Source organism: Devosia sp., assembly GCF_028290435.1.
Classification (GTDB): Bacteria; Pseudomonadota; Alphaproteobacteria; order Rhizobiales; family Devosiaceae; genus Devosia.
Genome location: NZ_JAQGJV010000038.1, coordinates 1 through 54,813, shown reverse-complemented (window position 1 = coordinate 54,813; position 54,813 = coordinate 1). Strand labels below are relative to the sequence as shown.

The 54,813-nt window shown below is 62.8% G+C and carries 59 protein-coding genes (1 of these 59 only partly in view); 39 read left to right on the top strand and 20 right to left on the bottom strand.

Annotated elements, in window-relative coordinates:
• Nucleotides 1-624, bottom strand: the 5' portion of a protein-coding gene (locus tag JWP26_RS10165) for a GGDEF domain-containing protein (protein ID WP_299726704.1). 159 nt of this gene lie to the left of the window's left edge; only the first 624 of its 783 coding nucleotides appear in the window; its start codon is at nt 622-624; the stop codon falls past the left edge of the window.
• 120 nt (nt 625-744) lie between these two features.
• Complete coding sequence (locus JWP26_RS10160; protein WP_299726701.1) at nt 745-1,500, bottom strand: GGDEF domain-containing protein; 756 nt, start codon at nt 1,498-1,500, stop codon at nt 745-747.
• A 165-nt stretch (nt 1,501-1,665) separates the two neighbouring features.
• On the opposite strand from JWP26_RS10160, the gene ruvC reads away from it, so the two are divergent.
• The 9 genes from ruvC (at nt 1,666) to JWP26_RS10115 (ending at nt 6,577) form a co-directional block, all read left to right on the top strand.
• The gene (gene ruvC, locus JWP26_RS10155; RefSeq protein WP_299726698.1) at nt 1,666-2,172 is read left to right on the top strand and encodes a crossover junction endodeoxyribonuclease RuvC; all 507 of its coding nucleotides are present in this window, start codon (nt 1,666-1,668) and stop codon (nt 2,170-2,172) included.
• The gene (gene ruvA / locus JWP26_RS10150; RefSeq protein WP_299726695.1) at nt 2,169-2,786 is read left to right on the top strand and encodes a Holliday junction branch migration protein RuvA; all 618 of its coding nucleotides are present in this window, start codon (nt 2,169-2,171) and stop codon (nt 2,784-2,786) included. Before ruvC ends, ruvA begins: the two co-directional genes overlap by 4 nt.
• Before the next feature lie 64 nt (nt 2,787-2,850).
• Complete coding sequence (locus tag JWP26_RS10145) at nt 2,851-3,114, top strand: AbrB/MazE/SpoVT family DNA-binding domain-containing protein (protein ID WP_299726692.1); 264 nt, start codon at nt 2,851-2,853, stop codon at nt 3,112-3,114.
• Entirely contained in the window at nt 3,101-3,502 is a 402-nt protein-coding gene (locus JWP26_RS10140; RefSeq protein ID WP_299726689.1) for a PIN domain-containing protein, read from the top strand. Before JWP26_RS10145 ends, JWP26_RS10140 begins: the two co-directional genes overlap by 14 nt.
• Complete coding sequence (gene ruvB / locus JWP26_RS10135) at nt 3,499-4,539, top strand: Holliday junction branch migration DNA helicase RuvB (RefSeq protein WP_299726687.1); 1,041 nt, start codon at nt 3,499-3,501, stop codon at nt 4,537-4,539. The genes JWP26_RS10140 and ruvB overlap by 4 nt, the downstream gene beginning before the upstream one ends.
• Nucleotides 4,536-5,036: an NUDIX domain-containing protein gene (locus JWP26_RS10130; protein ID WP_299726685.1), complete on the top strand. Its 501-nt coding sequence runs from the start codon at nt 4,536-4,538 to the stop codon at nt 5,034-5,036. The genes ruvB and JWP26_RS10130 overlap by 4 nt, the downstream gene beginning before the upstream one ends.
• Nucleotides 5,029-5,532, top strand: a complete 504-nt coding sequence (locus tag JWP26_RS10125) for an NUDIX hydrolase (RefSeq protein ID WP_299726682.1) — start codon at nt 5,029-5,031, stop codon at nt 5,530-5,532. The genes JWP26_RS10130 and JWP26_RS10125 overlap by 8 nt, the downstream gene beginning before the upstream one ends.
• The gene (locus tag JWP26_RS10120) at nt 5,529-5,939 is read left to right on the top strand and encodes a YbgC/FadM family acyl-CoA thioesterase (protein ID WP_299726680.1); all 411 of its coding nucleotides are present in this window, start codon (nt 5,529-5,531) and stop codon (nt 5,937-5,939) included. The genes JWP26_RS10125 and JWP26_RS10120 overlap by 4 nt, the downstream gene beginning before the upstream one ends.
• A gap of 29 nt (nt 5,940-5,968) precedes the next feature.
• Nucleotides 5,969-6,577 (top strand): 5'-methylthioadenosine/S-adenosylhomocysteine nucleosidase, encoded by a 609-nt coding sequence (locus JWP26_RS10115; protein ID WP_299726678.1) that lies wholly within the window; start codon nt 5,969-5,971, stop codon nt 6,575-6,577.
• A 75-nt stretch (nt 6,578-6,652) separates the two neighbouring features.
• Here the strand turns inward: JWP26_RS10115 and JWP26_RS10110 are convergent, their stop codons facing one another.
• Nucleotides 6,653-7,096 (bottom strand): CHRD domain-containing protein, encoded by a 444-nt coding sequence (locus JWP26_RS10110; protein WP_299726675.1) that lies wholly within the window; start codon nt 7,094-7,096, stop codon nt 6,653-6,655.
• A gap of 321 nt (nt 7,097-7,417) precedes the next feature.
• Between JWP26_RS10110 and tolQ the strand changes: the two genes are divergently transcribed.
• From tolQ to tolB, 4 genes are read left to right on the top strand one after another with little or no spacing between them, the layout of a single operon-like run.
• A complete protein-coding gene (tolQ, locus tag JWP26_RS10105; protein ID WP_299726672.1) occupies nt 7,418-8,128 on the top strand; it encodes a protein TolQ in 711 nt (236 codons plus the stop codon).
• A gap of 2 nt (nt 8,129-8,130) precedes the next feature.
• Complete coding sequence (gene tolR / locus JWP26_RS10100; protein ID WP_299726669.1) at nt 8,131-8,598, top strand: protein TolR; 468 nt, start codon at nt 8,131-8,133, stop codon at nt 8,596-8,598.
• Nucleotides 8,599-9,801: a hypothetical protein gene (locus JWP26_RS10095; RefSeq protein WP_299726666.1), complete on the top strand. Its 1,203-nt coding sequence runs from the start codon at nt 8,599-8,601 to the stop codon at nt 9,799-9,801. It begins immediately after the preceding gene.
• A 54-nt stretch (nt 9,802-9,855) separates the two neighbouring features.
• Nucleotides 9,856-11,166, top strand: coding sequence for a Tol-Pal system beta propeller repeat protein TolB (gene tolB, locus JWP26_RS10090; protein ID WP_299726663.1), 1,311 nt, complete (start codon nt 9,856-9,858; stop codon nt 11,164-11,166).
• A 183-nt stretch (nt 11,167-11,349) separates the two neighbouring features.
• Here the strand turns inward: tolB and JWP26_RS22410 are convergent, their stop codons facing one another.
• The 8 genes from JWP26_RS22410 to JWP26_RS10055 form a co-directional block, all read right to left on the bottom strand.
• A complete protein-coding gene (locus JWP26_RS22410; protein ID WP_367184109.1) occupies nt 11,350-11,907 on the bottom strand; it encodes a hypothetical protein in 558 nt (185 codons plus the stop codon).
• Nucleotides 11,904-12,920 carry a DHA2 family efflux MFS transporter permease subunit gene (locus tag JWP26_RS22405; RefSeq protein WP_367184108.1) on the bottom strand — a complete coding sequence of 339 codons (1,017 nt, stop codon included), beginning with the start codon at nt 12,918-12,920 and terminating at the stop codon, nt 11,904-11,906. Before JWP26_RS22405 ends, JWP26_RS22410 begins: the two co-directional genes overlap by 4 nt.
• 180 nt (nt 12,921-13,100) lie before the next feature.
• Entirely contained in the window at nt 13,101-13,847 is a 747-nt protein-coding gene (locus tag JWP26_RS10080) for a ribonuclease activity regulator RraA (protein ID WP_299726660.1), read from the bottom strand.
• Nucleotides 13,848-13,870: 23 nt separating this feature from the next.
• Nucleotides 13,871-15,025 (bottom strand): mandelate racemase/muconate lactonizing enzyme family protein, encoded by a 1,155-nt coding sequence (locus tag JWP26_RS10075; RefSeq protein WP_299726658.1) that lies wholly within the window; start codon nt 15,023-15,025, stop codon nt 13,871-13,873.
• Nucleotide 15,026: 1 nt separating this feature from the next.
• The gene (locus JWP26_RS10070; RefSeq protein ID WP_299726656.1) at nt 15,027-16,112 is read right to left on the bottom strand and encodes an ABC transporter ATP-binding protein; all 1,086 of its coding nucleotides are present in this window, start codon (nt 16,110-16,112) and stop codon (nt 15,027-15,029) included.
• Nucleotides 16,113-16,120: 8 nt separating this feature from the next.
• Nucleotides 16,121-16,996 (bottom strand): carbohydrate ABC transporter permease, encoded by an 876-nt coding sequence (locus JWP26_RS10065; RefSeq protein ID WP_299726653.1) that lies wholly within the window; start codon nt 16,994-16,996, stop codon nt 16,121-16,123.
• On the bottom strand, nt 16,993-17,880 hold the full coding sequence (locus tag JWP26_RS10060) for a carbohydrate ABC transporter permease (RefSeq protein WP_299726730.1): 888 nt from the start codon (nt 17,878-17,880) through the stop codon (nt 16,993-16,995). Before JWP26_RS10060 ends, JWP26_RS10065 begins: the two co-directional genes overlap by 4 nt.
• Nucleotides 17,881-18,033: 153 nt before the next feature.
• The gene (locus tag JWP26_RS10055; RefSeq protein WP_299726727.1) at nt 18,034-19,470 is read right to left on the bottom strand and encodes an extracellular solute-binding protein; all 1,437 of its coding nucleotides are present in this window, start codon (nt 19,468-19,470) and stop codon (nt 18,034-18,036) included.
• Between the two features lie 337 nt (nt 19,471-19,807).
• On the opposite strand from JWP26_RS10055, the gene JWP26_RS10050 reads away from it, so the two are divergent.
• The 4 genes from JWP26_RS10050 to JWP26_RS10035 all read left to right on the top strand — a co-directional run bounded on the left by JWP26_RS10050 (nt 19,808) and on the right by JWP26_RS10035 (nt 23,629).
• Nucleotides 19,808-20,512, top strand: a complete 705-nt coding sequence (locus JWP26_RS10050; RefSeq protein ID WP_299726650.1) for a GntR family transcriptional regulator — start codon at nt 19,808-19,810, stop codon at nt 20,510-20,512.
• A 22-nt stretch (nt 20,513-20,534) separates the two neighbouring features.
• Nucleotides 20,535-21,896: a mandelate racemase/muconate lactonizing enzyme family protein gene (locus JWP26_RS10045; protein WP_299726648.1), complete on the top strand. Its 1,362-nt coding sequence runs from the start codon at nt 20,535-20,537 to the stop codon at nt 21,894-21,896.
• Nucleotides 21,897-22,090: 194 nt separating this feature from the next.
• Entirely contained in the window at nt 22,091-22,417 is a 327-nt protein-coding gene (locus JWP26_RS10040; RefSeq protein ID WP_299726645.1) for an NIPSNAP family protein, read from the top strand.
• A 9-nt stretch (nt 22,418-22,426) separates the two neighbouring features.
• Nucleotides 22,427-23,629, top strand: coding sequence for a mandelate racemase/muconate lactonizing enzyme family protein (locus JWP26_RS10035; protein ID WP_299726642.1), 1,203 nt, complete (start codon nt 22,427-22,429; stop codon nt 23,627-23,629).
• A 14-nt stretch (nt 23,630-23,643) separates the two neighbouring features.
• Here the strand turns inward: JWP26_RS10035 and JWP26_RS10030 are convergent, their stop codons facing one another.
• The 3 genes from JWP26_RS10030 to JWP26_RS10020 form a co-directional block, all read right to left on the bottom strand.
• Nucleotides 23,644-25,977, bottom strand: a complete 2,334-nt coding sequence (locus tag JWP26_RS10030) for an EAL domain-containing protein (RefSeq protein ID WP_299726639.1) — start codon at nt 25,975-25,977, stop codon at nt 23,644-23,646.
• 30 nt (nt 25,978-26,007) lie between these two features.
• A complete protein-coding gene (locus JWP26_RS10025) occupies nt 26,008-26,484 on the bottom strand; it encodes a molybdopterin-dependent oxidoreductase (RefSeq protein WP_299726636.1) in 477 nt (158 codons plus the stop codon).
• A gap of 272 nt (nt 26,485-26,756) precedes the next feature.
• Complete coding sequence (locus JWP26_RS10020; RefSeq protein WP_299726633.1) at nt 26,757-27,872, bottom strand: NAD(P)/FAD-dependent oxidoreductase; 1,116 nt, start codon at nt 27,870-27,872, stop codon at nt 26,757-26,759.
• Between the two features lie 85 nt (nt 27,873-27,957).
• Between JWP26_RS10020 and JWP26_RS10015 the strand changes: the two genes are divergently transcribed.
• The 8 genes from JWP26_RS10015 (at nt 27,958) to JWP26_RS09980 (ending at nt 33,660) form a co-directional block, all read left to right on the top strand.
• Nucleotides 27,958-28,416 (top strand): MarR family winged helix-turn-helix transcriptional regulator, encoded by a 459-nt coding sequence (locus JWP26_RS10015; protein WP_299726630.1) that lies wholly within the window; start codon nt 27,958-27,960, stop codon nt 28,414-28,416.
• Nucleotides 28,417-28,586: 170 nt separating this feature from the next.
• Nucleotides 28,587-29,462 (top strand): 3-deoxy-8-phosphooctulonate synthase, encoded by an 876-nt coding sequence (gene kdsA / locus JWP26_RS10010; RefSeq protein ID WP_299726627.1) that lies wholly within the window; start codon nt 28,587-28,589, stop codon nt 29,460-29,462.
• Between the two features lie 40 nt (nt 29,463-29,502).
• The gene (locus tag JWP26_RS10005; protein WP_299726624.1) at nt 29,503-29,928 is read left to right on the top strand and encodes a CBS domain-containing protein; all 426 of its coding nucleotides are present in this window, start codon (nt 29,503-29,505) and stop codon (nt 29,926-29,928) included.
• A gap of 118 nt (nt 29,929-30,046) precedes the next feature.
• Nucleotides 30,047-30,844: an aldolase/citrate lyase family protein gene (locus tag JWP26_RS10000; protein WP_299726621.1), complete on the top strand. Its 798-nt coding sequence runs from the start codon at nt 30,047-30,049 to the stop codon at nt 30,842-30,844.
• Nucleotides 30,845-30,847: 3 nt separating this feature from the next.
• Nucleotides 30,848-31,627, top strand: coding sequence for an SDR family oxidoreductase (locus JWP26_RS09995; RefSeq protein WP_299726618.1), 780 nt, complete (start codon nt 30,848-30,850; stop codon nt 31,625-31,627).
• A 7-nt stretch (nt 31,628-31,634) separates the two neighbouring features.
• Entirely contained in the window at nt 31,635-32,381 is a 747-nt protein-coding gene (locus tag JWP26_RS09990; RefSeq protein WP_299726615.1) for an SDR family NAD(P)-dependent oxidoreductase, read from the top strand.
• A 5-nt stretch (nt 32,382-32,386) separates the two neighbouring features.
• Complete coding sequence (locus tag JWP26_RS09985) at nt 32,387-33,154, top strand: NTP transferase domain-containing protein (protein ID WP_299726612.1); 768 nt, start codon at nt 32,387-32,389, stop codon at nt 33,152-33,154.
• Nucleotides 33,151-33,660, top strand: coding sequence for an HAD family hydrolase (locus JWP26_RS09980; RefSeq protein ID WP_299726609.1), 510 nt, complete (start codon nt 33,151-33,153; stop codon nt 33,658-33,660). Before JWP26_RS09985 ends, JWP26_RS09980 begins: the two co-directional genes overlap by 4 nt.
• Before the next feature lie 91 nt (nt 33,661-33,751).
• On the opposite strand, the gene JWP26_RS09975 is transcribed toward JWP26_RS09980, so the two are convergent.
• Nucleotides 33,752-34,435, bottom strand: a complete 684-nt coding sequence (locus tag JWP26_RS09975) for a glutathione S-transferase N-terminal domain-containing protein (protein ID WP_299726606.1) — start codon at nt 34,433-34,435, stop codon at nt 33,752-33,754.
• Between the two features lie 52 nt (nt 34,436-34,487).
• Entirely contained in the window at nt 34,488-35,450 is a 963-nt protein-coding gene (locus JWP26_RS09970; RefSeq protein WP_299726603.1) for an MBL fold metallo-hydrolase, read from the bottom strand.
• Between the two features lie 124 nt (nt 35,451-35,574).
• Here JWP26_RS09970 and JWP26_RS09965 point away from each other — a divergent pair, with 124 nt between their 5' ends.
• Nucleotides 35,575-36,510 (top strand): LysR family transcriptional regulator, encoded by a 936-nt coding sequence (locus tag JWP26_RS09965; RefSeq protein WP_299726600.1) that lies wholly within the window; start codon nt 35,575-35,577, stop codon nt 36,508-36,510.
• 8 nt (nt 36,511-36,518) lie between these two features.
• Here JWP26_RS09965 and JWP26_RS09960 read toward each other — a convergent pair whose 3' ends face one another.
• Together JWP26_RS09960 and JWP26_RS09955 are read right to left on the bottom strand one after the other, a co-directional pair.
• Entirely contained in the window at nt 36,519-37,355 is an 837-nt protein-coding gene (locus JWP26_RS09960) for an ergot alkaloid biosynthesis protein (RefSeq protein ID WP_299726597.1), read from the bottom strand.
• Nucleotides 37,352-37,810, bottom strand: coding sequence for a nuclear transport factor 2 family protein (locus JWP26_RS09955; protein ID WP_299726594.1), 459 nt, complete (start codon nt 37,808-37,810; stop codon nt 37,352-37,354). The genes JWP26_RS09960 and JWP26_RS09955 overlap by 4 nt, the downstream gene beginning before the upstream one ends.
• A 125-nt stretch (nt 37,811-37,935) precedes the next feature.
• Here JWP26_RS09955 and JWP26_RS09950 point away from each other — a divergent pair, with 125 nt between their 5' ends.
• Nucleotides 37,936-38,493, top strand: coding sequence for a TetR/AcrR family transcriptional regulator (locus JWP26_RS09950; protein ID WP_299726591.1), 558 nt, complete (start codon nt 37,936-37,938; stop codon nt 38,491-38,493).
• 65 nt (nt 38,494-38,558) lie between these two features.
• Here JWP26_RS09950 and JWP26_RS09945 read toward each other — a convergent pair whose 3' ends face one another.
• Both JWP26_RS09945 and JWP26_RS09940 read right to left on the bottom strand, forming a co-directional pair.
• Complete coding sequence (locus JWP26_RS09945; protein ID WP_299726588.1) at nt 38,559-39,557, bottom strand: LacI family DNA-binding transcriptional regulator; 999 nt, start codon at nt 39,555-39,557, stop codon at nt 38,559-38,561.
• A 24-nt stretch (nt 39,558-39,581) separates the two neighbouring features.
• Complete coding sequence (locus tag JWP26_RS09940) at nt 39,582-40,589, bottom strand: Gfo/Idh/MocA family oxidoreductase (protein ID WP_299726584.1); 1,008 nt, start codon at nt 40,587-40,589, stop codon at nt 39,582-39,584.
• Between the two features lie 197 nt (nt 40,590-40,786).
• Between JWP26_RS09940 and JWP26_RS09935 the strand changes: the two genes are divergently transcribed.
• The 12 genes from JWP26_RS09935 to denD all read left to right on the top strand — a co-directional run.
• Nucleotides 40,787-42,079 carry an extracellular solute-binding protein gene (locus JWP26_RS09935; protein ID WP_299726581.1) on the top strand — a complete coding sequence of 431 codons (1,293 nt, stop codon included), beginning with the start codon at nt 40,787-40,789 and terminating at the stop codon, nt 42,077-42,079.
• 126 nt (nt 42,080-42,205) lie between these two features.
• The gene (locus tag JWP26_RS09930; RefSeq protein WP_367184105.1) at nt 42,206-43,093 is read left to right on the top strand and encodes a carbohydrate ABC transporter permease; all 888 of its coding nucleotides are present in this window, start codon (nt 42,206-42,208) and stop codon (nt 43,091-43,093) included.
• Entirely contained in the window at nt 43,093-43,995 is a 903-nt protein-coding gene (locus JWP26_RS09925) for a carbohydrate ABC transporter permease (protein ID WP_299726574.1), read from the top strand. Before JWP26_RS09930 ends, JWP26_RS09925 begins: the two co-directional genes overlap by 1 nt.
• Nucleotides 43,996-44,010: 15 nt before the next feature.
• Entirely contained in the window at nt 44,011-45,087 is a 1,077-nt protein-coding gene (locus tag JWP26_RS09920) for an ABC transporter ATP-binding protein (protein WP_299726724.1), read from the top strand.
• Nucleotides 45,088-45,114: 27 nt separating this feature from the next.
• Entirely contained in the window at nt 45,115-45,843 is a 729-nt protein-coding gene (locus JWP26_RS09915) for a ThuA domain-containing protein (protein WP_299726571.1), read from the top strand.
• A 295-nt stretch (nt 45,844-46,138) separates the two neighbouring features.
• Nucleotides 46,139-46,594, top strand: coding sequence for a peptidoglycan-associated lipoprotein Pal (gene pal, locus JWP26_RS09910; RefSeq protein WP_299726721.1), 456 nt, complete (start codon nt 46,139-46,141; stop codon nt 46,592-46,594).
• Between the two features lie 232 nt (nt 46,595-46,826).
• Entirely contained in the window at nt 46,827-47,825 is a 999-nt protein-coding gene (gene ybgF, locus JWP26_RS09905; protein WP_299726718.1) for a tol-pal system protein YbgF, read from the top strand.
• Entirely contained in the window at nt 47,810-49,078 is a 1,269-nt protein-coding gene (gene tilS / locus JWP26_RS09900; protein WP_299726568.1) for a tRNA lysidine(34) synthetase TilS, read from the top strand. Before ybgF ends, tilS begins: the two co-directional genes overlap by 16 nt.
• 378 nt (nt 49,079-49,456) lie before the next feature.
• Nucleotides 49,457-51,385, top strand: a complete 1,929-nt coding sequence (ftsH, locus tag JWP26_RS09895; protein WP_299726565.1) for an ATP-dependent zinc metalloprotease FtsH — start codon at nt 49,457-49,459, stop codon at nt 51,383-51,385.
• Nucleotides 51,386-51,529: 144 nt separating this feature from the next.
• On the top strand, nt 51,530-52,873 hold the full coding sequence (gene glmM / locus JWP26_RS09890; protein WP_299726562.1) for a phosphoglucosamine mutase: 1,344 nt from the start codon (nt 51,530-51,532) through the stop codon (nt 52,871-52,873).
• A gap of 181 nt (nt 52,874-53,054) precedes the next feature.
• Entirely contained in the window at nt 53,055-53,786 is a 732-nt protein-coding gene (locus JWP26_RS09885; protein WP_299726559.1) for a hypothetical protein, read from the top strand.
• 142 nt (nt 53,787-53,928) lie between these two features.
• The coding region (denD, locus tag JWP26_RS09880; protein WP_299726556.1) for a D-erythronate dehydrogenase at nt 53,929-54,813 on the top strand (885 nt) is incomplete at its 3' end.

Here is a 54,813-nt window from a genome sequence, read left to right as displayed (position 1 = left end):
CACCGAAAGCTGGCGCGCCCGGCCATCGGGTGAAAATATCGCCAGATTGACCGAGCGCCTTATGCGTTCGGCGCTGATCTCGGCGCCATGGTGGTCGACGCCAGGCAGGTAGACGCCGAATTCCTCCCCGCCCATGCGCCCCACAAGTTCGCCGGCCTGCAAGGTCGAGCGGATGGCGCGGGCGATGATGGTCAGGGCCTCGTCGCCGGCATCGTGGCCGAACAGGTCGTTGATGGCCTTGAAATTGTCGGCGTCGATCATCAGCAGGGTGCCGCTGGGCGGCGGATCGGTGCGATCGAGCAGCGTCGTGACCTTGGCGGTGAAGGCGCCTCGGTTGAGGCAGGACGTCAGGCTATCGGTGCGGGCAACCAGTCCCAGGCGCAGATTGCTCATGGCGAGGACCCGCAGCCGCATGCTCATATAGAAGAACAATGGCACGCCCAGCAGCACCGGCAGGACCGTCGCGCTCAGGATCGAGCGCCACTGGGCCCGCGCGCCGAGGTCGTCGAACATCACAGTGTTGAAGGCGACCGAGACCAGTACGCAGCCCAGGGTTCCGAACAGGGTCCACCGGGCGACGCTCGACCAGCCATGCAAGCCTTTGCGGGATCTGGAAGGGGCCATGGAAAATCTCTCTGCATAAGCAATGATCCAATGTCCGGACGCTGAGGAGAGCGCCCGGATCAAAAATACTATGGTGTTCGTCGGTTCAGGTCGCTTGCCGTTCCCAAACGGGCGCGGCAATCAGGCGGCCTGCATCATGTCGACGCGATCGCGGCCGTGGCTCTTGGCTTGGTAGAGGCGCTGATCGGCAAGGCGATAGAGATCATTGAAATCGGCACATTGGGCAAAAGTGGCGCCGCCGATGCTGACCGACAGAGGCCAAGGCGTGCCATGCGGCGAAAACTGCGCGGTGGCGACCGCATGGCGAATGCGTTCGGCCACCTGGTCGGCGGTTTCCGGATCGGCGCCCGTCAGGTAGACGCCGAACTCTTCGCCACCCATGCGCCCCACCAGGCCGGAGACGCCCACGCTGTCGCGGATCGCGTTGGCCATCACCTTGAGCGCAATATCGCCCTGTTGATGGCCGAACCGGTCATTGACCTGCTTGAAAGCGTCGGCATCGATGATCAGCAAGGCCCCGCCATCGCCGGTGGAGGCGAGCGTGCGCCGTGTCAGATCGGCCAGCACCCGCGTGGTGAAGGCGCCGCGGTTGAGGCAGGCGGTCAGCCAGTCGGTGCTCGCGAGCAGTTCGAGCTGCCGGTTGGCGTGGCGCAATTGTTCGTGCCGCAGCGTCAGGTAGAACAGCATCGGCCCGCCCAGAACCAATGGCATGAGCACGGCGACCATCAGGCCCGGCACATTGAGGCCGGCGGAAAACACTTCCATGAAAATATTGGTCAGTATGATCGAAACCGCGATGGAGGCGGCCAGGGTTAATCCGGCGTTCCGCCAGATGCGGTTCCAGGCCCGCGGCGGCAGTCTGGCGCTTGCGCTCATCGGCTTACTTTCATGCATTCCCGTGCCGAACACTATGGGCGGGTCTTGAAGAAGGTATTGGCAAGACGGTTGCAATTTTATCGATCACCGGTTTTCCACCGCGCCTGTTTCTGCTTTGTTCACTTTGGGCTTGGTAGAGTGTTCTCGCGTCTTTAAAGGTGGGTCATGAGCAAAGCTGTGCGAATCATCGGTATCGATCCCGGCCTGCGCCGATGCGGCTGGGGGATTATCGAATCGGAGGGTAACAGGCTTGTGTTCGTGGCCTGTGGGACGCTGACGCCGCCGACCGATGGCGCCTTGGCCGACCGGCTGGCAGTTCTGTTCGCGGGCGTTAACGAGCTGCTCGACCGGTTCGCCCCCGACGAGGCGGCGGTCGAGGAAACCTTCGTCAATGCAGGGCCGCGTTCGGCACTGATCCTGGGGCAGGCGCGCGGCGTGGTGTTGATGACGCCGGCGGCGCGCGGCGTGCCGGTGGCCGAATATGCGGCCAACCTGGTGAAAAAATCCGTGGTCGGCACCGGCCATGCGCAAAAGGGGCAGGTCGGGCTGATGGTCAAGACCTTGATGCCGGCGGCCGATTTCAAGGGCGAGGACGCGGCGGATGCGCTGGCGATCGCCATTTGCCATGCCCATCACCGGGTCGCGGCGCAACGCTTGAGGGCCATCGCATGATCGGCAAGCTCAAGGGCATGGTCGACAGTTTCGCCGATGACAGCGTGCTGATCGATTGCGGCGGCGTCTGCTACGAAACCTTCTGCTCGTCGCGCACGCTGCAGGCTCTCCCGCGCGTCGGCGAGGCCGCGGTGGTCTTCATCGAAACCATCGTGCGCGAGGACATGATCCGGCTTTACGGGTTTTCCAGCGAGGCGGAAAAGGCCTGGTTCAACCTGCTGATGACCGTGCAGGGGGTCGGCGCGCGCGTGGCGCTGGCGATTCTGTCGGCATTGTCGCCCTCGGAAATTTCCAGTGCCATCGCCCTGCAGGACAAGGCGATGATGGGCCGCGCTTCGGGCGTCGGGCCGAAACTGGCCATAAGGCTGGTCACCGAGCTCAAGGGTAAGGTGCCTGCAACCGGCGCCATCGACGCCGGCGTACTCGGCCTGCAATCGGCGCTGGGCGAGGGGCTCGCCTCCAGCAACATCACCGACGCCGTCTCCGCCCTCACCAATCTCGGCTATTCCAGCGCCCAGGCCTCGGCAGCACTGGCGCGGATCGTGGCGCGGGAGGGGGATGATACGCCGACAGAGAAGCTCATCCGGCTCGGGTTGCGGGAGTTGAGTAGTTAGCCTTGATTCATAGCGCTGTCCTTACTAAAGTAGATGGGTAAGATTATTGATAGCAGGTAAGGAAATGGCGACCGCGACTCTGACGACGAAGGGGCAGATGACGTTGCCCAAGGAAGTTCGGGACGATTTGAAGGTGGGGCCGGGCGATCAGATCGATATCGTCAAGGAAAAAGGACGCTACGTGCTAGTACCGCATACCGTTTCCATTGACTCACTGGCGGGCATTCTCGGCAAGCCGCCGAGTGGTCCAATGACCATCCAGGAGGAAGAGGAAGCTTTGACCCAGGCTTTGGCGGAAGAGGACAAGCGTATCCGTGCTGGGCGTTGATACTAACGTTCTGGTCCGGTTCCTTGCCGACGACGACCAGGTTCAGTCGGGGCAGGCCAGAATTGTTTTCGCCCAAGCTGCCAACCAGCCGATCTATCTCAGCATGTTGGTGCTTGCGGAGGCGTTCACTGTCATGACGAAAGTGAAGAAGTTTCCGGCAAAGGCGGTGTTGGATAGCTATCGATTGCTGTTGCGCAGTCCACAGGTCCGGGTAGAGCGCCCGGATATGGTCGGCGCGGCGATAGAAGATGCCGGTAGGACGCTTGCAGGCTTCCCCGATGCGCTGATTGCCTTGCAAAATGCTGAGGCGGGTTGTGGGATAACAGCGACATTTGATGTCCGGGCGACCCGGCTCGAATTCATGAGCGCGGCCAAGGAGTATCTGTGACTTCCCTTACCTCTCCCGCTTCCGGCCGCGATGATCCGCTCGACGTGTCCCTGCGCCCTACCGGGTTTTCCGAATTCGTCGGCCAAGCCGCGGCGCGGGCAAACCTCGAAGTGTTTATTGAGGCGGCCAAACGGCGCGGGACGGCGCTGGATCATGTGTTGTTCGTCGGACCGCCGGGGCTGGGCAAGACCACGCTGGCGCAGATTATTTCGCGCGAACTGGGCGTCGGATTTCGAGCGACTTCGGGGCCGGTGATCGCCAAGGCGGGGGATTTGGCGGCGCTGCTGACCAATCTCGAAGATCGCGATGTGCTGTTCATCGACGAAATCCATCGGCTCAGTCCGGCGATCGAGGAAATCCTTTATCCGGCGATGGAGGATTATCAGCTCGACCTGATCATCGGCGAGGGTCCGGCGGCTCGGTCGGTGCGGATCGATCTGGCGAAATTCACGCTGGTGGGGGCGACGACGCGGGCCGGGCTGCTGACGACGCCACTGCGCGACCGCTTCGGCATTCCGGTGCGGCTCAATTTCTACACGCCCGAGGAACTGGTGCTGATCGTGCAGCGCGGCGCGCGGCTGTTGGGCATGCCGATGGCGCCCGATGGGGCCATGGAGATCGCCCGCCGTTCGCGCGGCACGCCGCGTATTGCGGGGCGGTTGCTGCGGCGGGTGACGGATTTTGCGCTGGTTGACGGTTCGGGCGAGATCACCCGCGCCATCGCCGACAAGGCGCTGCTGCGGCTGGATGTGGATGCGCGCGGGCTGGACCAGCTCGACCGGCGCTATCTGACCACCATTGCCGAGTTCTACAATGGCGGCCCGGTGGGGATCGAAACTATCGCCGCCGCGCTGAGCGAGCCGCGTGATGCGATCGAGGAAATCGTCGAGCCGTATCTGCTGCAACAGGGGTTCATCCAGCGCACCTCGCGTGGTCGCATGCTGACCGGGGCGGCGTTCCAGCATCTGGGCATGAGCGTGCCGCAAGGGTTTGTGGGCATCCAGGCCAGCCTGTTTGAGGAGCCGGAGGCGGAATGAGCCGGCATATGATCAGTTTCCCCATTGATGGGCAGCGGTTCAACTATCGCGTTGCTGCGGTGATCATCATCGATGGTCAGGTGCTGATCTGCGACGAGGACGACGATGGTTACTCCATGCTGCCGGGCGGGCGGGTCGAGTTGGGCGAGCCAAGCGCCCTGTCGCTCGAGCGCGAGATCGCCGAGGAGACGGGAATGACCGGAGAAGTCGGTTCCTTGCTGATGACCTCGGAGAGTTTTTACCGGCGTGAAGGCGAGGATTTTCACGAACTGGGATTTTTCTATTCCGCCAAGCTGCCCGATGTGGCGCGGCCCGACGGCACTAGTCCCTGGCTGGTCACGCATGACGAAGGGCACGAGCACAGGTTCCACTGGATCGCACTCGATGGACCGGGGCTTGAGCAGATGAACCTGTTGCCGCGCTGGCTGCCCGCGGCGCTGCGCGACCTGGGGCAAGGCCTGCGCCATGTTTTGCACGACGAGCGCAGGGGTGATTGAGCCTGATCGCACCATGCTGGCTTTCAGCCTGGGGCCTGACCGCCGGTTCCAGATGCGCGCCGTGGCGATCATCCGGCGCGACGGTCATGTGCTGATCCACCGCGCCACACATGAGACGTTCTGGTCGCTGCCCGGCGGTCGCGTCGAATTCGGCGAGACCGCTGCGGAAACGCTGGAACGCGAGATTGTCGAGGAACTCGGCTGTACCTCAAAGATCAGCGAGCTGCGTTATCTCGTCGAGAACTTCTTCACCTATAACGGCGAGGCCTGTCACGAGATCGGCTGGTACTACGAAGCCGAACTCAGCAGCGCTTTCCCGTTCCTTACCGACGATATCTGCCATCGCGCCACTGACGGGGCTTTTGGCCTCGAATTCCGTTGGGTGAAGTGCGACCTCAAGAGCTTCGGCGTCTACCCGCTTCTACCGCCCATGCTCCCGAGCCAACTTGTGGATACCAGTCCCGGCTTCCGTCATATCGTGGAGCGGCAATCGTGACCCATCGCTTCCCGGTCCGCATCTATTACGAAGACACCGATTTTTCGGGCAATGTCTATCACGCGGCCTATCTCAAGTTTTTCGAGCGCGGGCGAACGGAATTTCTGCGCGATCTGGGCATCCATCATTTCGAATTGGCCAAGGATGGCATCGCCTTCGCGGTCCGCTCGATGGCGATCGATTTCGACGGCGCGGCCCATATCGACGATCTGTTGGGTGTCACCACGCGCGTCGAAGCCATGACGGGCGCGCGGTTGACGCTAATGCAGAGCATCGAGCGCGATGGGGCCATCCTCACGCGGGCCAAGGTGGTGGTCGTTGCCATCAAGACCACTGGCGGGGTGGCCCGCCTGCCCAAGGCGCTGCGGGACCGGCTTGCGGCAGACGGCCGAACCACTGCATCGTGACCGGCGTTGATCGTTGGTCTGGATCGCAAATGAACATTCTCTACGTCATGGCCGCGACGGCCGAATACGGTCCCTATTTGAGTGACCGGATCAAGCCGCTGCTCTGCGGCGTCGGGCCGGTGGAAGCGGCGGTTGCGGTGACGCATGCCCTGGCTGTCGCGGAGGCTGCCGGCAACCTGCCCGACCTTGTGGTGTCCCTGGGATCGGCCGGATCCCGCAGGCTTGAACAGGGCGCGATCTTCCAGGCGACGAGCGTGAGCTATCGCGACATGGATGCGTCGCCGATCGGTTTTGCCAGAGGCGAGACGCCGTTTCTTGACCTGCCCATCATCGTGCCGGTTGGGCCGCTGGTGCCCGGCCTGCTTCAGGCCAGCCTCTCCACCGGCGCCGATATTGTATCGGGCGCGGCCTATGACGCTATCGACGCCGACATGGTGGATATGGAAACTTTCGCCGTGTTGCGGGCCTGCCAGCGCTTCGTCGTGCCGCTGGTGGCGGTCCGCGGGATTTCGGATGGGGCCAGCGAACTCAGCCATATCGGCGACTGGACGGCCTATCTGCATGTCATTGATGAGCGGCTGGCCGCGGTAGTGGACACGATCGAAGCGTGGGCGGCAGCAGGTGGGCTGGCCGCCTAAGCTTTCCCCGGAGCAGTTACTAGCAGATGCGGGCTGGCGGCGGAGAAAAAGGGGCCGCGTGCGGCCCCTGATTGGCTACATGGCGCCGGCGGCTATCACTTGGCCACGGATTTCCCCATCGGGAAACTTGGCGGTGTGAACATTGAAATACCACGTGCCGGCCTGCAATTGCTTGGCTTGCTCATCGGTCAGCGTCGCCGTGCCCTTGATCGGACTTGCCAGCGAGCCTTCGATGGGAACCGATGGCTTGGCATTCGCCCCGACCTCGGCCGGGCCATGGAAGTGGGCAGCGGTGGCGTCCCCGGTCAGCCCCTCATAGGTGGCGGTCCAGGCGAACGCCTTGCTGTCAGTGTCGAATGTCGCTTCGACCATGCCAGTGCCGGCAGAGTCGGTGGGCGGCACTTCGGAGGGGCCGTTCAGTTCAGCCATCATGTTGATGACTTCGGCATAGGCCGGGGCGGCCGCAAAGAGCGTGCCGGCGGCCAGCAGCGCGGCTATGGATACGATACGGATGGTCATGAAATCCTCCTCGTTGCGCGCAATCTGTGTTGCACGATACCGAACGGAGCGGCCGAGGCGCGGTTCCGTCACGAATTGATGCGTTCAGGGCCCCAAGGTGTGTGGCCCCTGCATGGCCAGCATGCCGGCGCTCACGTTGCCGTCAGGGGACAGGCTTTGTTAACCAATCCTTGACCATAATTGCGGCACAGGGACTGTCCTATGGTGCCGGGCTCCGCAAAGGCCGGGAAGCCATGGCATTTCTCTTAAATTTGACAAATTCCGACCTCATGGGCTGTGCCTGAAGGTCGGGCTCTGTAAGCCGGCCGAAAGGATCACTCCATGGACGCAGCGACAGCGGTGGGAGCGGCAGCTCCGCACATCGATTTTTCGATCTGGGGGCTATTTTGGGCCGCCGACTGGATCGTCAAAATGGTGATGCTGGGCCTGCTTGGCGCATCGATCTGGTGCTGGGCCATCATCATCGACAAATCCCTCTACTATCGCCGCGCCGCTGGCGAGATGAACCGCTTCGAGCGCGTGTTCTGGTCGGGGCAGTCGCTGGAAGAACTCTATCAGCAGCAATCGGACAAGGCGACCGGCGGGCTGGGTGCGGTGTTTGTCGCCGCCATGAAAGAATGGAAGCGCAGCCACGAGCAAAACGCCTCGTCCTTCGTGGGCATGCAGCAGCGGCTCGACAAGGTGCTGGACGTGGCCATCGCGCGCGAAAGCGAGACGCTGGAAAAACGCCTGGGCTTTCTGGCCACCGTGGGTTCGGCGGGCCCGTTCATCGGCCTGTTCGGCACCGTCTGGGGCATCATGAACGCATTTACGGCTATTGCGGCCTCGTCCTCGACGAACCTGGCTGTGGTTGCGGCGCCGATTGCCGAGGCGCTGTTCGCGACGGCCATTGGCCTCGTGGCGGCTATTCCGGCGGTTATCGCCTATAATAAATTGTCGTCCGATGCCGGCAAAATGATCAGCCGTCTCGAAGGCTTTGCCGACGAGTTCTCGACCATTCTGAGCCGCCAACTCGAAGCCCGGGGCAAGTAGCCATGGGCATGGGTGGAGCAGGCGGTGGTGGCGGAGGCGGACGGCGCGGGAGCCGTCGCAGCCGTCGCAAGGGCAGCGGCGGGGTGATGAGCGAGATCAACGTGACGCCGCTGGTCGACGTCATGCTGGTGCTGCTGATCGTGTTCATGGTGGCGGCGCCGATGATGACGGCGGGCGTGCCCATCGACCTGCCCAAGACGGCGGCGAACGAGCTCAACAGCCAGACCCAGCCGGTCACGGTGGCGGTGACGCCTGAAGGCGCCATCTTTGTCGGCGAGGAGCCAGTGGCCGAGGGCGACCTGATCGCCAAGGTCACGAGCCTGGTCACCAACGGCACCGAGGACCGTATCTTCCTGCGCGGTGATACCTCCGCCAATTACGGTTCGGTGATGAAGGTCATGGGCCTCTTGTCAGGCGCCGGGTTCACCAAGATTGGCCTGATCACCGAGAAAGCCCCAGGGACGCCATAGATGCGCACCGGGATCGTCGTATCGGCTGTAGCTCACATCGTCCTGTTGACCATTGGCTTGGTCAACCTGGGGCAGGCGGAGCCGTTGGAGCCGGTGACGGAATCCATCGCGGTCGACCTGGTGCCGATTTCGGATTTTTCCAATATTCGCGTCGGTTCGCTCGATAGCGAAATCGTCGATACGCCGACCCCTTCGGCGGTCGAGACCAACAAGCCGGCCGAACTGGCGCAGCCCACCGGCAATACCGAGCAGAACCAGGAACAGCCCAAGCCGGCCGATATTCCGACCCCGGCCCCAGTGGTCAATACCGCGCCGACTCCGGCGACGCGCCCGGAGCCTACGCCTGAACCGACCCCCGAGCCGGATCCGGTGCCCGAACCCGCGCCGGAACCTGACCCTGTGCCCGAGCCTGCTCCCGTACCAGAGCCCGCGCCAGTACCCGAGCCGACTCCTGTTCCAGAACCTGCGCCCGTGCCGGAGCCCGCTCCTGTCCCGGAACCCGCTCCGGTGCCTGAACCGGCGCCAGTCCCGGAACCCACTCCGGCGCCAGAGCCGACACCCGAACCGACGCCAACGCCCGATCCGACACCGCCCAAGCCGGCGGCGCCGGCTCCGCAGGCGCGTCCGGCCAATCTGGCGCAGAAGCGGGCCGAGTTCGCTGCCAAGCAGGCGGCCGCGGCTCAGGCCGTTGCCGACGCCAAGAAGGAAGAAGAGCGCAAGAAGAAAGAGGCCGCCGCCAAGGAGGCCGCGCGTGTCGCTACCGCCGAACAGGCCAAGCGCGAACAGGCGGCGACCGCGACGCTGGACGCTTCGCTGGCCGATGATATTTCGGCCATCATCAACAAGGATACTTCAACCGGCGCGACGACCGGGCAGGGCGGCTCGCCCACCCTGGGCGATGCGAGCGGTACATCGGCGACCCTGAGCCAATCGGAAATCGCGGGCCTGCAGGCCAAGATCAAGCAGTTCTGGAACTTGCTGCCGAGCGAAACCGAAAGCGGACTGACCGTCACCCTGCGGGTGAACCTTAACCAGGATGGCAGCGTTGCGGGTACGCCCCAGGTGATTGCTGCCGATCCCTCGCCCACCGGGGCGTCGATGGGGCGGGCGGCGCAGCGGGCGGTGTTGCAGGCGGCGCCCTTCAGTTTGTCGGCCGATTCCTATAACGAGTGGCGCGAGATCGAAATCACGCTGCGTCCCTGATTTTGACACACGATCTGGACAGAAGTCCGGGTCGTTGAGATGGAGAAGACGATTATGACCCTTCTGACCCGGCGCAATGCGCTCAAGCTTGGCCTCGCGGGCGGGGTGGCGCTGGCCGCCAGCCCATCGGCAATGGCGGCGCTGCAGATCGTGGTGGAGGGCGCCAATTTCCAGCCGCTGCCGATTGCCATTCCCAATTTCGCTTCGGCCGATCCGAGCTTCGGCGCAGAGATTGCCGATATCGTGCGCAACAATCTGCGCCGGTCCGGCCTGTTCCTGCCGCTCGATCCGGCCTCGCTGCCGGTGCAGGTCGGGGACGTCAACAATACGCCCGATTTCAACACCTGGCGCACCGCCAATGTGGATGCGCTGGTGATGGGCGCGGTCGAGCGTGGCGGGCAGATTTCCTCGTCGGTGCGCGTCTGGGATACCCAGCAGGCGGCCCAGGTGGTGGGCAAGAGCTACAATACCGATCCCAATTCCAGCCGCCGCGTCGCCCACATCATCTCGGACGCGATCTATGAATCGCTCGCCGGTGGCACCGGCTATTTCGATACCCGCGTGGTCTATGTGGCCGAAAGCGGCCCCAAGGCCAATCGCGTCAAGCGGCTGGCTATCATGGACCAGGATGGCGCCAACAATCAGTTCCTGACCGAGGGCAATACGCTGGCGCTGACGCCGCGCTTTTCGCCCAATAACGACCTCGTCACCTATATGAATTTCGAGGACGGCAATCCGCAGGTCTATATCCTGCAGCTCTCGACCGGCAAGCAGCAGCGCCTGGGCTCGTTCGGGGCAATGACTTTTGCGCCGCGCTTCTCGCCCGATGGCGGACGCATCGCCTTCTCGGTGGAAAATGCCGGCGCCACCAATATCTATTCGGTCAGCGTGGGCGGCGGGCAGCCCACCCAACTCACGAGCGGCCAGGCGATCGATACCGGTCCGTCCTATTCGGCCGATGGCAGCAACATCATTTTCGAAAGCGATCGTGGCGGCTCGCCGCAGATTTACATGATGGGTGCCGGTGGCGGCAATGCGCAGCGCATCAGCTATGGCCAGGGCAGCTATTCCACCCCGGTCTATTCGCCCAAGGGCGATCTGATCGCCTTCACCCGCCAGTCGGGCGGGCAGTTCAATATCGGCATCATGGCGCCGGACGGCTCGGGCGAGCGCATGCTCTATACCAGCTTCCATGCGGAAGGCCCGACCTGGGCGCCCAATGGCCGCGTCATCATGTTCTTCCAGGACCCGGGCGGCAATGACGGCCCCAAGCTGATGAGCGTGGATATCTGGGGTCGCAATGTGCAGACCATCCCCACCGACAGCTATGCGTCGGATCCGGCCTGGTCGCCGCTGCGCGCGTAGAGACCGCTTGCAAACTCTACTCTGGAGGCCATCCGCCGCGCTTTTCTGCGCTTGCGGTGCTCACGTACCAACGTACGCTGCGCTCCGGTTCTCGAAAACCACGGCATCTGACTCGCCAGAGCGAGTTTCAAACAGTCTCTTTCGCCGAATTTAATCTTCGCCCTCCCTTAGCGGGAGGGCAGCCTACTCGCCCATGGCGTGGGCGCGTTCGATGGCTTCCTGTTCCTTGCTTTTGGCGGGTCCGGCCTGCTTTTTAGCGCCGCGCAGCAGCAGGATCAGCGGGATCGAGGCGCCGCTGAGCACGGCCATCAGCCAGAAATCGTCGAGATAGGCCAGGATCGCTGCCTGCTGCTGCACAAGGCCGTCCATCATGGCGGTGAACTGGGTGTTTCCGCCCAGCAATTGCGGGAACTGGTCGCGCACTGCGGGAGAGGTCGCGGTGATGCGCTCCGCCAGTTCGGCATGATTGACCTGCAGCATGTTGGACAGCACGGCAGTCACCAGAGAAATGCCGATGCCTTGGCCCATATTGCGCACCAGGCTGAACATGGCGGTGGCATCGGCGCGCAAGGTCGGAATGATGGTGGCGAAGGCCATGGTCGAGAGCGGCACGAAGATGAAGCCCATGCCAAAGCCCTGGATCGCACCGGTGACGACCACAGGGGTGGAATCCATCTGCAAGTTGAAGCCGGTCATGGCGTAGAGCGAATAGGTCATCAGCACGGCGCCGAAGACCATCATGATGCGCGCATCGACCTTGCCGCTGAGGCGCCGACGATGACCATGGACAGCATGGTGGCGATGCCGCGCGGCGCTATCAGCAGGCCGGACAGAATCACCGGGTAGCCCATCAGGTTCTGCAGCAGTGGCGGCAGCAGCGCGAGACCCGAAAACAGCGTGATGCCCACCATCAGCATGAACACGGAGGCCAGCGTGAAGTTGAAGTCCCTGAAGATGCGCAGGTCGACGAAGGGCGATTCTGCTGTCACAGAATGAACGATGAACACCCAAATGCCCGAGATCACGAGGCCAAGCTCGATCCAGGTTTCAGGCGCGGAAAACCAGTCATTGCCCGAGCCGCGGTCGAGCATCAGCTGCAACGAGCCGACGCCCAGGGCCAGCATGAAGAAGCCGAAGAAGTCAAAGCGCCGAATCTTGATGGCGGTATTGGGCATGTAAAGAACGAGCATGGCCACGCAGAGCACGCCCACCGGCACGTTGACCAGAAATACCCAGCGCCAGTCGAAGCTTTCGGTCAGCCAGCCGCCCAGGGTCGGGCCGATGATCGGCGCCACCATGATGCCCATGCCATAGATGGCCATGGCCTGACCGATCCGTTCGCGCGGATTGATATTGAGCAGGACCGTCTGCGCCAGGGGCGCGATCATGGCGCCGCACAGGCCTTGCAAGACGCGGAAAATCACCATTTCGGGCAGGCTGGTGGAAATGCCGCACAGGGCCGACGCCACTGTGAAACCGATCACGGCGAAGATGAAGAGCTGGCGTTGTCCGAGCCGGTCAGACATCCACCCGGTGAGTGGGGTCGCGATCGCCGCAGCCACGATATAGGAAGTCAGCACCCAGTTGATTTCGTCCTGGGCGGCGCCCAGCGAGGCCGCCATATGGGGCAGGGCCACATTGGCGATGGTGGTGTCGAGCACCTGCATGATGGTGCCGAGCATGAGCGCGACAGTCAGCAAGCCCTTGTGCTTGACCACCACTGCGGGGGCTGAATAGGCGGGAGTTTGGGCCATGGCACACCTGACAGGCGGCAGGCCAGGCTCGCTTTGCGCCGGAGCGTTTGAAAGCTGCCCAGCCAGCGAGCGGTCGTCGCTCTCTAAGAATTAGTAAGCGTGCTTATTATATCTATGCGCACAGTGAGTCAAGCCGGTGTAAGGGCGCCCGGCTTCACGATGAAGCCAGGCGCGGAGCGTTCAGCCATGCTTGATGGGGTTCGACTTGCGCCATTCCTCGTATTCGGGGCGGGCGTCATCGTGGAGGGGGTAATACATTTGCAAGGGCGCGCCCTGCATCAGCTTCATGCGGGAGAAATCTTCCCAATCATGGTGCTGGGTGGCCTGTTCGATCATCTTTTCGGCGAGCGCGACCGGCACGCAGACGGCGCCATCGTCATCGGCAACGATAATGTCGCCGGGGATCACAGTGACGCCGCCGCAGGCGATCGGCACGTTGACGGCGAAGGGCATCAGGCCGGTCTGGGTGTGGAAGTTCGGGGTAACGCCGGTCAGCCACAGCGGCACGTCGAGCTTTTGCACGTTGACGAAATCGCGGATGGCGCCATCGACCACCATGCCGGCGCCGCCGCGGCCCTGGAAATAGGTCATCATCATGTCGCCGAACACGCCGGCGGTGATATCGCCACGCGCGTCGACGACCACCACGTCACCTTTTTCCACCTGGTAGAGCACGTGGCGGTGCAACTGCTTTTCGACGCTGGCATATTCGCCTTCGCCGTAGAGGTCTTCACGCTTGGGCATGAATTGCAGCGTCAGCGCCGGGCCGGCGATGGACTTGCCCTTATTGTAGCTCACGGGGCCGGTAATGTGGCAATTGCGGATGCCCATATGGGCGAGGGTCGCGCTGGCGCTGGCGGCTCCGACGGCCTGGACGCGGGCAATAAGATCGGCGGAGGGGCGGGTAATTTTGGCAATTTCAGTCATTTTGGGTTCCTAAATAGTCGTCTCTACCAATTGGTCACCGAGCCGTCGGTGCGGCGCAGATGGGGGGCTTCCCAGAATTTGAAGCTCTGTTTTTTCACCAACTCCTCGTTGACCTCGACGCCGAGCCCGGGCACTTCGCTGACCTCATACACGGCGCCATTGAGGACGGGCTGGGTGGTGAAAATGTCGGCATTGTCAAAACCGTGGTATTTTTCGCCCGGCGAGGCGCGGGTTTCGAGCCAGGAGAAGTTGGCGACCGCGGCGCCAAAATGCACGGTCGCGGCGGTGCAGATCGGCCCCAGCGGATTGTGGGGCATCACGTCGACGTAATGCGCCTCGCTCCAGCCGGCGATTTTCATCGCTTCGGTGAGGCCGCCCGCATTGCAGATATCGATGCGGTTGAACTGGTGAATGTCGCGCTCGATATAGGGGAGGAATTGCCATTTGCTGGCGAATTCCTCGCCGATGGCGAAGGGTATGTCGGTCATGCGGCGCAGGGCTTCGTAGGCCTCGGGCGTCTCGTCGCGGATCGGCTCCTCTAGGAAATCGAGGGTGCCCGAGGGCATTTTCTGGCAGAAGCTGGCGGCTTCGGCGACTGACAGGCGATGGTGGTAATCGATGCCGAGGACGACGGTATCGCCGAGTTCTTCACGTGCCTTGATGCACCATTTGGCGGTTTCGCCGATGGATTGGCGTGGCTCGTAGATGCCGCGGCTTTCGTGGGCGGCTGGATTGAGGCGCATGGCATCCCAGCCCAGTTCCATCAGCTCCTTGGCCTGCTCGATCATCTCGGGACCGCAGGGGCCGCGGGTGGTGGCGAAGGTCGGGATGACATTCCGCTGCTTGCCGCCCAGCAATTGATAGACCGGCACGCCGAGCGCCTTGCCCTTGATGTCGTGCAGCGCAATATCGATGGCTGAGATCGCGGCGGTCAACACGCGGCCACCCTCGAAATACTGGCTGCGATACATTTCCTGCCACAGCGCGCCGATGGCCATGGGATCGCGGCCGACGAGGAATTCGCGATAATGCTCGATGGCGCCGACCACGGCCTTTTCGCGGCCCGAAAGCCCGCTTTCGCCCCAGCCAAAAATGCCCTCGTCGGTCTCGACCTTGACGATGAGCTGGTTCCGCGTGCCGACCCAGGTGGGGTAGGGGATGATCGCCGTGATTTTCATGTCAGGCCGCCTGCAATGCCATGGTGGTGGCGCCATCGAACAGATGCATGCGGTCCTGGTCGAACTCGATCCACACCATCTCGTCGGGCGCGATGATCACGCTGGGGTCGAGGCTGATATTGACCACGGCGCCGTTGATGAACACCTGGGCGAAGGTGACGTCGCCGGTGGGCTCGACGGTATAGACCTTGCCGGGCACCGAGCCGGGCACCACGGATTTGTGCAGCTTGAGCGTCGAGTGGCGAGCGCCGAGCACGATGTCCTTGGTGGTCGAGCCGGCAGCCTTGCGCACGTTGGCGGGCGATAGCTGCAGTTCCCAACCCTCGGGGCTGCGCAGCGCATTGCCGGACACTTCGAGCGGGATCAGGCTCATGGCTGGGCTGCCGACGAAGCTGGCGACGAAGGTGTTGACCGGGTGGGCGAAGACATTGGCGGGGGTGTCGTATTGCTGGAGGAACCCGCCGTTCATCACCGCCATCTTATCGGCCATGGTGACGGCTTCGAGCTGGTCGTGGGTGACATAGACGATCGTGGCATTGAGATCCTGGTGGAAGCGTTTGATCTCGCTTCGCATCTGCACGCGCAGCTTGGCATCGAGGTTGGAGAGCGGCTCGTCCATCAGGAACACCGCCGGATCGCGCACCAAAGCGCGGCCCAGGGCGACGCGCTGCTGCTGGCCGCCCGAGAGTTCGCGCGGCTTGCGTTCCAGCAGGTGGGTGATGTCGAGCAGCTTGGCGGCGTCCTGCACCTTGCGGTCGATTTCCGCCTTGGGCAGCTTGCGCATCTGCAGGGGGAAGGCGAGATTTTTATAGACGGACTTGTTGGGGTAGAGCGCGTAGTTCTGGAACACCATGGCAATGTCGCGATCCTTGGGATCGAGATCGTTGACCACGCGGTTGCCGATGGAAATGTCGCCGCCACTCATAGGCAAAAGGCCGGCGATCAGGTTGAGTGTCGTGGTCTTGCCGCAACCGGACGGGCCCACCAGGGCGACGAATTCGCCATCATTGACGGTGAAGCTGACATCGTTGACGGCATACATGCTGCCGTAATTCTTCATGACGTGCTCGAGAATAACCCCAGCCATCTTAGCTCCTAATGTTTGACGGCGCCTTCGGTGAGGGCACGCACGAAGTATTTTTGCAGGACCAGGAACAGCACGACGACCGGCACGCTCATGATGAATGTCGCCGCCATCAGGCCCGGCCAGTCGGTCGCATTCTCCGAAAAGAAGCGCTGGATGCCCACCGGCAGGGTCATCTGCGACTGCTTGGTTAGGAAGGTGTAGGCGTAGATGTATTCGTTCCACGCCCCGATGAAGCTATAGATCGAGGTGGCGATGATGCCCGGCGTGGAGAGCGGCATGACGACGAAGATGAACGCCTGGAACCGCGTCGCCCCGTCGATGCGGGCCGCCTGCTCGAGCTGGATCGGGATGTTGTCGTAAAAGCCCTTGAGCAGCCAGATCGCCAGCGGCAGGCCGAATGTGAGGTAGGTCAGGATCAGTGAGCCGTGGGTATTCACGAGGCCCAGGGCCTTCATCAGGATGAAGAGCGGCACCAGGAACACCACCGCGGGGAACATGTTGCGCAGCAGCACCGCGAAGAACAGGAAATTGCGTCCCGGGAAGCGGAAGCGCGAGAAGGCGTAGGCCGCGGGCACCGCCACCACCACCGCCAGGATCGTGGTGATGGTGGAAACCCAGAGCGAATTCCAGAAATAGTGCAGGAAGTCCTGCCCGATGCGGCCCGACGGGTCGAGCAGCCGCGTATAGTTGTCCAGCGTCGGTTCGGCGGGCCACCATTGCGGCGGATACTGCATCGCCGCAAAACCGGTCTTGAGCGACGTGATGATCATCCAGATCATCGGCATCACGGTGAAGCCCAGCAGCAAGACGAGGAACAGCCGCCCGCTCCAGCGCCACCAGTCGACACTGCGCCGCCGCACGGCGCTTTCGGTAACTGCGGTCATGCGCCGGCCCTCTTGTCGTCGCCGCGGGTGAGGGCGCGGACATAGAAATAGCCCAGCACCATCATGATCAGGAACAGCAGCACCGCATAGGCAGCGCCGACCCCCCAGTTCTGGCGGAGGAACGCCAGCTCATAGATGTGGGTGATCCAGATCTGCGTCGAGCCCACCGGCCCGCCGCCCGTCATGATGAAGGGAATGATAAACGAGTTGAAGTTCTGCACCACCAGCAGCAGCACCGTCACTGTCGAGACGCCTTGCAATTGCGGCATGGTCACGTGCCAGAACCGCTGCCAAGCCGATGCGCCATCCACCTGCGCCGCGCGCAACAGGGATTCGGGCACGGTTTGCAGTCCGGCCATCAGCATGATCATGGCGAAGGAGAACTCCTTCCACACATTGACGACGATCAGCGCGTAGAGCGAGGTGGTGGAGTTATCGATGAAATTGACCGGTCCCTTGGTCAGCCCCACCGCGTTGAGCAGTGCACCGATGGCGCCGAAATCGGAGTGGTATAGCCATTTCCACACATAGGAGGCGGCCACTGCGCTCACCACCCAGGGGATCAACAGGAGGCCGCGCAACAGTGCCCGGCCGATGAATGCCCGGTGCAGCGCCAGCGCGGCGCCCAAGCCCAGGAGGAATGAGAACAGCGTGGATAGCACGGTCCAGATGATGGTCTGCCAGGTGACCTTCCAGAAGATCGCGCTGGTCAGCACGGTGCTGTAATTGTCCAGCCCGGTGAAGGTCTTGTCGGCCAGCGACAGGCTCGCGGGGGTTTTGTAGAAGCTCAGCTCGATCGTGTAATAGACCGGATAGGCGATCACGATCAGCATCACCAGCAGTGCTGGCGCAACATAGAGATAGTCGAAGCGGCTGGTGTACATGCGCTGGCCGAGGCTGGGCTGCCTGGGCGCCCGGCCAGGAACATCCCGGAAGATCGCTTGTCCCTGTACGCTGCTCACAGTGGCACCACCTTTGGCTATGAATAGAAAGGCCGGCGGCGGGTGGCCGCCGGCCCGAGGTTACTGAGGGGCAGATCAGATGCCGCCGCCGCCGCCAGCGATGATGGTTTCAATCTTCTTGGCGGCGTCTTCCGTCGCCTGGTCGACCGTCATGTTGCCGGTCAACGCGTTCTGCAGCATGTCCGGAACCACGATGTTCATGATTTCCGGCGATTCTGGCAGGACCGGGAACGGGATGCCGTTGGGCAGCATGGAGGTGGTCACGTCGAGGAACTTGATGGTATCCAGGCGCTGCTTCATCGATGTGGTGAGGAAGCCATTGATATTGCCGGGGTTGGAGCCGACCCAGGCGAGCCTGGTTGACCATTCCGGGCTATCCCACATGCAGATCAGCGCCCTGACGGCCTGCTCATCCACCTTGCCGCCATCGACGAATTCCGGCTTGACGACATGGATGTTCGAGCCGCCGAACACGACAGCACGCTTGCCGTCCGGACCCGTCGGCATCAGGCCATAACGCATGTTTTCCACGACGGCGTCCGCCGTTGCCTTGTCGGCACCGGTGGCCTTGCTGGCGAGGTCCAGCATCTTGGCGTATTCGGCGGGGTGGGCGATCATCATGCCGAGTTGGCCGGCGATGAACGGTGCCTGGTTTTCAGCCTGGGTATTGGTGAGGGCCGAAACCGGGACCGACTTGTCGACAGCGTACATTTGGTACGCAGCCTGCAAGGCGGCCTTGGAGCCGGCATTGTTGATCTCGACCGACTTGTAGGTCGGGCTTGCTGCCGTCTCGTCGAGCGAGCCGCCGCCGTATGCCCACAGCTGCGGCATGAAGCGGAACGGGGTGTTGCCGGCATTCTGCTTGGCCACGAGGCCATAGCCGGAAATGCCCAGCTTGTCGTGAATCTGCTTGGAATAGGCGACCACGTCATCCCAGGTTTTGGGCGCCGCTTCCGGGTCCAGACCGGCGTCCTTGAACACCTTGGCATTCCAGATGAAGGCCATGGTCTCGTTGTTGGTCGGCAGGCCATAGAGCGTGTTGTCGTAGGTCACCGATTTGAGCGCACCGGGCCAGAAGTCGGCGGCAGTGAAGCCGTAGTCTTCCGGCTTGACCGGGTTCAGGTAGCCCTTGGCGGCGAATTCGACGCCACCGAGAATCTGCAGGCGGATGACCATCGGGGCCGAGTTGCCGAGCAGCGCCGTGCGGAACTTGTCGAGCAGTTCGTTATAGGTGATCGACTGCACGTCAGTCTTGATGTTGGGGTAGGCGGCGTGGAACGCGTCCCAGAACGCCTTGTCCTGGTCATGGGCGATCTGCGGATCGGCCTCGAACGGGCCGGTATACCAGTAGCTCACATTGCCGGCATAATCGTTGGGCACGACCGCGCCGCAATCCTTGGCGGCATCGAAGTCCTTGGTGCCGGCGATCGACTTCACATATTCCGGCGACCATTTGCTCAGATCGACGGCCTGGGCGTAAACGCTGGTCGAGATCAGGGATGTGGTTGCCATCGCGGCCAGCGCAAACTTGGCGATGTGCCGACGGGTCGCCGAGCCAGACCGCTGCACGCGGCCTTCCGAATTCGTCATCGATAGTCCTCCTCACGTTCGGAAGACCGTCCGACCCCCTCGGTCGCACCGGGCCTTCCCCGCAGCATGCGCTGCGCCTCCTCAGTCGCAAGATCGTTTCGGTGCCTTACGTGGGGCCGGGCTTGCCACCCATGTCTCCCATACAAGACCGTTGCAGACTGCAAACTATGTGTCAAGTTCGAACAGATCGTACATTATTTGTGGCATTTTACGTGCAAACTGACTTGGCTTGCCGCAAAAAGCCGCCTAAACAGGCATTATGAGCGAGAACGATGTCATCCTCACAGCGCCCGAACCGGCTCTCGACCAGCCGGGCAAGGTCTATGAGGCGATCCGCGAAGACATCATTTCGGGCCGGCTGGAACCCAATGCGCGCCTCAAGGTCGCCGATCTCGCTGCCTCCTACGGCACCTCCACCAACCCCGTCCGCGAGGCGCTGCAGCAGTTGCGCGGCGAGGGATTCGTGGTGATGGAAGCCAATCGCGGGGCGCGCGTCGTGGCCATCGACGAAGCCTTCGTGCGCGACATCATCGAGATCGAGGTCTTGATCGAGCCGGCGCTGACGCGCTGGTTCGTGTCGATCGTCACCGATGCCGATATCGCCGAACTCGAGGCTGCGCAGGCCGAGATCGAGGCGCTCAATTTTTCCGATCCGCAGCGTCACGGCCAGCTCGATACGCGGTTCCACCAGTTGATCTACGATCGCCACTACAATCGCCATGCCGCCGACCTGTGGTGGAAGCATCGCGAGATTTTGCGCGCCATCAGCCGGCGTTTTCCCACTTCGCTGAGCCGCCGCGTGGCGGTGTTGAGCGAGCATCGCGAACTGATCGCCTGCATCAGGCGGCAGGATGCCGAGGGTGCCGCCGCGATCGTGGCGCGCCATGTCGAAGGATCGGGACGTCACATCATCGAACAGATGGGCGTCGCCAAAAGAAACGGGCCTCGCAAGCGCCCGGCATAGCATTTTTCTGAGGAGGAATTTGATGACCACCCCATTGGGACACGCCGAGACGATCCAGAACAATATCCGCATGAGCTCGAGCCCGAGCGACCTGCGGATCACCGACCTCAGGGTCGCCGAGATTGTCGGCGCGCCGTTCACCTCCGCGCTCATCAAGATTTATACCAACCAGGGCATTGTGGGCCTGGGCGAAGTGCGCGACGGCGCCAGCGCCACTTATGCGCTGATGCTCAAGAGCCGGCTGCTGGGTGAAAATCCCTGCGATGTCGACCGCCTGTTCCGCCGCATCAAGCAGTTCGGCGGCCATGGTCGGCAGGGCGGTGGCGTATCGGCAATCGAGATTGCGCTGTGGGACCTCGTCGGCAAGGCCTATGGGGTGCCGATCTACCAGATGCTGGGCGGCAAATTCCGCGACAAGGTGCGCATCTATTGCGACACCGATGCCGAAAAGCCGAGCGGCACCGAGACCGGCAAGCGCCTCAAGGAGCGCATGGATCGCGGCTTCACCTTCCTCAAGATGGACCTCGGCCTGATGCAGATCGCTGACGTTCCGGGCGCCGTCGTTGCCCCGGCCGGCACGCTCGAAGGCTACAAGATTCATCCCAGCCGCGGCTCGGCCAAGACGGCAGAGGACCGGCGCGCCCGCAATGCGGTCTACGACACCCACAATGTCCGCCATCCGTTCAGCGGGCTGCACTTCACCGACAAGGGGCTCGATCTGCTGGAGCAGTACATTGCCGAGGTCCGCGACGTGATCGGCATGGATATCCCGCTGGCCATCGATCATGTCGGCCATATCTCGCTACAGAACGGCATTCGGCTGGCCAAGCGGATCGAGAAATATGTGCCGGCCTGGCTCGAGGACGTGGTGCCGTGGCAGTATACCGACCAGTATCGCCAGCTTCAGGAAGCGACCTCTGTGCCGATCTGCACCGGCGAGGATATTTACCTCAAGGAGGGGTTCGAGCCGCTGCTGAAATCCGGCATCTCGGTCATCCATCCGGATTTGCTGACCTCGGGCGGTATCCTCGAGACCAAGAAGATCGGCGACGCGGCGCAGGAGCATGGCATCGCCATGGCCATCCATATGGCCGAAAGCCCGATTGCGGCGATGGCGGCGGCTCATGTGGCGGTCGCGACCGAGAACTTCATGGCGCTGGAATATCACTCGGCCGACGTGGACTGGTGGGACGATATCGTCACCGGCCTGCCCAAGCCGCTGGTCAAGAACGGCTTCATCGAGGTGACGGACAAGCCGGGTCTCGGCATCGATGACGTGGTCGACGAGGTCATCAGCCAGCACCTACAGGACGGTGTCAAAGGCATCTGGTTGCCGACCGATCAGTGGGATGATGAATATTCCTGGGACCGTACCTGGAGCTAGGCGCGAAGCCATCAGTCGTCACCCTCCCCCTCGCGGGGAGGGATCAAGGGTGGGGGGATGGTTAGCCCCGATCAACATCGGGGCTCCGAACACCCCCTCCCATCCTCCCCCGTCAAGGGGGAGGTGCCGCTTCGGTGGAGGTGGCGCCGCTGGGGTCATCAACAGGCAATACGAGAAGAAAAGAACGCGTCAACATGATCTACGAACTGCGTATCTACGACTGCCTGCCCGGCCGGTTGCCGGCGCTGCTCAAGCGCTTTACCGAGCATACGCTGGCGATTTGGGACCGGCATGGCATTCGCCAGGCCGGGTTCTTCACCACGGTGGTGGGCGAAAGCAACCAGCGCCTCACCTATTTCCTGGCTTGGGAATCGCTGGCTGAACGCGAAAAGAAATGGACGGCTTTCATCACCGATCCGGCGTGGCTCAAGGCCCGCGACGAATCCGAGCGCGACGGCCAGATCGTCGCCAATGTCACCAATCAACTGCTGGCGCCGACCGCCTTTTCGTCGGTCAAATAAGAGGAAATCATGAAGATTACCGATCTGCGCTGCGCCGTCATCGGCCGGCACCCCATCGTGCGCATCGTCACCGATGAGGGCATTTATGGCTTGGGCGAGGTGGAATACACCAAGAGCTATCTCAAGCCGTGGGTGCTGCATTTCCGCGAGGCCTTGATCGGGGAAGACCCGACCGATGTCGAGCGGGTCATGCTCAAAATCCGCCAGCGCGGCAGCTTCAAGCCCTATGGCGCGGCGGTCTCGGCGATCGAGCACGCGTTGTGGGACATCGCCGGCAAGGCCGCCAATGTGCCGGTCTACAAGCTCCTCGGCGGCAAGGTGCGCGATCAGGTGCGGGTCTATAATGGCTCGATCCGGCAGAAGCGCACCGGCGACCGGCCCGAAGATTATGCCGCCGACGTCAAATGGATGATGGAGCAGCCGCAGAACTTCTTCATGGTCAAGCAGGGCATTAGCTTTCATTCCAACATGAAGGACAGCATTGACGACTTCCATTATGGCCCGCGTCAGACCAAGGCCGGCTATCACGGCGCCATGGATCAGGGACAAATTTCCGAGCACGGCTTCAACCACATGCTCGATTGCGTCACCGCCATGAAGGAAGTGCTGGGCGACAAGGTTTCGCTGGCGCTCGATTGCGGCCCGGGCTGGTTCCTGCCCGATGCCATCCGCTTTGCCAATGCGGTGGAGAAACACAACCTGATGTGGCTCGAGGACATGCTGACCGGCGACTATGTGCCTTGGGTCAATCCGCAGGCCTATCGCGAGCTGACGCTGTCGACCACGACGCCGATTCATACCGGCGAGCAGATCTACCTGCGCCACAACTTCAAGGAACTGATCGAAACGCAGGCGGTGCGCGTCATCGGTCCCGATCCCGCGGATATCGGTGGCATTGCCGAGCTGAAATGGGTCGCCGAGCACGCCTATATGCACTCGATCATGATGGCGCCGCACGGCACCGCCAATGGGCTGCTGGGCATGGGCGCGCTGATCAATGTCTGCGCCACGCTGCCGGCGAACTATATCGCCTTCGAATATCCCAGCGCCTCGGACCCGTGGTGGAACGACATCGTCATCGGCCTGCCCAAGCAGGTGGTCAAGAACTCGATGGTCGATCTGCTTGAGGCGCCCGGACTAGGCCTCGATATCGATGCCGAAGGCGCCAAGAAGTATCTCAAGGAAGAGGATGCGGGCTTCTTCGATCGCTAGAGCCCGGCGTCAGTTCACCACTTGTGAGAGCGGAGCGGTCCGCTCTCAAGGTCCTGCTGGGTCAGCAGGGCACGGAATTCGGTTTCGGGTGTCGGGCGGCTGAAGAAGTAGCCCTGGGCTTCCGAGCAGCCGGCCTCGGTGATGATGTCCAGCTGTGCCTGGGTCTCGACGCCTTCGGCCGTGGTCTGCATTTTCAGGTTGCGGCCAAGCGTGGCGATGGACTGCACGATAGCCAGGCTATCGGGCCGGTTTTCGAGGTCGCGCACGAAACTCTGGTCGATCTTGAGCTTGTCGAAGGGGAAGCGCTGCAGATAGCTCAGCGACGAATAGCCGGTGCCGAAGTCATCGAGCGCGATGGTCAGGCCTAAGGCACGCAAGCGGCGCAGCGCTTCAAGATTGGCGGCATTGTTGCGCAGCAAGACGGATTCGGTGATTTCCAGCTCGAGCCGTTGCGGCGCGATCCCGCTATCGGCCAGCGCGGCCTTGACCATATCGAAGAGCCCCGCCTTGCGGAACTGGACGGGCGACAGGTTGACCGAAACCCGGATATGTTCAGGCCAAGCCAGGGCGTCCCGGCATGCCTGAAGTAGCGCCCATTCGCCCAGCAGGTCGATAACCCCGGTCTCCTCGGCAAGCGGGATGAAGTCCGCCGGCGAGATGAGGCCGTGCTCGGGATGGCGCCAGCGCATCAGCGCTTCGCCGGAGACGATCCGCCGGGTCTTGAGGCTGATCAGGGGTTGGTAAAAAAGCTCGAACTGGCCCAGCCTGATGCCGCTGCGCAGGTCGGCCTCGAGCAGGTGACGGCTGCGCAGCACCTGCTCCATGCGCGCGGTAAAGAAGCGAGACGTGCCCGTGCCATCAGCCTTGGCCGAATAGAGCGCCAGGTCGGCGTTCTTCATCAACTGGTCGGAATCGCTGCCGTCGGCCGGGGCTACGGCAATGCCGATGCTGGTGCTGACGACAATCTCGTGGTCCTCGATGTGATAGGGCCGCCCGACCGTATCGATCAGGCGCTCCGACAGCTCCAGGGTGCTGTCGAGAGACGTATCACCACAATAGTGCAGCACGGCAAATTCATCGCCACCCAGCCGCGCGACGATATCGCGGGGGGACAAGGTGTGCCGCAGGCGCTCGGCGACCTGGCGCAACAGGGCATCGCCCACCGGATGGCCCAGCGTATCGTTGACCTCCTTGAACCGATCGAGATCGAGAAAGAGGACCGCAAAGGGCTGCGCCCGTTGCCCCAGGCCGCGCACCGCTTGGGTGATGCTTTCCCAGAACAAGAGCCGGTTGGGCATCCCGGTCAGGGCGTCGTGGTGGGCCATGTGAACGACGCGGTTTTGCGCGCGGTGGCGTTCGGTGACGTCCTCGAAGGTGCAAACCCAACCGCCCTCGGCCATGGAATCGCGCGTGATCAGCAGCACCATGCCGTTGGGCAGGTGGTGGGCGCGCTCGTTGAGCACGGCGATGTCGTCTTCGTCGTCGTCGGCGCGGGTGAACTCATGGACGGCATCGGACAGCAGCTCGGGCGCGATCAGGTCGGCAATGGGGGTTCCGGGCGCGGCAAGGGCCTTGTCCAGTCCGAAAATGGCGAGGAAGCGGGGATTGCAGACAATGATGCGGTATTGCGTGTCCAGCAGGACCAGACCCAGCGACATGGCATCGAGGGCGGTGTCGAACCGGGCATTCTGCAGGGCCAGGCTCTGCTCCTTCTGCTTCAGCACCTCCTGCGCGCGACCTAGAAGGTTATTGTGCAGCAGCAGCAGGCCTGCCAGCGCGGAGCCGCAGGCGATCATGCCGATGGCGACCCAGGTAAAAGCCCATTGCAGGCCGAACAGAGCTTCCCGGTCCGCCGCGATGCGCGCCACGTTCCACACATTGGCATCGGTGGAAAGGCGCGCCAGCTTGGGATAGATCGGCTCGAGGATAGTCAGGATGCGCGCAGGCGTGCCGGGCTCGGCAAGATCGTCGAGCAGGGGCCTCGTGTCATTAAGGGCCTGTTCAAGGTCGTTCAGGATCTGGCCGATGCGCGGATCGGAGAGCGAAAAGGCCTCGATATCCCGGGTCCGCAGCGTCTTGAGCCGGTTGCCGACGATATCGAAGCGCAGCTTGACCTCGGCGGCGTTGGACTGGCCGCCCTCAAGGCCGAAGGCGCTGACGCGCTGTTCGAGGCGGGCAAACTCGCTGGGAGCCTGAGCCACGATCCAGGTGACATTGCCCAGGCCCACCCCTTCGAGCGCCGCCTGGCGCTGGAAAACCAGGGCGGAGATATAGATGGCCGAGGCGATGAAGCCCAGGATCACGACGGTCAGTGCTATGCGTAGGACGCGCAAGGTGGAAGAGTTCATTCCGTGGTTGGGGCGGCCGCCGATCGCGGCCTACTGGACGGTGAGTTCCTTGACCTGCCAGACGGCGCGACCGTAATAGGGCTGGCCCTGCAGGGTCGGATTGCTGTCGAACGGATAGATCACGAAAAACGGACCCTGGTCGTCGACCGGCATATAGGCGCCGTTGCGCTTGACCGCCAGGATGGCGCCGAATTCAGCGAAATCGGCGGTAGGGATATCGACGCTGTAATCGTTGAGCGCGGTGACGGTGGTGGTGTCGCCCTTGGCATTGGCCTTTTCGAGCAGCAGCGCCAGGGGAACACCCTCGAAATCCACCACGCCTTCGTTCCAGGGCGTCTTGGTCTTGATCGAGACCAAGCCCATGGCCTCAAGCTGGGTGCGATCGAACGTAACGGAGCCGGACGCGCCCGTAATGGTCACGGCCGGCACGTCCTGCGCCAGGACAGGGGTGGCAAAGGCGGCGAGGATGGCAAACACGATGGTGGTGAGGGAACGCAAAGCGGGCATGGGAGGGTCTCCTTTTACGTCCATTCTGGACTTGGTGCTTTCATAACTCGTTAAGCCCCACAGCATCATGAAAGCAGGCTTAACAAGCCGTGATCGCCAAGTGTGCATTTTTCCGCGGGTAGCCGTACTACTGCTTAGGCTCGAAATGGAGACACCCGCCAGCCCGTGCCCGTCGAGTCCTCGGGCGGTGGGGCTCGAGATCATTGACATCGCTGAATAATCACGACGTGGTTCCCGATGGCGGCCGGCGTCGAGGGCAAGCGCGATCTTGACTAGCGCTGACCTTCTCCCTCGGGTTCGCCGAGGCTCTCAAAGAATGCGAGGAAGCCGGCAGGCGCATCCTCGGCAAAGGCCAGGGTCAGGTTGGCCGCAGATTCTTCCTGGAAGCGGACGGTGCGCGCGGCCATCGTTGCTTCGTAGCGCGAGAAGGCCAGGTCAATATCGTGCGGGTGGGCGAGAATGGCTGCGGCGAGGTCCGCCGCGTCGGCCATGGCAAGGTTCACGCCTTCCCCGGCAAACGGCGACATCACATGCGCTGCGTCACCAATGAGGGTTGCGTCATGAGCATGGGGCCAGAACTCGCCCGTGGGCAGTGCATAGATCGGGCGCGTAATCGGAGCGCCGTCACTCCTGGACAGCACAGCGCGATAGTCGCCGGCCCAATCGGGGAAGAATTCCACCAGTTCGGCATTGGTGAATTGCCGGCGCACCATGTCTTCGGGCAGGTTCAGGGCGGCATAGAAACAAAGCTCATTGTCGGGTTCGCGATGGGCGAGCAGGCCTCGACCATGGGAGAGCGCGAACATCAGGCCATCGCCGACGATCCTCTTGGCCTCGGGATAATTGCTGTCGGCATCGAGATAGCGCAGTTCGACGAAGGTCGTGCCGGTGTAGAGCGGCTGCTGTGCCGTCAGCAGCGGCCGCACCCGCGACCAGGCGCCGTCGGCGCCAACGACGGCATCGGCCGTCAAGACGGAGCCATCTATGAGGGCGATCTCAAAGCCATTATCGGTGCGGTCGATCGACTTGACCTTGCTGTTCCATCGGATGACGCCCTCTGGCAGGGCCTCGACGACCAGACGACGCAGAGCGCCCCGGTCAATTTCCGGCCGCAAGCCATTGCCGGCGTCCTGGAAAAGCACCTTGCCGGTCCGGTCGCGCAGCAGCATGGCGTCACCGCCCTGCAGGACAAGCCGCATGGCCTGCTCGTAGAGCCCGGCGGCCTCGAGAGCAGGCTTGCCGGTTCCCTCGTTGAGATTGAGCATGCCACCCTGGTGGCGTTCATCGAGCGATCCATCGGCTTCCAGCACGGTGACTGCAACGCCGTTCTTGCCGAGCATGTAGGCGAGGAGCGGACCGGCGACGCCGGCGCCTATGATGGTGATCATGCAAATAATCCTTTCCGGGCCAGGTGACTTTCAACCAGCTCCATGGTATATAGGGTCCTATACAGATATATAGGATATTATGCAAGTGACTCAATCGCGCAAGTGGACCCTGAACACCCGCCCGGGGCATCTGGTCATGCGGCTGGCTCGCGTGATGGGGCGATACGCCGAGGCGCGAATCCAGCCGCTGGGCACCGGTATCGCCGGCTACCCGGTGCTCAACCTGCTGAGCGCGGCCGGCGAGATGACGCAGAAGCAACTGACCGAGCGTCTGAGGGTCGAGCAGTCCAGCATGGCACAGCTCCTTGGCCGGCTGGAGCGAGACGGGTTCGTGGTTCGCCGCAAGGATCCCGATGACGGGCGGAGCAGCCTCGTCGGCCTCACGCCAAAAGCCATCGACGCGCTGCCGCAGATCAATCGCCACATGGAGGAAGGGAACGACGTGGCGGTCGCCGGCATGACCGACGCCGAGATCGAAACCGCCATCGGCCTGTTGAAAAGGATGCTCGACAATTTTGAAGGCGAAGCCAATCGCGCCATCTAGGTCGCCCCATGCGCCTATCGCGCAATGAAGAGGGCGCAAGGAAATGTTGAAGAACTCGGCTTGATGGGCGATAAGCCCAATCCTGCGGGTCGATGCCGACTCCTCTCAAGATATCTGGATTTTTTCGCCTGCCGTGGAGTACCGCGGCATATAGGAGAGCCGTTTTGGACATGAAAACCATCACCGTGGGCTACGGAGATGTGACCAAGGTGCAGATTGGCCCCGGCCTTCCGCTCGCTTTTCTCGGCGGGCCCTGTGCCATCGAAAGCCGCGACCATGCGTTCAAGATGGCGGAAGCCATCGCCGAAATCACCCAGCGCGTCGGCGTGCCGTGGATCTACAAGTCCTGTTACGACAAGGATTGCCGCTCGTCCCCCGATAGCTTTCATGGCCTGGGCATGGACGAAGGCCTGACCATCCTGTCCGACGTCCGCAAGGAATTCGGCGTCCCCGTAGTGTCCGATTTCTCCGATCCGTCCTGGGGCCCCGCCACCGGCGAAGTGTGTGATCTGGTGCAAATCCCGGCCTATCTGTGCCGGCAGACCTCGATCCTGCGCGCCGCCGCGCTGACGGGTCGTCCGGTGCATATCAAGAAGGGCCAGTTCATGAGCCCGTGGAACATGAAGAATTCGGTGCGTAAGCTGGAATCCTTCGGCTGCCACGACATCATGCTGGCCGATCGCGGCACGTTCCTCGGCTACAATATGCTGGTCAATGACATGACCAGCTTCCCCATCATGGCGCGTACCGGATATCCGGTGTGCTTCGATGCGACCCATTCCATCCAGATGCCGACCTCCATGGGCGACATTTCGGGCGGCCAGCGCGAGTTCATTCCCTACCTGGTTCGCGCGGCGGTAGCCTGCGGTATCAATGCGCTGTTCATGGAAACCCATGACGATCCCGACAATGCCCTGTCGGACGCCAATACCGTGCTCGACATAAAGTATCTCGAAAACGTGCTGCGCCAGGCCAAGATCATGCATCAGGCGCGCTTGGACATTCTCGCCGAATTGGGCGAGGACAAGGTCCATCCGAACGGCTGAAACCTCGCAGACGAACCCAAGGTCAGAACAGGAGCAGACGATGCAGGACGCCCCGCGCAATCTTTTCGTCAAGGACGTTGCCTTGCCACTGGACCACTGTCCGGTTCTGGCGCCGAATGCCTTCTTCAAGACCGCTCTGGAGGCCATGGGGCGCAGCCGCCTCGGCATCGTCTGCGTGGTGGACGCCGATGGCATTCTGCGCGGCATCGTCACCGATGGCGATATTCGCCGCCAGTTGCTGAAGATGCAGAAGCCGTTTTCGGCTTTCTTCGGCGATGACGTCATCGAGCATGCCATCCCCCATCCGACGACGGTGGGGCCCGACGTTGCCTTGCTGGATGCCGTCAACCTGATGGAAGAAAAGCAGGTCTGGGATTTGCCGGTGGTCGACGATGGCGGCAAGCTGGTGGGCCTGCTGCATCTTCATCCCATTGTGAAGCTGTTGGTCAGCCAGCAGGACGGGTAACGTTACCCATCGAAGGGGCGTCGCCTTGACGCTGCCGCGCCACCAATTGCGACTTGTACGGCCCGGGTCAAATTGCTAGGCACACCCATCTTAACCATCTCGGTCACAGGATATTTCCATGTCGTATCAATTGGCCTTGGAGCGGCGCAAAGCTCTCAAGAGCAAGCTGCGCAATCGTGAGCGCGTGTTCGGCGGCTGGGTGTCCTATCCCGATCCGGGTATTACCGAGACCTTCGCGAAGGCGGGTTTCGATTTCATCGCCATCGACATGGAACACACCACGATTTCGCTGGCCGAGGCCCGACAGATCATCACCTCGTGCCATGCCGAAGGCGTGACCTGCCTGCCGCGGCCGGTGTCGCACAATAACGACATCGTCAAGCCGCTGCTCGAAGCGGGCGCGGACGGCATGATCATCCAGATGGTTGAAACCGCCGAGGAAGTCCGCAATCTTATCAACATCACCAAGTTTCCCCCCAATGGGCGGCGCAGCTACGGCGTCAATCGCGCCCATGGCTATGGCTTCGATTTTGACGCCTACATCACCGATTGGAACGACAGCTCCTCGCTGATCCTGCAGGTGGAGTCGATCAAGGGCGTCGAGAACATCGACTCGCTGCTGGCCTTCGACGAAGTCGACGGCGTCATGGTGGGTCCCTACGACATTTCCGGCTCGCTCGGCGTACCCGGCCAGACCAACCATCCGCTGGTCCGCGAGGCCGCGCGCAAGGTGGTCGAGGCCTGCGCGCGCGCCGGCAAGAGTGTCTGCACGCAGATCGCCAATGTCACGCCCGAGGCCGTCGAAGACGCCTTCGCCCAGGGCTACACATACGTCATCCTGGGTTCGGACCTGTTCGTGCTGACCAATTGGGCGCGCCAGACCGGTGCAGTCGTTAATCAGTTCCGGAAGGCCTGAGCCATGAATCAGTTCACGTCTGACCTGTTCGGCATTGAGGGCCGCGTTGCCGGGGTCACCGGCGGTGGCGGGCATTTGTGCGGCGAGATGGCCCGTGGCCTGGGCAAGGCCGGCGCCAAGGTCGTGGTCATGGATTTGCGGCTGGAAAAGGCCGAGGCCGTGGCCCAGCAGATCAAGGATGCGGGCGGACAGGCGGTCGGCGTCGAGCTTGACGCGACTAAGAAGGACAGCTTCAAGGCGGCGCTGGATCAGGCCGTTGCGGCATTTGGACCGCTCGACATTTTCGTCAATGGCGCCGGGATCAACAGCTCGACGCCGTTCTTCCAGATGGAGCTGTCCGAGTGGAATGCGGTGATGGATTCCCAGATCACCAGCACCTTCCTGGGCTGCCAGGTGATTGGCGAGCACATGGTCGGCAATGGCCGCGGCTCGATCATCAATATCTCCTCGGCCTCGGCCGGTCCGCCGCTGTCCAAGGCGTTTCCCTATTCGGTCGCCAAGGCCGGCATCAAGAACCTGACGCAGAATCTGGGCCGTGAGTGGGCGCTGCAGGGCGTTCGCGTCAATGCCATTCGGCCGGGCTTTTTCCCCACCGACTGGAACCGCAAGAACTTCATCACCCCCGAGCGGGAAGCGGCGATCCTGGGGCATACGCCGATGAAGCGCTATGGCGAAGTCGCCGAGCTGATCGGCGCGCTGATCTGGCTGGCTTCGGATGCGTCGGGCTTTGTGACGGGGGCCGAGATCGCGGTCGATGGCGGCTATTCCGCCATGACGATTTAGGTCCCTCATGTCCAAAACAGTCATCATTACCGGCGGCAGCAAGGGCATTGGCCGCTCGCTCACCGAGGGCTTTGGGGCGGCCGGCTACAAGGTCGTGGTGGGCGCGCGAAACGACAGCGGTATTTCCGAACTCGATCCGGACAATATCCGCTTCGTGCCCTGCGATGTGCAGAACGAGGCTGACCATCGTCGGCTGCTCGATGCGGCGATGGAGTGGACCGGCCAGCTCGATGTCTACATCAACAATGCGGGTTTTTCGGCCTGGCGGCCGATCGGTGAGATCGACGGCGAGTTCTTCGACGACATGATGGCCGTGAACCTGAAGGGCGCGTTCTTCGGTTGCAAGATTGCGTCCGAAGGGCTGCGTAAGGGCGGGGTGATCATCAATATCTCGAGCCTGGCCGGCAAGCGCGGCACGGCCAACAACTCGATGTATGTCGCCACCAAGTTCGGCATGAATGGCATGACCCAGGCTCTCGCCAAGGAGTTGGGACCACGCGGCATTCGGGTCAATGCGTTGTGCCCTGTGCTGGTGCGGACGCCCGGCCTGATGGAAGCGCTGGCCGTCGAAGGCTCGCCGGCCAAGGGCGATCCCGAGGCGTTCCTGGCCGGGTTCGCCGCGCGCGACGCGGCGCTGGGTTTTCTGCCCGAGGGCAAAGACGTCGCGGACATGGCGCTGTTCCTCGCTTCGGACGCGGCTCGTGCCATTTCCGGGCAGTGCATCAACGTCGACAGTGGCGTGCTGCCAGGGTGACCCAAGTGACCAAGATCGTTGCCGTTATTCCGTCGCACCTGGCCTCGGTTCGCTTCCCGAACAAAATCCTGTTTCCGTTCGCCGGCATGCCGATGATCGAACATGTGCGGCGCCGGGCACTGTTGGCCCAAGGCCTGCACAGCGTTGCCGTAGCCACCTGCGATGTCGAGATTGCCGACGCCGTAAGGGCTGGCGGCGGCGATGTGATCATGACCGCCGATACCCATCGCAACGGCACGACGCGCGTCGCCGAAGCCGTGGCGTCGCTCGATTGCACCCATGTCCTGCTGTTGCAAGGCGACGAGCCGCTGCTGCTGCCGCGCCATGTCGAGGCGATGATCGCTGCCATCAACGCCAATCCTGAAAACGACGCCTGGAACGCCACGGCGCCGATCAGCGAGCCCGAGGAACTGGACCGCCATTCCTTCGTCAAATATGCGATCAATGCGGAGGGAAGAGTGATCTACGGGTTCCGTCGGTCACCCTCGACCGCGGCTTTTGAGGACCAGCAGCGCTATATCCGCAAGGTGCTGGGCATCATCGCCTATCGCCGTGACTTCCTACTCGATATCGCCGCGGCTCCCCCCTCGCTGGTCGAGCGTTATGAATCCATCGAGCAGATGCGCATCGTGGAAGCCGGCCATTCGCTGCTCTCCGTGCCGGTCGAGGAAAGCCTGCCCTCGGTCAACGAGCCGCACGAGGCCGACATCGTGCTTGAGCATATTCGAGATGACCCAGAGCAGGCCGCATTGCTCGCGCGGATCCTGGCTTGACGCCCCAGCCGCTAATCGCCGGCCCGGAGCTGGCCGGGATCAAGCTGCTCTGCTGCGACATCGATGGCGTGCTCACCGATGGCAGCCTCTATTATGATGCCAGCGGGCATGCGCTGGTGCGCTTCCACGTTCTCGACGGCACTGGATTGAAGCTGGCCATGCACCATGGCATCAAGACCTGCTTCATCAGCCAGAGCCTTACGCCCATCATTATCGAGCGCGCCCGCGTGCTCGGCATCGATTACTGTCGGGTTGGCGTCGAAGACAAGTTGACGCCGGTGCAGGCGATCGCCGCGGAGCTGGGCATCGGCATGCACCAGGTTTGCCACATCGCCGACGACATCAACGACCTGACCTTGCTCGAGGCCGTCGGCGTGCCGGTAACGGTGCCGGCCGGCGTCGCCGCTGTCAAAGCGGTGTGCACATTCGTTACGGCAACACCGGGCGGGCAAGGCGCCGTGCGTGAACTTTGCGACGCCCTGATCGCCTCGCAGCTGGGTTCTTGAAGCCGCGGGGCTTTTGCAGTGAAGGGCCAGCTGAACCTGGCAGCTCTCGTCCGGACCGGGTGTCGAAACACCCGGTCTTACCCCTTTCCGCTCAAGCCACGGTGACCTCGTTCTGCGGGAACATGGCCTTGCGCGATTCCGCGTCGAGGTCGGCTTTGAACTGATGTTTGGTGCGCAGGGCGATGACTCCCGCCATGGCCGGGCGCGCGGCGATACGATCGACGAAACCCTTGAGGCTGGGATAGTCGGTCAGTCCTTTGTCACCGAGGATGAAGCCGGCCGAATTGGCCCAACCCCACAGCGCCATGTCGGCGATCGAGTATTCCGCGCCCGCCAGAAACGCTGACCGCGACAGGTGGTCGTCCAAAACCTGATAGTGCCGTTCGACTTCCTTGACGTAGCGGTTTTGCGCATAGGGAAGCGCTTCGGGCGCATAATGCAGGAAGTGGATCGCCTGGCCCGAGAAAGGCGAGAGGCCGGTGGCGACGAACTGCAGCCAGGACAGCATGGCGGCATTCGTGGCCACCTCGTCGGGAATAAACCGGCCATGCTTTTGCCCCAGATAGAGCAGGATGGCGTGGGAGTCGAAGACCGTGATGCCGTCATCCACGATCGCCGGTACTTTGCGGTTGGGATTGATCTGACGGAAAGCGGGATCGTGCTGTTCGCCCTTGAAGATATCGACCGAGATCGCCTCGTAGGGCAGGCCAAGCTCTTCGAGCAGCAGAGCGACTTTCATCGAGTTCGGCGTGGGGTGATAATAGAATTTCAGCATGATAAATCCTTTGGAAAATGCGGGGATCTGGCGGCCATGGATTGTGCGGCGGTCAGCGCATGACCGAATAGTTGGCCGGGACCCACTGGTATGCGCCGCCCTGCCTGCGGACGTGACCGAGGCCGGGGAAGGGCAGGTGGGCGCCGGCGATTAGGGAGCCGTGCGCGGCGACATCGGCGAATTCCTTGCCTCGCTCGGACGCCGCCTGGCTGGCGTCGCTATCGAAGGCGATGGTGACCCCGGGATGAGCAAACTGGATGGCTTCGACGTGGACCACGTCGCCCCAGATCAGCAGGCTCTGTCCTTCGCTCTCGACCAGAAAGCCGCTATGGCCGGCGGTGTGGCCGGGCAGGGCGACCGAATGCACGCCCGGCGCAAATTCGGTGGGGGCATCGAAAGTTTCCAACCGCCTGGTGTCCACGTAGGGCTGGAACGAAGCGATGGCGCCCTGGAAGAAGCCTTTCTGCGCATCGGGAGCGGCATCCAGATTGGCCTGGCTCAGCCAGTAATCGGCATCCGCCTTGGCGGCGTGGACGATTGCATTGGGGAAGACGGCTTTGCCATCCGCCGCGAGGCCGCCGATGTGATCGGGATGCATATGGGTGACCAGCACCTCGTCGATCTGGTCGGGCCGATAGCCGGACGCCTCCAGATTGGCCAGTAGTTTTCCCAGCGTCGGCCCGAACAGGGAGCCGGCACCGGTATCGACCAGAATCAACTTGTCGCCGGTATTGATCAGGAATGCATTGTCGGAGGTTTCGAGCGGGGCGGTCTCGAAGGATGCGGCCAGCTCGGCTTTGACCGCTTCGGGGGTGATATTGGTCAGCAGTTGATCGACGGGGAGATCAACCGTGCCATCGGAAAGCGCGGTCACCTCGTAGGCGCCGATCATGATGCGATAGTAGCCGGGCGCGGACGTCGTCTGTAGCGGGGAGGCGGCAAAGCTCGGGATCGCGGTGAGGGTGAGGCTGGCGAGCAGTGCCGCGAGAGAAAGGCGGGTCAATTGGGTGGTCATGGTTCAGGTCTCCTGGAACCACCAATGGGGCGGCTCCACATGTCCGGCAATCTCGTTATTTGCGTGTCTTGGAACAATCATCTAAAAGGCAAAAGCATTTTGCGAAAAACGCAAAGGAAAGTCTGTGCTGGAAACTCTGGTGGCGTTTGTGGCCGTGGCCGAAGCGGGCAGCTTTTCCAGGGTCGCCAAAGCGCAGGGCGTCGCCGTCTCGTCGATCACGCGCCGCGTCGAGTTGCTGGAGGCGGAGCTGCAAGCCAGGCTCTTCAATCGCAGTTCCCGGCGTCTGACCCTGACCGATGCGGGACAGCAGTTCTTGCCGCGGGCGCAGCACATTCTGGCGGAAATGGCAGAGGCTCGAGATGGGCTGGCTGCGCTCGAAGGCGAGCCGCGTGGGGTGTTGAGCGTAACCGCGCCGGCCATGTTCGGACGGCAACACCTGACGCCGGCGGTGATCAGCTTCCTGGCGCAATATCCGTCGCTAGAGGTGGAGCTGCACACTGGCGACGAGATTATCGACCTGTCCGAGCGCCGTGTCGACGTGGCGATCCGGCTCGGCGTGTTGCCCGATAGCGATCTGGTGGCTACCGCGATCGCGCCAGTCCGTCGCCTGCTTTGCGCCAGCCCGGATTATCTGGCGCGGGCAGGGCGCCTGGAACAGGTCGCAGACCTGCTCGATCATCCATGCCTGAGCGTGGCTTCGCTGCGCAATCCCACAGGGTGGTGGACCTTTGCGGGGGTCAATCGCGAGCAGGCGCTGGCTGTGCGCGGGCCGTTCCGTTCGGACGACACCGGTGCGCTGATGCAGGCCGCAATTGCGGGGCTGGGCATCGTGCACCTGGCCTCCTGGCTGGTGAGCGAGGATATCGTTGCCGGCCGGCTGGTGGAGGTTTTGCCCCACGCAGCCCAGCCGGCCAGGCTGACCGGGTCGGTGCATGCGATCCACATGCCGGGCCGATCCCATACCGCCAAGGTCAAGCTGTTCGTGTCCCACTTGCGCAAAAGTTTCGGCACGCCACCCTACTGGGAACGGGCTATGGCGGGGAGCCGCAACGGGACTTGAGGCGGTATCTACGCTTGCTTCCACGCCGCGGCATTCCGAATCACGAAGTCTTCGAACGAGCCTGGATCGCGGCCGGTGCTGTCAAAGACATGCTGGGTCGTCCTGTTCTCGGCGCCGAGGGAAATCGCGGTATCCATCGCGGCCAGGGTGGGGGCGAAGGCCGCCGGCACGCCGCCCCTGACAAACCAATCCGTCAGGTCGCTTGCCGTCAGCCGACGATGGCGGATATCGCGGCCCACGGCCCTGGCGATAAGCCGGGCGACCTCGTCATAGGACAAAGTGGCGGGGCCGGTCAGGATCAAGTCGCCATTGGCAAACTCAGAATCGGTCAGCGCTTCGATGGCGACGGCGGCAATGTCCTCGGCATCGATAAAGCCAACGCGGCCATCCTGGGTGGCCGAATAAATCGCGTCCTCGGCCAGGATGGTCGGACGGTGTTGCTGCTCGGAGAAATTCTGCATGAACCAGGTGGGGCGCAGCACGACCCATGACGGTACGTTCTGGCGAAGCCAGCCATGCACCGCGCCCATCACCGGGCCGTTCTCCTCCAGCGAAGAGGCGCTGAGCAGCACAAAGCGGGTGACGCCCTTATCCAAGGCACGTTCGAGGAAGGGCTGCATGACGGGCAACGGCTCCATCACGCCGGTCGGCGCCACGAGATAGATCGCGACCACGCTTTCAAGAGTGGCATCGTGGGTTTGGGGCAGTGACCAGTCGAAGTGGACCGTCGACGGCCCGGTCGCCGAGCGCGAGGCGACGCGGTAAGCAATGCCGCGTTCGGCCAACCGTGCGGCAACCCTGCGCCCGGTCTTGCCGCTGCCGCCGGTGACGAGGATCAAGCTCATGATTGCTGGCCTTCCCGGGTGGCGTGAGCGGCTTCACCCATGGCTTGCTGCAGGATCAATGGATTCCAGTAATCGAGGTAGCGCACGATATGGCCGTCCTTGACGGTGATGACCGAAATATAGCGCTGATTGTAGGGCAGGCGCGTCTTGGCGCCGCGGCCGATACAGGTGAATTCGAGGATGAAGACACCGGGCTCGAGGCTTTTGTGCACCACCAGATCGTGGAACCCGTCGATCTCGATCATGCCTTCAAGGCTCGCCAGATGCGCGCTCAGGGCGGCGCGCCCCTCGAGCCGCGGGGCAGGGCCGGCCGTGAGGTATGGAAATTCGACGACGCCGTCCTCGGCCATCATCGACAGGAATGTCGTCGCGTCGCGGGCGAGACTATCGCCAAGAGCGGTTCGGAGCAGACCGGCGAAGTTCGCCATGGTGTCTGGACTTGTAGTGGTGTTCATCGGATAACCCCTATGGATGGAACGATTGTGTTCCGTCCTCATATAGAGCCGTTTGGATGATACGCAAGCGTTCCGACGAAATAACTGGGCAGAGACCGCGGCGGGCGCCCAGCGGGGCGGCGATCATGCAGCCCGCCGTCACCGACGCCCTGACGCGGGCGCTGTTCGAGGAATGGGCTGATTACGGCTATGTGGGGATCAGCCTCGAGCGGGTTGCGCAGCGGGCTGGAGTGGGTAAAGCCGCCCTCTATCGACGCTGGCCTTCCAAGCTCGCCATGGTCGCCGAGCGGCTGGAAGACGTCGGCATCGAACTGGCGCCCATTGTCGATACCGGCACGCTCGAGGGCGACGTCGCGGCGATGCTCTATCAGCTCCGCCGCGTCCTGCGGCATCGGCTGGTGCGCCGTATCCTGCCGGATTTGCATGCCGAAATGCAGCGCAATCCGGCATTGGCGGGCGGCGTCAGGAGCCGCGTGCAGATCGAGCGCCGCCAGCGTGCAGCATCGATCCTGGAACGGGCAATCGCGCGGGGCGAACTCCCGGCCGATGCGGATGCCGACCTCTTCAACGATGCCGCAGGCGGCATGCTGTATTGGCGCATGATCATCACGCGCGAACGGGCGGATCGGCACTATGTCGAGGCCTTGGCGGGCTTCGTTGTCGCCGGTCTTCGAAAGACCTGAATGGCGACTTGGCGGGCCTGGAAAGCCGCTGATGACGATTGGGTCGTCCATGCGCCCAAGAGCGGTTACCTGGGCGCCGGTCCGGTACTCTGACGCCAACGAACTATGCAATTGACGACGTGTTGTTCGGGCGGGGCGGTCGGGGGGCGCTCGATGAGTTCGATCAACGCGTCGCTGATCACCCCATGCGGCGGCATGACGGTGGTGATCGAGTGGGAATCCCAGTTGGAGAGCGACACGCCGTCATGACCCACAATTGCCAGGTCGGCCCCGATCTTGAGGCCGAGCAGGGTGGCGGCATCCTGGGCGCCGATGGCCATCAAGTCGTTGGCGCACACCAGCACGTCCGGGCGCAGCCGGCGCAACAGCAGCACGGCTTCCTTATAGCCTGACTCATAGGAGTAATCGCCGTGCTCGACGATTTCGAAGGCCATGCCATGCCGTTCCAGGGCATCGGCGAACCAGCGCATGCGCTGCTTGTCGATATGGCTGGAGGCGCGGCCTGATAGGTAGACGAAATGCCGGCGGCCCTGGCCCACCAGATGATCGACGATTTGCGCCGTGGCTGCGGAAGCGTCGAGCCGGACGTCGAATAGGTCGCGACCCTCCAGCGGCTCGGATGACGCGACGATCAGCGTCGCCGAGCGGAAAATGTCGAGAGCGTCATCGACCGAAACCGCGTCGGAATAGAGCACCACGTGATCGACCTGATAGGTGGAGGCGATGCGCATCAAGTGGCCGCGGTCCTCGTGATTGGCGCAGCACAGCAGCAGCGGCATCAGCTCGCGCTCCTGCAGGCGGTGGATCAGCAGGTCCAGCCCCTCCGCCTCGGCCGGATTGGCGACGGTGTTAACGACCAGCGCCACCAGCCGCGAGCGGCTGTTGTTGAGCGAGCGGGCCATGGCATTGGGACGGAAGCCATGTTCGGCGGCGAGCGCCAGGACGCGCTCGCGGGTTTCGGGCTTGATGGCTGGATCATTGGAGAAAGCGCGGGAAATCGTCGCGGATGAGACGCCGGCAAGCTTGGCCAGTTCGACCGATGTCAGGCCCTTGCGGCGAATCATAAGCGTTCCCTAACGGCCCCCGGATCAGGCCGCGCCAGTTTCTATCGCAATTGGCTCGCCGTCGCGAGCGGCGGATGCCTTGATGGCGTCCCACAGCCGGGCGAAGCGCAAGCCATTGGCGACGGTGGATGGATTGGCCATGCGGCCGTCACGTACGGCCTGGAAGGTGTGCATCGGCGTGTCGCGGATTTCGCTTTCCTCGCGTGGTTCTGCCACGCCCTCGACGGTGACTTCGCGCCACTTGCCCCAGGCATCGATGCGGATGATGGCTTTGGTGTAAAAGAAGGTGATGGCGGACTCGCAGCCGGGAGGGCCATCGCCGGCGGCGTTGAAGGTGACGAGCGCGCCATTGCTCAGGCGTGCCGCAACAGCGCAGACAAGATCAACCTTGAGGCCGCGATTGTTGGTGAAGGCGCTCAGCCGCTCGAACTCGCTGTCGGCGAGCACGCAGACGGTGTTCATCATGTGGGCGCCGGTATCGAACATGAAGCCGCCGCCGGAAATGGCCGGATTCTGCTTCCACTGGCCGGCATAATTCTTGGCCCAGCCTTCCCAGATCGAGGCATTGACGCTGACCAGATCGCCGAAATCGCCGCGGCGGGCGCGATCCTTGGTGTCGTGCACGAGGGGGGAGAGCCCACCCTGGAAGGCGATGACCACGGTCTTGCCGGTGCGTTTTTCGGCTTCCACCAGCGCCAGCGCTTCCTCGACAGTGGTGACCATCGGCTTTTCCAGCAGCAGGTCATAGCCGGCTTCGATCACCGCCAGCGCATTGGCGCCGTGGAACACGTGAGGGGTAGACACATAGACCGCGTCCATCTTGCCGGCCTGGGCTTTGAGCATCGCCTCGGCATCGGGATATTCGATGGGGCGGGGCGAGCCTGCGGCCTCGACGACATCGCCAAAGCGTTGACGCGACAGGATACTCACCTCCGCCGTGGCGACGATCTCGACATCGCTCATCGCGGCCCAGCCGCGCGCATAATCGGCCGCCTTGAGGCCCGCCCCGATGACACCCAAACGCAAAACCATGTCGTCAATCCTCCCGTTTGCGGACACGTGTACATCACCCGACAAAGCCTCGTAAACGGCAAAATGACCGAAAAATGCGAACTAGATACAAAATGGAAGAGACGTTCGATTTTCGCTTGCCGTGAAAATGTAAGCGTGTACATTGTTAGAGTGTCAGACAGACGCCAGCAGCAAAACGGGCTGCACAGGGAGGAAAGATGAATAGATTGATCGCAGGTGGCCTTGCGGCCATTGCCATGAGCTTGCTTGCCGGCACAGCCAACGCCGAGACCTTGCGCGTCGCGCTGCATGGCCAGGCAGGCATCGATGCCTTTACCCCCACTGCCGAGCGCATGGAGAAGGAACTCGGCGTCACCGTCGAGATCGTCGAATATCCGGCGCCCGACAAGGACTACATGACCAAGCTGTTGACCGAGCTGGCCGCCGGCAATGCGCCGGACCTGTTCTCGATCCCCGGCGCTTCCGACGTGGCCGACATGGTCGCTGCCGGCTATCTCGCACCGGTTGGTGCCGAGCTTGCGGCCTGGCCCGGCTACAAGGACTTCGTGGATGTGGCCAAGCAGCTTGCCGTCAGCCCCGATGGCGAGACCTATGTGATGCCCTATATCCTGGGCATCCAGCAGATCTATTTCCGCCGCGACCTGCTCGAAAAGGCCGGCATCTCCACCGAACAACCCAAGAGCTGGGCGGACCTGCTCGACCGCGCCAAGGAAATCAAGGCCAAGACCGGCGCTTACGGTCTGCTGTTCCCGGCAGGCACCAGCTGGGGCGGCGGCGCTTTCGCCGAAGGCTTCTCGCACCTGATCATCGGCTCTTCGACCCCCCAGATCGTCACCGACGACGGCAAGTTCGACCTGAGCGGCAAAGGGGTCCTCGATGTCTTCCAGTTCTACAAGGACTTGATCGACAACGACCTGATGCCGGTCGATCCGCTGCTCGGGCCTGAGCCCTGGGTGATCCCCAAGTATGAAATGTTCCCCAAGGGCGAGCTGGCTGCGACCACTTGCGGCTCCTGGTGCTACATTTTCGATTGGGGCCGCGAGAGCAAGAACCCCATCCCCAATGTGACCACGGTCGTGGGCACCTGGGCTGATCCGGGCCAGGAAAGCGGCGAATTCGTGCTGGCGGGTCTGGGTGCGCCCTGGGCCGTCAATGCCAAATCCGCCAATCTCGAACTGGCCAAGAAGGCCCTGCTCGAAACCGGCTCGGTTGATAACCAGATCGAAACGGCTGCCCGTATCGGCAATATTCCGTCCAGCAATGCCGTGCAGGCCGACCCACGCTTCCAGGCCCTGACGGAACTGGTTCCGATCCAGGCTGCCGCCAACCACGGCACCTATCTCAAGCAGGCAACCGGCATGTCCGCCGTGTCCGAAGGCGTGGCTCGTGCCACCGAAGCCCTGCTGCGCAAGGAAACCGCCGCTGCCGGCGCCCAGGCCATCCTGGTCGACTATGTCAAGCAGACGCTCGGCGACGAAGCGGTCAAATAAGCATCGGGTTCTCCTCCCCGCCGATGCCTCGAGACGCGGCCCATGCCGCGTCTCTCTCCTCTTCACAAAGCGTGGCGCTCGTGGCGTCGCTATCCCTCAACCTGATCCACCGATAGGCGGCAAGAGATGGCCTTTGACGCGTTCCAGAAGCGTAGAGAGCGGCAGCTATTGAGGCTGTTATTGCCCGCGCTGATCCCCCTCGCTGTGCTGATCATCTATCCGGCGCTCTATTCGGTCTATCTGAGCATGACCAATGAGGCGCTGACCGGCCTTGCGGCTGCCAAGCCCCGCTTTGTCGGCGCCGCCAATTACTTCCGCCTGTTCTCCGATGCGCGGTTCTGGAATTCGCTGTTCGTCACTTTCGTCTTCGTCGTCGGCTCGGCCATTATCGGCCAGTTCGTCATCGGCTTCATCGCCGCGCTGGCACTGAAGCGCAAGATTGTGGGCGGTTCGGTGTTCGGCGCCGCGATCCTGTTGCCCAACGCCGCGCCCGAAGTGGTCGCCGGCTTCATGTGGATTTCCATGCTGGCGGGCGGCGATCACGCCACGCTGAGCAAGATCCTGATCGCGCTCGGTCTGCCCTGGGCCGACTGGCTGCAGACCTTTCCGCTGTTCATGGTCACCATGGTCAATACTTGGCGCGGCATCGGCACCGCCATGATCCTGCTCACGGCAGGCTTGAGCGCGGTGCCCACCGAAGTCTATGAGGCGGCGCGCATGGATGGGGCCAATCCGCGCCAGATGTTCATGCGCATCACCCTGCCGCTGATGGCGCCGACGATCTTCCTCTACATGCTGATTTCGACCGTCTCGACCATCTCGGTGTTTGGCCTGGTCTATGCGCTGACCCGCGGCGGTCCCGGCGGCAAGACCGAGGTGATCAGCGTCTATATCTACAACCAGTCCTTCACCAACTTCCAGCTCGGCTACGGCGCGGCTGGAGCGGTGGTGGCGCTGGTGGTGTCGCTGGCCCTGGGCATCGCCTATGTCCGATCCTTGAAGGTGGAAGTCTGATGGCCGGCGTCAATTCTCCGCGCCAAGGCGCCTATACGGCCTTGGCCTATGTCACGCTGATCGTGATTTCGATCTTTTGCCTCTTGCCATTCATCTGGATGGCGCTGGCTTCGGTCGACAGCAATGCGCAGCTGTTCCTCAAATGGCCCGATAGCTGGACCTTCGACAATTACATTCGGGTCTTCGCCGAAGAAAACGGCGTGCGCTGGTTCGCCAATTCGCTGTTCACCGTGCTCAGCGCCACGATCCTCGTGGTGATCATTTCGGGGCTCGGCGGCTATGCGCTATCGCGATCCAAGGCCTGGTGGAAGCAGCCCTTCCTCTACGGCATCCTCTTGATCCGGGTGCTGCCGTCCACGGCGCTGCTGGTGCCGCTCTACAAAATCCTGCTGACCGCCAATAACGGCATGGGCGCCCTGGTGCGTCCGTGGGCGGGCGAGAACTACCGCGCCATCATGCAGATGGTTGGTTTTATCGATGGTTATCTGGGCCTGATCATCGTGCTCGCCACTGGCCAGTTGCCGCTGGCGCTCTGGATCATGAAGGTGTTTTTCGACGGCGTGCCCAAGGACTACGAGGAGGCCGCGATCCTCGATGGCGCCACGCTGGTGCAGCGCATTCGCCGCGTGCTGATCCCGCTGGCGTTGCCGGGGCTGGCTGCGGCCGGGCTGTTCGCCTTCATGTCGGCCTGGGGCGATTTCCTCTTGCCGCTGATCCTGTTGTCGTCGCCTGAATTGCAGACCCTGCCGATCGGGCTGTTCCGCGCGTTCCTGCGCATCAACGAAATCGACTATGGCCTGCTCGCGGCCATTGCCACCATCTACCTCATCCCGGCCGTCATCGCCTTCAGCTTCGCGCGGCGGTTCCTGGTCCAGACTTTCTCCGGCGGCGTCAAAGGTTAAGCCATGACCACTCCCATGATTCAGCTCTCCGGTGTTCGTAAAAGTTTCGGCGCAGTCGGCGTCATCCAAGGCGTCGATATCGAGGTCGAAGATGGCGAGTTCTCCGTCTTCGTCGGTCCCAGCGGCTGCGGCAAGTCGACCTTGCTGCGCATGATTGCGGGGCTTGAATCCATCGATGGCGGCGACCTGATCCTCAACGGCCAGCGCATCAACGACGTGCCGCCGGACCAGCGCGGCATCGCCATGGTGTTCCAGTCCTATGCGCTCTATCCGCATATGACGGTGGCGCAGAATATCGGCTTCTCGCTTGATCTGAAGAAGGTACCCAAGGCGGAGATCGCCAAGGAAGTCCGCCGCGTTTCCGAGCTGTTGCAGCTTTCGGACCTGCTCAATCGCCGGCCGGCGGAGCTATCGGGCGGCCAGCGCCAGCGGGTCGCGATCGGTCGCGCCATCATCAAGCGGCCGCGCGTCATTCTGTTCGATGAGCCGCTGTCCAATCTCGATGCGGCATTGCGTGTGCAGATGCGCGCCGAGTTGCAGAAGCTGCATCAGGAATTGCGGCCGACCATCGTCTATGTGACGCATGATCAGGTCGAGGCCATGACCATGGCAACGCGCATCGTGGTTCTCAACAAGGGTCGGGTGGAGCAGTGGGATACGCCCATCGAGCTCTACAATAACCCGGTCAATACGTTCGTGGCCGGGTTCATCGGCTCGCCGCGCATGAATCTGGTTGCCGGCAGCATCGTCGGCAATGCCTCGACGCAACACTTCAAGGCCAATGCCGGCTGGATGGTGAGCATGGATGGGCGCTCGCTGGCTGGTGTCGTCGGGCAACAGGTTACGCTGGGTATTCGCCCGGAAGATATCCGCCCGGTCGCGAGCGCCAGCGAGGCCGATATGCAGGCCAGCATCGCCATCGTCGAGCGCCTCGGCGCCGAGACCTATCTCAACGTTCGCAATGGCGAGGACACCCTATTGGTCCGCGCCCAGGGCGATCTGGCCATGAAGAGCGGCGAGACTGTGCAACTCGCCATGAACCACGCCGCCTTTCACCTGTTCGATCAGTCCAACAACGTCATCGCGGCCTGATCCCGCTATCATCTACGGAGACTCCCCGTGACTATTCGCCTGACCATGTGGAACGAAGGCCGCCACGAAAAGAACGACGCGCCGGTCGCCAAGATCTATCCCGATGGGATGGATGGCGCGCTGGCCGCCGGGCTGACCGACCGCGATTTCACCATCGAGCGCCGCACCATCGATGACGAAGAGCAGGGTCTGACCCAGGAATTGCTCGACCGCACCGACGTGCTGACCTGGTGGGGTCATGTCGCCCATGACGAGGTCCAGGACAAATATATCGAGCGCGTGCAGCAGCGTGTGCTGGCGGGCATGGGCCTCGTGGTTCTCCACTCCGGCCATCACTCCAAAATGTTCCGCCGCATGATGGGCACCAATTGCAACCTCAGCTGGCGCGAACTGCCCGAAGGCGACCTCGAACGCGTCTGGGTGACCAATCCGGCCCATCCCATCGCCGACGGCATTCCGCCGTTCTTCGAAATTCCGCAGTCGGAAATGTATGGCGAGCCCTTCGATATTCCGGCCGCCGACGAGATCGTTTTCATGAGCTGGTACAAGGGCGGCGAAGTGTTCCGTTCGGGGCTCACCTTCTATCGCGGGCTGGGGCGCATCTTCTACTTCTCACCCGGCCACGAGACGTTCCCGATCTACCACAATCCGCTGGTGCAAAAGGTCATCGGCAACGGCATCGAATGGGCCATGCGTCCGCATAGGGGCGCGCGCAAGTTGGACAACTGGCACCGGAAGGAGCCGATCCACCGCTAGTCTTGGGGGGTGCGGCCGCACGTCCGCACCCCGTGGACTCGGAGCGCCCCGTCGCGCAAAGCTGCGCCCCACTTAACCTTAACGTGACCACATCAGCACCTGTGGCTAATCTGCACCATCTCGAAAAAGCCCGGATTCCCGCCACATTCCAGCCGTGAAGGGCAACAATTAACTATACCGGCAAACCCGGTCTTAAGATTAAGCGCGGTAAATGGCGTCCTTAAGATTATCGCCTTTCAGGAGCTTCCCCGTGCACATCAACGCACCCATCAAGACCGCATTGCGCGCCGCCGCCATGCTGCTTTTCGTCGTCGCGATCGCGGCCTGTTCGCGTACGCCCAATAGCAATGCTGGCATGACCGGTGTCGGCAATCTCGGGCCCGGTGGCGGTGCTCCGGGCAGCCAGCAGGAATTCCTCGTCTCGGTCGGCGACCGCGTGTTCTTCGAAACCGACTCGTCCTCGCTGACCTCGACCGCTACCGCGACCCTCGACAAGCAGGCTGCCTGGCTCAACCAGTATGCCAATTACCGCATCATGATCGAAGGCCATGCCGACGAACGCGGCACCCGCGAATACAATATCGCGTTGGGCGCCCGCCGCGCCTCGATCGTGGTGAATTACCTGGTGTCGCGTGGCGTTAATGCCCAGCGCATCACCTCCAAGTCGTTCGGCAAGGAACGCCCAGTGGCGATCTGCAACGATATCTCGTGCTGGAGCCAGAACCGCCGCGCGGTCACTGTCGTCCAATAAAAATCGGCTTTCCTCACAAGGGGAAGCCTAATCCATCCAGTGCAAACTGGAGGCAAGAGCGCCGGGTGCCCTTAATTGGCCCCGGCGCTTTCTTTTGACCAAATTTCGACTTTATTGCGTGGCCGCTACAGATCATGCTGTCGCCTCCCCCTGGCGACCCTTTGGAGGCCTTCCGTTGACCGCTCACCCCTTTCGATCCCGAGGACGAACGCTGGCGCTTGCGTCAGTGCTGATGCTCGGCGCCGCCGCCCCTTCGCTGGCGTTCGGCGTTTCGCCCTTGCCCCCCGCCGATATCGGCGGCGTGGTGATGAGCGATGCCCAGCCGGCGCGCATTCATGTCGCGCAGAGCCAGGAATCGGCGCAACTGGCGGTGCGCATCCAGCAGCTCGAAGAGCAGATGCGGGTGCTCAACGGGCAGATCGACGGGCTGACCTTCCAGCTCACGCAGATGCAGACCCTGGTCGAACGCATGAGCCAGGACAATGAGCAGCGCCTGACGGCGCTGGAAGGCGGCGCGCCGGGAAAACCCCAGGCGGCAACCCAAACTGATGGCGCCAAGCCGTCCGAGGCGTTGCCGCAGGACCCCAATGCCGTGCCGCTGACCGACATTCCCCAGCAGGGCATCAAGCCGCTGCCCGGCGAAGAAGAAATCGATCCGAGCTTCACCGATGGCAGTACGCCGGCCGACACGCTGGGCAATTCCGGCGATCCGCTGGTGGGCACCGGCAATGGCGATCAGGCCATTCCGCTGGGCACCGGCGCCGCCGTGCCGGTGGGGGAGGCTCCGCCGATGGATTTGAGCTTTGATCCCAAGGCGCCCGCCGCCAATACGGGCGATGCCGATGCCGACGCGCAATTCAACGCCGGCTATGAGGCGATGACGCGCGGCGACTACGCGTTCGCGGAAACTCAGTTCACGCAGTTCCTCGATCTTTATCCCGACAATGCCAAGGCCACCGACGCCTCCAACTGGTTGGGCGAGGCCCTGATCCAGCGCGCCGCCTATGACCAGGCGGCCGAAGTGTTGCTTAATGCCTTCCAGAAGGCGCCGGACAATCCACGCGCGCCGGACCTGCTGCTCAAGCTGGGCGTGTCGCTGTCGGGCGCCAAGGAGCGCGAAACGGCGTGTCGTACATTCGCCGAAATCGACAAGCGCTACACCAATCTGACGCCGGCCTTCCTGACGCGGTTGACGGCGGAAAAGACCAAGGCCGAATGCCCGCCAGCGTAAACCTCAATGACCCTGCGGCGCTGGAGGCGATCTTCGCCGCCGTCGCCGAACTGCCTGCCATCGCGCTGGCGGTGTCGGGCGGTGCCGATAGTCTGGCGCTGATGGTTCTGGCCCAGCGCTGGGCCAGCGGGCGCGAAGGGGCGCCGCGCCTGCAGGTCTATTCGGTCGACCATGGCCTGAGGCCGGAAGCGGCTGACGAAGTGGCCATGGTTTTGTCCGTGGCCCAAAGCCTGGGCATGCCGGCGACGGGCCTGCGCTGGAGCGACCCCAAGCCGCGATCCGGCGTGCAGGAAGCGGCGAGAATTGCCCGATACCGGCTGATGGGCGCGGCAATGGCTGCCGATGGCGTGCCAGTGCTGCTGACCGCCCATCATCGCCAGGACCAGGCTGAAACGGTGCTGATGCGGCTGGCCCATGGCAGCGGCGTCGAGGGCCTCCGGGGCATGGCGAGCATGACCACGGTCGAGGGCGTGCGTGTGCACCGGCCCTTGCTCGATCTGGACCCTGTCGCGTTGCAAACGGTCGTCGCCGAAGCCGGGCTGACGCCGGCCCAGGACCCCTCCAATACTGATCCGCATTATGAGCGCGTGCGCTGGCGCAATGCCATGCCGGCCCTGGCCGAGCTGGGGTTGGATGCGCCGACGCTGGCCCGCTTTGCCCAGCGCATGGGCGAGGCCGATGCGGCGATCGCCCAGATGGCCGACAGCTATTTCGAAGCCCTGGTCACGCTGGACGGTTTTGGCGCCGCGCGGATCGACCATGCCGATTATGCGGCGCTGAGCCCGGCAATCGCCGTGCGCCTGTTGGGCCGGGTGTTGAACATCGTGGGGGGGCGGCAGAAGCCGCGGGCGCTGGGTCTGGTCGAACGGCTGCAAAACACGCTGGCTACCGGCGACCTCGCCAAGGCCGCGACGGCGCATGGCTGCGTGGTGCGCACCAGTGGCGGGGCGATCCTGGTGGCCCGCGAGCCGGGCAGGGCGCTGCCGCCCGACGCGATGCTATTGCCGCATTCCGAACTGGTCTGGGACCAGCGCTTCCTCATCGTCAACGGCTCGGGCGAGGCGGGGTTGACCGCCAGCGTCGCCGATTACCTGCCGCGCCACCGGCTGGAGGAATTTTTGGGCTTCAAGGTGACGGCGCCCGCCGAGGCCATCCGCACGGCGCCTATCGTGCGGGATGAAGCTGGCGGAGTATTGTCGCTAGGCGGCTGGTCGTTTGATGAGCGGATCAAGGTGACGCTGCTGATCGATTGAGGGGGCAACAGTCAGGACCAACCGAGAACACCGCCTCCTACCTCCCCCATGGGGGAGGTTTCTCTCCACTCTTGGAACTGTATCGAAGCCCCACCCGCCGGCAGACACCTCCCCCTTGATGGGGGAGGCCGGGAGGGGGTGTCTTTGGCCCCAATCGATCGGTTCCCGCTTCTGACCCCATGTTCGCTTAGCTGCGATACTGTCGTGCTCGCCCCGGAACTATCCAACTGCTCAGTGCGTATTAACCCATTAGCGATGAAAAGACTGGACGCGACGCCCAAAGGGCCGCAGGGCTTGCCCTTGTAACGCCCCAATGGGGGACATACATTCGGCACACCAAAACCGGCGATTTGCGCCGACCCTCCCGGGACAGGATTGATGAACGGAAATTTCCGCAACTTCGCCATCTGGCTGGTGATACTTTTTATGCTGATGGGCCTGTTCCAGGTCTTCCAGTCTTCGACCCACACTGCTTCCGTCTCCGACAAGAGCTATAGCCAGTTCGTCACGGACGTGAATGCGGGCAAGGTCACCAGCGTCATCATTACCAATGATGTCGTCACCGGCACGATGACCGATAGTTCGCGCTTCGAAACCACGCTCCCGGCCGGCGCCGATATCATCACGCGCCTTGAGGACAAGGGCGTCTCGATCACCGCGCGCGAGCCGGAATCGAGCCCGTTCTGGTCGATCCTGCTCAGCTCCTGGCTGCCCTTCATCGTCATCATCGGCGTCTGGTTCTTCTTTATACGGCAGATGCAGGGCGGTGGCCGTGGCGGCGCGATGGGCTTTGGCAAGTCGCGCGCCAAGCTGCTCACCGAAACCCATGGCAAGGTGACGTTCGAGGACGTCGCCGGCGTGGACGAGGCCAAGCAGGACCTTGAGGAAATCGTCGAATTCCTGCGCGATCCGGGCAAGTTCCAGCGCCTGGGTGGTCGTATCCCACGCGGCGTGCTGCTTGTCGGCCCTCCGGGTACCGGTAAGACGCTGCTGGCCCGTTCGGTCGCCGGCGAAGCCAATGTGCCGTTCTTCACCATTTCGGGTTCGGACTTCGTTGAAATGTTCGTCGGTGTCGGCGCGTCTCGCGTTCGCGACATGTTCGAGCAGGCCAAAAAGAACGCACCCTGCATTATCTTCATCGACGAAATCGACGCCGTCGGTCGCCAGCGTGGCGCCGGTCTCGGCGGCGGTAACGACGAACGCGAACAGACCCTCAACCAGTTGCTGGTCGAGATGGACGGCTTCGAGGCCAATGAAGGCATTATCCTGATCGCCGCGACCAACCGTCCCGACGTTCTCGATCCGGCTCTGCTGCGTCCCGGTCGCTTCGACCGTCAGGTCGTCGTGCCGAACCCCGACGTGTCGGGTCGCGAAAAGGTGCTCAAGGTTCACGTCCGCAAGGTGCCGCTGGCTCCCGATGTGGATCTCAAGACCCTGGCGCGTGGTACCCCCGGTTTCTCGGGCGCCGATCTGATGAACCTCGTCAACGAAGCTGCATTGCTGGCGGCGCGGCGCAACAAGCGCTTCGTCACCCATGCTGAGTTCGAAGACGCCAAGGACAAGATCATGATGGGCGCCGAGCGTCGCACCATGGCCATGTCGCAGGACGAAAAGAAGCTGACCGCCTATCATGAAGCCGGTCACGCCATCATCGCGCTGAAGGTTGCGGGCATCGATCCGATCCACAAGGCGACGATCATCCCGCGTGGCCGTGCCCTTGGCATGGTGATGACACTGCCGGAAAGCGACAGCTATTCGTTCAGCCGTGAGAAGGCGCTTGCCCGTCTCACCATGCTGTTCGGTGGCCGCGAGGCCGAGATGATCAAGTTCGGCCCTGAAAAGGTGACGAGCGGCGCTTCGGGCGATATCCAGATGGCGACTTCGCTCGCCCGTTCGATGGTGATGGAATGGGGCATGAGCGAAAAGCTTGGCCGCGTCCGCTACAAGTCGAGCGAGCAGGAAGTGTTCATCGGTCACTCGATGACCCAGTCCAACAATATGTCGGACGACACCGCCAAGCTGATCGACCAGGAAGTGCGTAAGCTGATCGAGGATGGCGAGGCTTCGGCCAAGGAAATCCTCACCACCTACCACGACCAGTGGGAGGCGATCGCCCAGGCCCTGCTCGAATACGAGACGCTGACCGGCGACGAGTTGCGCGCCCTGATGGACGGCCAGCAGCCGATCCGTCCGGACGACACCGGTCCCTCGACCAAGGCGACGGGCGTTCCCTCGGCCGGCAAATCGGGCAAGAAGCGCCCCGATGCACCGCCGGAAGGCGGGCTCGAGCCACAGCCGGGCAGCTAATCAGTCTGGTCTAGTTTTAGGGGCCGCCTCCGGGCGGCCCTTTTCCTTTTTGGAAAACTCCGCTATTCCGCCCAAAAGTGGTATTATCGGACGCGTGGGACAGACGCGCTGAGTATTGCGCGCACGGCAGGGAAGAGACAGCACATGGCCAGGAAGTATTTCGGCACGGACGGGATTCGCGGGCTGGCCAATGGCTCCAAGCTCACCCCCGAACTGGCGCTCAAAATCGGCATGGCCGCCGGCCAGACTTTCGTGCGCGGTGACCACCGCAACCGCGTGGTGATCGGCAAGGATACGCGCCGCTCCGGCTATATGCTCGAAACCGCCCTGACTGCCGGCTTCACTGCCGTGGGCATGGATGTCTACCAGCTCGGCCCGATGCCGACGCCGGCCGTCGCCATGCTGACGCGTTCGCTGCGTGCCGATCTGGGCGTGATGATTTCGGCCTCGCACAATCCCTATGACGATAACGGCATCAAGCTGTTCCGCCCCGATGGTTACAAGCTCAGCGATGAGCTGGAAGAAGAAATCGAGGCCATGATCGATAGCGACATGACCCAGTTCCTCGCCCATGGCCGCGATATCGGCCGGGCCCATCGCGACGAGGATGCCAGCACGCGCTACATTGAATATGCCAAGCGCACGCTGCCGCGGAACATCGACCTGGCGGGCCTGCGCGTGGTGCTCGATTGTGCCCATGGCGCCGCCTACAAGGTGGCTCCCGTGGCGCTGTGGGAGCTGGGCGCCGAGGTCTTCACCATCGGCGACAAGCCCGATGGCTTCAACATCAATGAAAAGGTCGGCTCCACCGCTCCCGAGGCCGTTGCCGCCAAGGTCAAGGAAGTGCGCGCCGATATCGGCATTGCGCTCGATGGCGACGCCGACCGCGTCATCATCATCGACGAAAAGGGCAATGTGGTGGATGGCGACCAGTTCATGGCCGTGATCGCCCAGAGCTGGCTGGAGCGCGAAATGCTGGTTGGCGGCGGGATCGTCGCCACCGTGATGTCCAATCTGGGCCTCGAGCGTTATCTGGGCTCGATCGGGCTGACGCTGGAACGCACCCAGGTGGGCGACCGCTATGTGCTCGAAGCCATGCGCTCCAAGGGCTTCAATGTGGGCGGCGAACAGTCCGGCCACATTATCCTGTCCGATTTCACCACCACGGGCGATGGGCTCGTGGCGGCGCTGCAATTGCTGGCGGTGCTCAAGCAGCAGGACCGCGAAATCTCCGAAATCTGCGCGCGCTTCGACAAGGTGCCGCAGCTCTTGCGCAGCGTGAAGTTCAAATCCGGCAAGCCCCTGCAGCACAAGCAGGTGCTCCAGGCGATTGCCGATGGCCAGGCCATGCTGGGCCTGGGCGGGCGGTTGGTGATCCGCGAAAGCGGCACCGAGCCGGTGATCCGCGTCATGGGCGAAGCTGACGATGCGGCCCTGGTGCTGACCGTCGTTGGCCAGATCGAAGCGGCGATCCGGGACGTCGCCTGAGCCTCATCTATTAAGGTTGTTTTAACGGCTGCCAGCAACGTCGCGGGCCGCTAAGTATAGGTGCTCGCACCTATTTAGCATCCCATTAGGGTTAAAGCTTTAGGTTAAGTGAGCTTTAAGGAAATTGCCCGATATTGGGGCCAATCGACTGGTGTCGTGGCAACCCAAAGGACGAATTTCCATGCGCAAGCTTACAGCTGCGATTCTGGTGGCAGGAGCCACTCTGGTGGGCGGGCCGGCAATTGCCGCCGACTTCCCCGAATATCCCCCGATCATCGATGTTCCCGATGTCGACTACGGCGTGCAGGGCTCGTTCTACCTGCGCGGCAGCGCGGCCTGGAATACGCTCTGGGCCAAGGAAGTCCAGCATCCCACCGCGACCCCCAACGTCTTTGCCATCGATGGCAATGGCTACGGCTACTCGGTCGGCGCCGGTTTTGGCTACGAGACCGGCACGGGATTGCGCGTTGACGCGACCATCGACTATCTCGGCAACGAAGACCTGCAGGCCACCGTTCCAGACGGCACCATTGGGGTTGAGCCTGGCGTGCACAAGCTGTCGCTGCGCTCCACCGTGGCCCTGGCCAACGTCTATTACGATTTCGGCTTCGGTAATGGCGGCTATGGCGCCAGCGGCGGTGCCTTCGGCTATGTGGGCGCCGGTGCCGGCGTTGCGCTCAACGACTTCATCACCACGGGCCCCGGTCCTGCCGATACGCGCGATACCAATCTGAGCTTCGCCGCAGCCGGTATGGTTGGCGTGGGCTATGATTTCGGCGCGGTTGTGGCCGATATCGGCTACCGCGCTCTCTATATCAATTCGATCGACAACAACGCCGCGCCGGCCCCCTACAGCATTGCCAATAACTGGGTCCACGAACTGCGCACCTCGGTGCGTTACCGCTTCAACTGATCCCATCGCGGCAAGGGCAGGGGCCACGCTGCCTGAGCCGACGTGAATGACTAGATCGGCGCCTCACGGCGCCGATTTTGTTTTTGTCGACTGGACAATTTCGCCTGAACAATGGTGATGTGCGCCCGCAAGGGAGAAACGCATGAAGGTCTTGATAATCGGCGCCGCGGGAATGGTCGGGCGCAAGCTGACGACGGCGCTGTTGCAGGCGGGTACGATCGGCAACGCGCCGATCACGGGCATGATCCTGGCCGATGTGATCGCGCCGACGAAGCCGGATACGGCGATCCCCACCCAGACCATCGCGGCAGACCTGTCGTCCCGCGGCATTGCCGAGCATCTGCTTGCCGACCGCCCCGACGTGATTTTCCACTTGGCCGCGATCGTTTCCGGCGAGGCCGAGGCCGATTTCGAAAAGGGCTATCGCATCAACCTCGACGGCACCCGCCTGCTGTTCGAGGCGATCCGCCATGCGGGCGCCGTTGAAAAATACTGCCCGCGCGTGGTCTTCACCTCGTCCATCGCGGTGTTCGGCCAACCCTTCCCGGCCGTCATTTCCGATACCCAGCACCACACGCCGCTGACCAGCTACGGCACGCAGAAGGCGATCTGCGAGCTGCTGCTGGCCGATTATTCGCGGCGCGGTTTCCTCGACGGCGTCGGCATTCGCCTGCCTACCATCGTGGTGCGGCCGGGCAAGCCCAACAAGGCGGCCTCGGGCTTTTTCTCGGGCATTCTGCGCGAACCACTGAACGGGCAGGAAGCAGTGCTGCCCGTCGCCGATAGCGTGCGCCACTGGTTTGCCAGCCCGCGCGCCGCCGTCGGCTTCCTGCTCCACGCCGCAACGCTCGACACCGCCCGGCTCGGCGCGCAACGTAACCTCTCCATGCCGGGCATTAGCGCGACCGTGGCCGAGGAAATCGCGGCGCTCGAACGCGCCGCCGGCCCCAGGGCCGTCGCCCTGATCCGCCGCGAACCCGATCCCACCATCGTCAAAATCGTCGACGGCTGGGCGCAGGATTTCGAC

What these genes read in the sequence shown, in the direction of transcription:
- JWP26_RS10160 (WP_299726701.1), bottom strand. Translation starts at nt 1,500, where the DNA reads ATGAGCGCAAGCGCCAGACTGCCGCCGCGGGCCTGGAACCGCATCTGG.
- ruvC (WP_299726698.1), top strand. Translation starts at nt 1,666, where the DNA reads ATGAGCAAAGCTGTGCGAATCATCGGTATCGATCCCGGCCTGCGCCGA.
- ruvA (WP_299726695.1), top strand. Translation starts at nt 2,169, where the DNA reads ATGATCGGCAAGCTCAAGGGCATGGTCGACAGTTTCGCCGATGACAGC.
- JWP26_RS10145 (WP_299726692.1), top strand. Translation starts at nt 2,851, where the DNA reads ATGGCGACCGCGACTCTGACGACGAAGGGGCAGATGACGTTGCCCAAG.
- JWP26_RS10130 (WP_299726685.1), top strand. Translation starts at nt 4,536, where the DNA reads ATGAGCCGGCATATGATCAGTTTCCCCATTGATGGGCAGCGGTTCAAC.
- JWP26_RS10115 (WP_299726678.1), top strand. Translation starts at nt 5,969, where the DNA reads ATGAACATTCTCTACGTCATGGCCGCGACGGCCGAATACGGTCCCTAT.
- JWP26_RS10110 (WP_299726675.1), bottom strand. Translation starts at nt 7,096, where the DNA reads ATGACCATCCGTATCGTATCCATAGCCGCGCTGCTGGCCGCCGGCACG.
- tolQ (WP_299726672.1), top strand. Translation starts at nt 7,418, where the DNA reads ATGGACGCAGCGACAGCGGTGGGAGCGGCAGCTCCGCACATCGATTTT.
- tolR (WP_299726669.1), top strand. Translation starts at nt 8,131, where the DNA reads ATGGGCATGGGTGGAGCAGGCGGTGGTGGCGGAGGCGGACGGCGCGGG.
- JWP26_RS10095 (WP_299726666.1), top strand. Translation starts at nt 8,599, where the DNA reads ATGCGCACCGGGATCGTCGTATCGGCTGTAGCTCACATCGTCCTGTTG.
- tolB (WP_299726663.1), top strand. Translation starts at nt 9,856, where the DNA reads ATGACCCTTCTGACCCGGCGCAATGCGCTCAAGCTTGGCCTCGCGGGC.
- JWP26_RS22410 (WP_367184109.1), bottom strand. Translation starts at nt 11,907, where the DNA reads ATGATGGTCTTCGGCGCCGTGCTGATGACCTATTCGCTCTACGCCATG.
- JWP26_RS22405 (WP_367184108.1), bottom strand. Translation starts at nt 12,920, where the DNA reads ATGGCCCAAACTCCCGCCTATTCAGCCCCCGCAGTGGTGGTCAAGCAC.
- JWP26_RS10080 (WP_299726660.1), bottom strand. Translation starts at nt 13,847, where the DNA reads ATGACTGAAATTGCCAAAATTACCCGCCCCTCCGCCGATCTTATTGCC.
- JWP26_RS10075 (WP_299726658.1), bottom strand. Translation starts at nt 15,025, where the DNA reads ATGAAAATCACGGCGATCATCCCCTACCCCACCTGGGTCGGCACGCGG.
- JWP26_RS10070 (WP_299726656.1), bottom strand. Translation starts at nt 16,112, where the DNA reads ATGGCTGGGGTTATTCTCGAGCACGTCATGAAGAATTACGGCAGCATG.
- JWP26_RS10065 (WP_299726653.1), bottom strand. Translation starts at nt 16,996, where the DNA reads ATGACCGCAGTTACCGAAAGCGCCGTGCGGCGGCGCAGTGTCGACTGG.
- JWP26_RS10060 (WP_299726730.1), bottom strand. Translation starts at nt 17,880, where the DNA reads ATGTACACCAGCCGCTTCGACTATCTCTATGTTGCGCCAGCACTGCTG.
- JWP26_RS10055 (WP_299726727.1), bottom strand. Translation starts at nt 19,470, where the DNA reads ATGGCAACCACATCCCTGATCTCGACCAGCGTTTACGCCCAGGCCGTC.
- JWP26_RS10050 (WP_299726650.1), top strand. Translation starts at nt 19,808, where the DNA reads ATGAGCGAGAACGATGTCATCCTCACAGCGCCCGAACCGGCTCTCGAC.
- JWP26_RS10045 (WP_299726648.1), top strand. Translation starts at nt 20,535, where the DNA reads ATGACCACCCCATTGGGACACGCCGAGACGATCCAGAACAATATCCGC.
- JWP26_RS10040 (WP_299726645.1), top strand. Translation starts at nt 22,091, where the DNA reads ATGATCTACGAACTGCGTATCTACGACTGCCTGCCCGGCCGGTTGCCG.
- JWP26_RS10035 (WP_299726642.1), top strand. Translation starts at nt 22,427, where the DNA reads ATGAAGATTACCGATCTGCGCTGCGCCGTCATCGGCCGGCACCCCATC.
- JWP26_RS10030 (WP_299726639.1), bottom strand. Translation starts at nt 25,977, where the DNA reads ATGAACTCTTCCACCTTGCGCGTCCTACGCATAGCACTGACCGTCGTG.
- JWP26_RS10025 (WP_299726636.1), bottom strand. Translation starts at nt 26,484, where the DNA reads ATGCCCGCTTTGCGTTCCCTCACCACCATCGTGTTTGCCATCCTCGCC.
- JWP26_RS10020 (WP_299726633.1), bottom strand. Translation starts at nt 27,872, where the DNA reads ATGATCACCATCATAGGCGCCGGCGTCGCCGGTCCGCTCCTCGCCTAC.
- kdsA (WP_299726627.1), top strand. Translation starts at nt 28,587, where the DNA reads ATGAAAACCATCACCGTGGGCTACGGAGATGTGACCAAGGTGCAGATT.
- JWP26_RS10005 (WP_299726624.1), top strand. Translation starts at nt 29,503, where the DNA reads ATGCAGGACGCCCCGCGCAATCTTTTCGTCAAGGACGTTGCCTTGCCA.
- JWP26_RS10000 (WP_299726621.1), top strand. Translation starts at nt 30,047, where the DNA reads ATGTCGTATCAATTGGCCTTGGAGCGGCGCAAAGCTCTCAAGAGCAAG.
- JWP26_RS09995 (WP_299726618.1), top strand. Translation starts at nt 30,848, where the DNA reads ATGAATCAGTTCACGTCTGACCTGTTCGGCATTGAGGGCCGCGTTGCC.
- JWP26_RS09990 (WP_299726615.1), top strand. Translation starts at nt 31,635, where the DNA reads ATGTCCAAAACAGTCATCATTACCGGCGGCAGCAAGGGCATTGGCCGC.
- JWP26_RS09975 (WP_299726606.1), bottom strand. Translation starts at nt 34,435, where the DNA reads ATGCTGAAATTCTATTATCACCCCACGCCGAACTCGATGAAAGTCGCT.
- JWP26_RS09970 (WP_299726603.1), bottom strand. Translation starts at nt 35,450, where the DNA reads ATGACCACCCAATTGACCCGCCTTTCTCTCGCGGCACTGCTCGCCAGC.
- JWP26_RS09960 (WP_299726597.1), bottom strand. Translation starts at nt 37,355, where the DNA reads ATGAGCTTGATCCTCGTCACCGGCGGCAGCGGCAAGACCGGGCGCAGG.
- JWP26_RS09955 (WP_299726594.1), bottom strand. Translation starts at nt 37,810, where the DNA reads ATGAACACCACTACAAGTCCAGACACCATGGCGAACTTCGCCGGTCTG.
- JWP26_RS09950 (WP_299726591.1), top strand. Translation starts at nt 37,936, where the DNA reads ATGCAGCCCGCCGTCACCGACGCCCTGACGCGGGCGCTGTTCGAGGAA.
- JWP26_RS09945 (WP_299726588.1), bottom strand. Translation starts at nt 39,557, where the DNA reads ATGATTCGCCGCAAGGGCCTGACATCGGTCGAACTGGCCAAGCTTGCC.
- JWP26_RS09940 (WP_299726584.1), bottom strand. Translation starts at nt 40,589, where the DNA reads ATGGTTTTGCGTTTGGGTGTCATCGGGGCGGGCCTCAAGGCGGCCGAT.
- JWP26_RS09935 (WP_299726581.1), top strand. Translation starts at nt 40,787, where the DNA reads ATGAATAGATTGATCGCAGGTGGCCTTGCGGCCATTGCCATGAGCTTG.
- JWP26_RS09930 (WP_367184105.1), top strand. Translation starts at nt 42,206, where the DNA reads ATGGCCTTTGACGCGTTCCAGAAGCGTAGAGAGCGGCAGCTATTGAGG.
- JWP26_RS09925 (WP_299726574.1), top strand. Translation starts at nt 43,093, where the DNA reads ATGGCCGGCGTCAATTCTCCGCGCCAAGGCGCCTATACGGCCTTGGCC.
- JWP26_RS09920 (WP_299726724.1), top strand. Translation starts at nt 44,011, where the DNA reads ATGATTCAGCTCTCCGGTGTTCGTAAAAGTTTCGGCGCAGTCGGCGTC.
- pal (WP_299726721.1), top strand. Translation starts at nt 46,139, where the DNA reads ATGCTGCTTTTCGTCGTCGCGATCGCGGCCTGTTCGCGTACGCCCAAT.
- ybgF (WP_299726718.1), top strand. Translation starts at nt 46,827, where the DNA reads ATGCTCGGCGCCGCCGCCCCTTCGCTGGCGTTCGGCGTTTCGCCCTTG.
- tilS (WP_299726568.1), top strand. Translation starts at nt 47,810, where the DNA reads ATGCCCGCCAGCGTAAACCTCAATGACCCTGCGGCGCTGGAGGCGATC.
- ftsH (WP_299726565.1), top strand. Translation starts at nt 49,457, where the DNA reads ATGAACGGAAATTTCCGCAACTTCGCCATCTGGCTGGTGATACTTTTT.
- glmM (WP_299726562.1), top strand. Translation starts at nt 51,530, where the DNA reads ATGGCCAGGAAGTATTTCGGCACGGACGGGATTCGCGGGCTGGCCAAT.
- JWP26_RS09885 (WP_299726559.1), top strand. Translation starts at nt 53,055, where the DNA reads ATGCGCAAGCTTACAGCTGCGATTCTGGTGGCAGGAGCCACTCTGGTG.